65 protein-coding genes and 3 tRNA genes (1 of these 68 running past the window's edge) are annotated in these 55,652 nt (G+C 54.4%); 42 read left to right on the plus strand and 26 right to left on the minus strand.

The genetic code is table 11. From position 1 onward, the window contains the following. Positions 1-99 precede the first annotated feature (99 nt). On the minus strand, positions 100-1,020 hold the full coding sequence (gene nadA, locus MTHE_RS00005; RefSeq protein ID WP_011695205.1) for a quinolinate synthase NadA: 921 nt from the start codon (positions 1,018-1,020) through the stop codon (positions 100-102). A gap of 225 nt (positions 1,021-1,245) precedes the next feature. Here nadA and MTHE_RS00010 point away from each other — a divergent pair. After that, positions 1,246-1,319 (plus strand) — tRNA-Val (locus MTHE_RS00010). A 646-nt stretch (positions 1,320-1,965) separates the two neighbouring features. On the opposite strand, the gene MTHE_RS00015 is transcribed toward MTHE_RS00010, so the two are convergent. From MTHE_RS00015 to MTHE_RS00045, 7 genes are all read right to left on the minus strand, one after another. Then, a complete protein-coding gene (locus MTHE_RS00015) occupies positions 1,966-2,574 on the minus strand; it encodes a DUF5803 family protein (protein ID WP_011695206.1) in 609 nt (202 codons plus the stop codon). Between the two features lie 43 nt (positions 2,575-2,617). After that, positions 2,618-3,616 (minus strand): RNA 3'-terminal phosphate cyclase, encoded by a 999-nt coding sequence (gene rtcA / locus MTHE_RS00020; protein ID WP_175265969.1) that lies wholly within the window; start codon positions 3,614-3,616, stop codon positions 2,618-2,620. Positions 3,617-3,627: 11 nt separating this feature from the next. After that, a complete protein-coding gene (locus MTHE_RS00025; protein WP_011695208.1) occupies positions 3,628-3,903 on the minus strand; it encodes a DNA-directed RNA polymerase subunit L in 276 nt (91 codons plus the stop codon). Between the two features lie 10 nt (positions 3,904-3,913). After that, positions 3,914-4,507, minus strand: a complete 594-nt coding sequence (locus MTHE_RS00030) for an exosome complex RNA-binding protein Csl4 (RefSeq protein ID WP_175265625.1) — start codon at positions 4,505-4,507, stop codon at positions 3,914-3,916. After that, complete coding sequence (locus MTHE_RS00035; RefSeq protein ID WP_011695210.1) at positions 4,476-5,105, minus strand: METTL5 family protein; 630 nt, start codon at positions 5,103-5,105, stop codon at positions 4,476-4,478. The genes MTHE_RS00030 and MTHE_RS00035 overlap by 32 nt, the downstream gene beginning before the upstream one ends. Positions 5,106-5,226: 121 nt before the next feature. Continuing rightward, on the minus strand, positions 5,227-6,981 hold the full coding sequence (locus tag MTHE_RS00040; RefSeq protein WP_011695211.1) for a ribosome biogenesis/translation initiation ATPase RLI: 1,755 nt from the start codon (positions 6,979-6,981) through the stop codon (positions 5,227-5,229). 9 nt (positions 6,982-6,990) lie between these two features. Beyond that, positions 6,991-7,410, minus strand: a complete 420-nt coding sequence (locus tag MTHE_RS00045; RefSeq protein ID WP_011695212.1) for an EMC6-like membrane protein — start codon at positions 7,408-7,410, stop codon at positions 6,991-6,993. Positions 7,411-8,007: 597 nt separating this feature from the next. Between MTHE_RS00045 and MTHE_RS00050 the strand changes: the two genes are divergently transcribed. From MTHE_RS00050 to MTHE_RS00090, 9 genes are all read left to right on the plus strand, one after another. Next, positions 8,008-8,286: a ubiquitin-like small modifier protein 1 gene (locus MTHE_RS00050; RefSeq protein ID WP_011695213.1), complete on the plus strand. Its 279-nt coding sequence runs from the start codon at positions 8,008-8,010 to the stop codon at positions 8,284-8,286. After that, positions 8,287-8,682 carry a molybdenum cofactor biosynthesis protein MoaE gene (locus tag MTHE_RS00055; protein WP_011695214.1) on the plus strand — a complete coding sequence of 132 codons (396 nt, stop codon included), beginning with the start codon at positions 8,287-8,289 and terminating at the stop codon, positions 8,680-8,682. After that, positions 8,661-8,978, plus strand: a complete 318-nt coding sequence (gene cutA / locus MTHE_RS00060; protein WP_011695215.1) for a divalent-cation tolerance protein CutA — start codon at positions 8,661-8,663, stop codon at positions 8,976-8,978. The genes MTHE_RS00055 and cutA overlap by 22 nt, the downstream gene beginning before the upstream one ends. A 304-nt stretch (positions 8,979-9,282) precedes the next feature. Next, positions 9,283-9,699 carry a YkgJ family cysteine cluster protein gene (locus MTHE_RS00065; protein ID WP_175265626.1) on the plus strand — a complete coding sequence of 139 codons (417 nt, stop codon included), beginning with the start codon at positions 9,283-9,285 and terminating at the stop codon, positions 9,697-9,699. A 403-nt stretch (positions 9,700-10,102) separates the two neighbouring features. Then, positions 10,103-11,386: a phenylacetate--CoA ligase family protein gene (locus MTHE_RS00070; protein ID WP_011695217.1), complete on the plus strand. Its 1,284-nt coding sequence runs from the start codon at positions 10,103-10,105 to the stop codon at positions 11,384-11,386. A gap of 32 nt (positions 11,387-11,418) precedes the next feature. Further along, complete coding sequence (gene purE, locus MTHE_RS00075) at positions 11,419-11,802, plus strand: 5-(carboxyamino)imidazole ribonucleotide mutase (protein ID WP_011695218.1); 384 nt, start codon at positions 11,419-11,421, stop codon at positions 11,800-11,802. A 53-nt stretch (positions 11,803-11,855) separates the two neighbouring features. Beyond that, on the plus strand, positions 11,856-12,287 hold the full coding sequence (locus tag MTHE_RS00080) for a universal stress protein (protein WP_011695219.1): 432 nt from the start codon (positions 11,856-11,858) through the stop codon (positions 12,285-12,287). Between the two features lie 369 nt (positions 12,288-12,656). Beyond that, entirely contained in the window at positions 12,657-13,691 is a 1,035-nt protein-coding gene (locus MTHE_RS00085) for a radical SAM protein (protein WP_011695220.1), read from the plus strand. Positions 13,692-13,729: 38 nt separating this feature from the next. Beyond that, the gene (locus MTHE_RS00090) at positions 13,730-14,032 is read left to right on the plus strand and encodes a DUF2551 domain-containing protein (RefSeq protein ID WP_011695221.1); all 303 of its coding nucleotides are present in this window, start codon (positions 13,730-13,732) and stop codon (positions 14,030-14,032) included. A gap of 36 nt (positions 14,033-14,068) precedes the next feature. Here MTHE_RS00090 and MTHE_RS00095 read toward each other — a convergent pair whose 3' ends face one another. After that, on the minus strand, positions 14,069-15,562 hold the full coding sequence (locus MTHE_RS00095; protein WP_011695222.1) for a B12-binding domain-containing radical SAM protein: 1,494 nt from the start codon (positions 15,560-15,562) through the stop codon (positions 14,069-14,071). 401 nt (positions 15,563-15,963) lie between these two features. Between MTHE_RS00095 and MTHE_RS00100 the strand changes: the two genes are divergently transcribed. The 3 genes from MTHE_RS00100 to MTHE_RS00110 all read left to right on the plus strand — a co-directional run bounded on the left by MTHE_RS00100 (position 15,964) and on the right by MTHE_RS00110 (position 18,992). Then, positions 15,964-17,475, plus strand: a complete 1,512-nt coding sequence (locus tag MTHE_RS00100) for a homocysteine biosynthesis protein (RefSeq protein WP_011695223.1) — start codon at positions 15,964-15,966, stop codon at positions 17,473-17,475. Next, complete coding sequence (locus MTHE_RS00105) at positions 17,472-17,858, plus strand: 4Fe-4S binding protein (RefSeq protein ID WP_011695224.1); 387 nt, start codon at positions 17,472-17,474, stop codon at positions 17,856-17,858. Before MTHE_RS00100 ends, MTHE_RS00105 begins: the two co-directional genes overlap by 4 nt. A 108-nt stretch (positions 17,859-17,966) precedes the next feature. Then, the gene (locus MTHE_RS00110; RefSeq protein ID WP_175265627.1) at positions 17,967-18,992 is read left to right on the plus strand and encodes a class I SAM-dependent methyltransferase; all 1,026 of its coding nucleotides are present in this window, start codon (positions 17,967-17,969) and stop codon (positions 18,990-18,992) included. Between the two features lie 80 nt (positions 18,993-19,072). Here MTHE_RS00110 and gatE read toward each other — a convergent pair whose 3' ends face one another. After that, positions 19,073-20,974 carry a Glu-tRNA(Gln) amidotransferase subunit GatE gene (gene gatE, locus MTHE_RS00115; protein WP_011695226.1) on the minus strand — a complete coding sequence of 634 codons (1,902 nt, stop codon included), beginning with the start codon at positions 20,972-20,974 and terminating at the stop codon, positions 19,073-19,075. Positions 20,975-20,999: 25 nt separating this feature from the next. Continuing rightward, on the minus strand, positions 21,000-21,227 hold the full coding sequence (locus tag MTHE_RS00120) for a histone family protein (RefSeq protein ID WP_011695227.1): 228 nt from the start codon (positions 21,225-21,227) through the stop codon (positions 21,000-21,002). A gap of 528 nt (positions 21,228-21,755) precedes the next feature. On the opposite strand from MTHE_RS00120, the gene MTHE_RS00125 reads away from it, so the two are divergent. The 12 genes from MTHE_RS00125 to MTHE_RS00180 all read left to right on the plus strand — a co-directional run bounded on the left by MTHE_RS00125 (position 21,756) and on the right by MTHE_RS00180 (position 32,691). After that, on the plus strand, positions 21,756-22,250 hold the full coding sequence (locus MTHE_RS00125) for a 3-isopropylmalate dehydratase small subunit (RefSeq protein ID WP_232840862.1): 495 nt from the start codon (positions 21,756-21,758) through the stop codon (positions 22,248-22,250). Continuing rightward, positions 22,247-23,371, plus strand: coding sequence for an isocitrate/isopropylmalate dehydrogenase family protein (locus tag MTHE_RS00130; protein ID WP_011695229.1), 1,125 nt, complete (start codon positions 22,247-22,249; stop codon positions 23,369-23,371). Before MTHE_RS00125 ends, MTHE_RS00130 begins: the two co-directional genes overlap by 4 nt. Positions 23,372-23,456: 85 nt before the next feature. Beyond that, positions 23,457-23,544 (plus strand) — tRNA-Lys (locus MTHE_RS00135). 27 nt (positions 23,545-23,571) lie between these two features. After that, positions 23,572-23,808, plus strand: coding sequence for a DNA-directed RNA polymerase subunit H (locus MTHE_RS00140; RefSeq protein ID WP_011695230.1), 237 nt, complete (start codon positions 23,572-23,574; stop codon positions 23,806-23,808). A gap of 17 nt (positions 23,809-23,825) precedes the next feature. Further along, a complete protein-coding gene (locus MTHE_RS00145) occupies positions 23,826-25,316 on the plus strand; it encodes a DNA-directed RNA polymerase subunit B'' (protein WP_011695231.1) in 1,491 nt (496 codons plus the stop codon). Then, positions 25,309-27,123, plus strand: a complete 1,815-nt coding sequence (gene rpoB, locus MTHE_RS00150) for a DNA-directed RNA polymerase subunit B (RefSeq protein WP_011695232.1) — start codon at positions 25,309-25,311, stop codon at positions 27,121-27,123. Before MTHE_RS00145 ends, rpoB begins: the two co-directional genes overlap by 8 nt. A gap of 8 nt (positions 27,124-27,131) precedes the next feature. Continuing rightward, positions 27,132-29,762, plus strand: a complete 2,631-nt coding sequence (locus tag MTHE_RS00155; RefSeq protein WP_011695233.1) for a DNA-directed RNA polymerase subunit A' — start codon at positions 27,132-27,134, stop codon at positions 29,760-29,762. Then, entirely contained in the window at positions 29,759-30,913 is a 1,155-nt protein-coding gene (rpoA2, locus tag MTHE_RS00160; protein WP_011695234.1) for a DNA-directed RNA polymerase subunit A'', read from the plus strand. The genes MTHE_RS00155 and rpoA2 overlap by 4 nt, the downstream gene beginning before the upstream one ends. Beyond that, complete coding sequence (locus MTHE_RS00165; RefSeq protein WP_011695235.1) at positions 30,910-31,221, plus strand: 50S ribosomal protein L30e; 312 nt, start codon at positions 30,910-30,912, stop codon at positions 31,219-31,221. Before rpoA2 ends, MTHE_RS00165 begins: the two co-directional genes overlap by 4 nt. After that, positions 31,214-31,645 (plus strand): NusA-like transcription termination signal-binding factor, encoded by a 432-nt coding sequence (locus MTHE_RS00170; RefSeq protein WP_011695236.1) that lies wholly within the window; start codon positions 31,214-31,216, stop codon positions 31,643-31,645. Before MTHE_RS00165 ends, MTHE_RS00170 begins: the two co-directional genes overlap by 8 nt. Before the next feature lie 55 nt (positions 31,646-31,700). Then, entirely contained in the window at positions 31,701-32,129 is a 429-nt protein-coding gene (locus MTHE_RS00175; protein ID WP_175265628.1) for a 30S ribosomal protein S12, read from the plus strand. 4 nt (positions 32,130-32,133) lie between these two features. Then, positions 32,134-32,691, plus strand: coding sequence for a 30S ribosomal protein S7 (locus MTHE_RS00180; protein ID WP_011695238.1), 558 nt, complete (start codon positions 32,134-32,136; stop codon positions 32,689-32,691). Between the two features lie 107 nt (positions 32,692-32,798). On the opposite strand, the gene fdhD is transcribed toward MTHE_RS00180, so the two are convergent. Continuing rightward, positions 32,799-33,530, minus strand: a complete 732-nt coding sequence (gene fdhD, locus MTHE_RS00185; protein WP_175265629.1) for a formate dehydrogenase accessory sulfurtransferase FdhD — start codon at positions 33,528-33,530, stop codon at positions 32,799-32,801. Positions 33,531-33,790: 260 nt separating this feature from the next. Between fdhD and MTHE_RS00190 the strand changes: the two genes are divergently transcribed. Both MTHE_RS00190 and MTHE_RS00195 read left to right on the plus strand, forming a co-directional pair. Continuing rightward, positions 33,791-34,768 (plus strand): ATP-binding cassette domain-containing protein, encoded by a 978-nt coding sequence (locus MTHE_RS00190; RefSeq protein ID WP_011695240.1) that lies wholly within the window; start codon positions 33,791-33,793, stop codon positions 34,766-34,768. Between the two features lies 1 nt (position 34,769). Further along, complete coding sequence (locus MTHE_RS00195) at positions 34,770-35,537, plus strand: ABC transporter permease (protein ID WP_011695241.1); 768 nt, start codon at positions 34,770-34,772, stop codon at positions 35,535-35,537. Here the strand turns inward: MTHE_RS00195 and MTHE_RS00200 are convergent. Then, a complete protein-coding gene (locus MTHE_RS00200; protein WP_175265630.1) occupies positions 35,534-35,920 on the minus strand; it encodes a beta/gamma crystallin-related protein in 387 nt (128 codons plus the stop codon). The two genes, MTHE_RS00195 and MTHE_RS00200, sit on opposite strands and share 4 nt — an antisense overlap. A 756-nt stretch (positions 35,921-36,676) precedes the next feature. Here MTHE_RS00200 and MTHE_RS00205 point away from each other — a divergent pair. Genes MTHE_RS00205 through MTHE_RS00230 form a run of 6 tightly spaced genes read left to right on the plus strand, consistent with a single transcriptional unit; the run spans position 36,677 to position 39,939 of the window. Continuing rightward, on the plus strand, positions 36,677-37,084 hold the full coding sequence (locus MTHE_RS00205; RefSeq protein ID WP_011695243.1) for a DUF1699 family protein: 408 nt from the start codon (positions 36,677-36,679) through the stop codon (positions 37,082-37,084). A 42-nt stretch (positions 37,085-37,126) separates the two neighbouring features. Further along, a complete protein-coding gene (locus tag MTHE_RS00210; RefSeq protein WP_011695244.1) occupies positions 37,127-37,600 on the plus strand; it encodes a hypothetical protein in 474 nt (157 codons plus the stop codon). 23 nt (positions 37,601-37,623) lie between these two features. Beyond that, complete coding sequence (tpiA, locus tag MTHE_RS00215) at positions 37,624-38,292, plus strand: triose-phosphate isomerase (RefSeq protein WP_175265631.1); 669 nt, start codon at positions 37,624-37,626, stop codon at positions 38,290-38,292. 4 nt (positions 38,293-38,296) lie between these two features. After that, positions 38,297-38,569, plus strand: a complete 273-nt coding sequence (locus MTHE_RS00220; protein WP_011695246.1) for an acylphosphatase — start codon at positions 38,297-38,299, stop codon at positions 38,567-38,569. Between the two features lie 18 nt (positions 38,570-38,587). After that, positions 38,588-38,767, plus strand: a complete 180-nt coding sequence (locus MTHE_RS00225; protein ID WP_011695247.1) for a 4Fe-4S binding protein — start codon at positions 38,588-38,590, stop codon at positions 38,765-38,767. Further along, positions 38,764-39,939 carry an NAD(P)/FAD-dependent oxidoreductase gene (locus MTHE_RS00230; protein ID WP_011695248.1) on the plus strand — a complete coding sequence of 392 codons (1,176 nt, stop codon included), beginning with the start codon at positions 38,764-38,766 and terminating at the stop codon, positions 39,937-39,939. The genes MTHE_RS00225 and MTHE_RS00230 overlap by 4 nt, the downstream gene beginning before the upstream one ends. A 237-nt stretch (positions 39,940-40,176) precedes the next feature. On the opposite strand, the gene MTHE_RS00235 is transcribed toward MTHE_RS00230, so the two are convergent. Both MTHE_RS00235 and MTHE_RS00240 read right to left on the minus strand, forming a co-directional pair. Next, on the minus strand, positions 40,177-40,641 hold the full coding sequence (locus MTHE_RS00235; RefSeq protein WP_011695249.1) for a peptidylprolyl isomerase: 465 nt from the start codon (positions 40,639-40,641) through the stop codon (positions 40,177-40,179). A 58-nt stretch (positions 40,642-40,699) separates the two neighbouring features. Beyond that, positions 40,700-40,771: transfer RNA gene (locus MTHE_RS00240), tRNA-Gly, on the minus strand. Positions 40,772-41,251: 480 nt separating this feature from the next. Here MTHE_RS00240 and MTHE_RS00245 point away from each other — a divergent pair. From MTHE_RS00245 to MTHE_RS00275, 7 genes are all read left to right on the plus strand, one after another. After that, the gene (locus tag MTHE_RS00245) at positions 41,252-43,309 is read left to right on the plus strand and encodes a NosD domain-containing protein (RefSeq protein WP_011695250.1); all 2,058 of its coding nucleotides are present in this window, start codon (positions 41,252-41,254) and stop codon (positions 43,307-43,309) included. 4 nt (positions 43,310-43,313) lie between these two features. Then, positions 43,314-43,802 (plus strand): siroheme decarboxylase subunit beta, encoded by a 489-nt coding sequence (gene ahbB / locus MTHE_RS00250; protein ID WP_011695251.1) that lies wholly within the window; start codon positions 43,314-43,316, stop codon positions 43,800-43,802. Next, positions 43,799-44,533 (plus strand): precorrin-2 dehydrogenase/sirohydrochlorin ferrochelatase family protein, encoded by a 735-nt coding sequence (locus MTHE_RS00255; RefSeq protein ID WP_175265632.1) that lies wholly within the window; start codon positions 43,799-43,801, stop codon positions 44,531-44,533. Before ahbB ends, MTHE_RS00255 begins: the two co-directional genes overlap by 4 nt. Further along, the gene (gene hemA / locus MTHE_RS00260; RefSeq protein ID WP_175265633.1) at positions 44,451-45,704 is read left to right on the plus strand and encodes a glutamyl-tRNA reductase; all 1,254 of its coding nucleotides are present in this window, start codon (positions 44,451-44,453) and stop codon (positions 45,702-45,704) included. Before MTHE_RS00255 ends, hemA begins: the two co-directional genes overlap by 83 nt. A gap of 5 nt (positions 45,705-45,709) precedes the next feature. Further along, positions 45,710-46,654, plus strand: coding sequence for a porphobilinogen synthase (gene hemB / locus MTHE_RS00265; protein WP_175265974.1), 945 nt, complete (start codon positions 45,710-45,712; stop codon positions 46,652-46,654). Positions 46,655-47,212: 558 nt separating this feature from the next. Next, positions 47,213-47,662, plus strand: coding sequence for a hypothetical protein (locus tag MTHE_RS00270; RefSeq protein WP_011695254.1), 450 nt, complete (start codon positions 47,213-47,215; stop codon positions 47,660-47,662). 79 nt (positions 47,663-47,741) lie between these two features. Continuing rightward, positions 47,742-48,332 carry a hypothetical protein gene (locus MTHE_RS00275; protein ID WP_011695255.1) on the plus strand — a complete coding sequence of 197 codons (591 nt, stop codon included), beginning with the start codon at positions 47,742-47,744 and terminating at the stop codon, positions 48,330-48,332. A 98-nt stretch (positions 48,333-48,430) separates the two neighbouring features. Here the strand turns inward: MTHE_RS00275 and MTHE_RS00280 are convergent, their stop codons facing one another. The 11 genes from MTHE_RS00280 to gvpA (MTHE_RS00330) form a co-directional block, all read right to left on the minus strand. After that, on the minus strand, positions 48,431-49,045 hold the full coding sequence (locus tag MTHE_RS00280; protein ID WP_011695256.1) for an Hsp20/alpha crystallin family protein: 615 nt from the start codon (positions 49,043-49,045) through the stop codon (positions 48,431-48,433). A 158-nt stretch (positions 49,046-49,203) separates the two neighbouring features. Further along, positions 49,204-49,455, minus strand: a complete 252-nt coding sequence (locus MTHE_RS00285; RefSeq protein WP_175265634.1) for a hypothetical protein — start codon at positions 49,453-49,455, stop codon at positions 49,204-49,206. 233 nt (positions 49,456-49,688) lie between these two features. Then, the gene (locus MTHE_RS00290) at positions 49,689-50,351 is read right to left on the minus strand and encodes a GvpL/GvpF family gas vesicle protein (protein ID WP_268741211.1); all 663 of its coding nucleotides are present in this window, start codon (positions 50,349-50,351) and stop codon (positions 49,689-49,691) included. 3 nt (positions 50,352-50,354) lie between these two features. Continuing rightward, entirely contained in the window at positions 50,355-50,627 is a 273-nt protein-coding gene (locus MTHE_RS00295; protein WP_011695259.1) for a gas vesicle protein GvpO, read from the minus strand. A 12-nt stretch (positions 50,628-50,639) separates the two neighbouring features. Next, a complete protein-coding gene (locus tag MTHE_RS00300) occupies positions 50,640-51,002 on the minus strand; it encodes a hypothetical protein (RefSeq protein ID WP_011695260.1) in 363 nt (120 codons plus the stop codon). Next, entirely contained in the window at positions 50,995-52,050 is a 1,056-nt protein-coding gene (gene gvpN / locus MTHE_RS00305; protein ID WP_011695261.1) for a gas vesicle protein GvpN, read from the minus strand. Before gvpN ends, MTHE_RS00300 begins: the two co-directional genes overlap by 8 nt. 40 nt (positions 52,051-52,090) lie before the next feature. Then, positions 52,091-52,990 carry a hypothetical protein gene (locus tag MTHE_RS00310; protein ID WP_011695262.1) on the minus strand — a complete coding sequence of 300 codons (900 nt, stop codon included), beginning with the start codon at positions 52,988-52,990 and terminating at the stop codon, positions 52,091-52,093. 37 nt (positions 52,991-53,027) lie between these two features. Beyond that, positions 53,028-53,258: a gas vesicle protein GvpA gene (gene gvpA / locus MTHE_RS00315; protein WP_011695263.1), complete on the minus strand. Its 231-nt coding sequence runs from the start codon at positions 53,256-53,258 to the stop codon at positions 53,028-53,030. An 11-nt stretch (positions 53,259-53,269) separates the two neighbouring features. Next, on the minus strand, positions 53,270-53,494 hold the full coding sequence (gene gvpA, locus MTHE_RS00320) for a gas vesicle protein GvpA (protein WP_011695264.1): 225 nt from the start codon (positions 53,492-53,494) through the stop codon (positions 53,270-53,272). Positions 53,495-53,505: 11 nt separating this feature from the next. Continuing rightward, entirely contained in the window at positions 53,506-53,730 is a 225-nt protein-coding gene (gene gvpA, locus MTHE_RS00325; RefSeq protein ID WP_011695264.1) for a gas vesicle protein GvpA, read from the minus strand. 11 nt (positions 53,731-53,741) lie between these two features. Beyond that, a complete protein-coding gene (gene gvpA, locus MTHE_RS00330) occupies positions 53,742-53,966 on the minus strand; it encodes a gas vesicle protein GvpA (protein WP_011695264.1) in 225 nt (74 codons plus the stop codon). Positions 53,967-54,363: 397 nt separating this feature from the next. Here gvpA (MTHE_RS00330) and MTHE_RS00335 point away from each other — a divergent pair, with 397 nt between their 5' ends. Next, the gene (locus MTHE_RS00335; protein WP_011695265.1) at positions 54,364-54,723 is read left to right on the plus strand and encodes a response regulator; all 360 of its coding nucleotides are present in this window, start codon (positions 54,364-54,366) and stop codon (positions 54,721-54,723) included. Between the two features lie 3 nt (positions 54,724-54,726). Beyond that, positions 54,727-55,652, plus strand: partial view of a sensor histidine kinase gene (locus tag MTHE_RS00340; RefSeq protein ID WP_011695266.1) — the 5' portion only. The gene runs 208 nt beyond the window's last position; 926 of the gene's 1,134 nt are visible here — the first part of the coding sequence; its start codon is at positions 54,727-54,729; its stop codon lies off the right edge, out of view.

Here is a 55,652-nt window from a genome sequence, read left to right on the forward strand (position 1 = left end):
CTGAACGACCGATCCTTAAAGCCAGAAGATCCTGGTTGTGTGCTCGGGCATCGAATAGCTGCAGGAGCCGATGCTCTGCGGATGCTAACTCATGAGTTCTCAGACTGCAAGCATCCTCTCTATTGCCCGTCTGGCCCTGACCGCTGTGGTCTGCGGGACCTCTACCCGTGGGGATAGCGTCTCAAGCGCCCGCAGGACCTTCTTCAGCGAGATCTTCTTCATATCCTCACATACAGCACCGCTGCTTAGCGGATAGAACATCTTCTCGGGATTCTCAGCGCAGAGCCTGTGGAGGATCCCGACCTCAGTTCCTATTATGAACTCATTCGCACCGCTGGCTCTGGCATGCTTCAGCATCCCCGATGTGCTGTACACTCCATCCGCCATATCTATTACCTCTGGCCTGCACTCAGGATGGACCAGAAGCTCAGCATCAGGATGCTTTTTCCTGGCCTCCGAGACATCAGATGCGGTATACCTGTCGTGGACGTAGCAGTATCCGTCCCAAGGGATTATCCTCTTATCGGTATGCCGGGCGACGTAAGCTGCGAGGTTCCTGTCCGGTATGAACAAAATCTCGTCAGCATCCAGTGCATTCACGACCTGCACACCATTTGCGGATGTGCAGCAAATATCACTCTCCGCCTTGACATCAGCTGAGGAATTGACATAACAGACCACTGCAGCATCAGGGTGCTTCTCCCTCAGCGATCTGACATCATGTGGTGAGATCATCTGCGCCATCGGGCAGCAGGCACTTGTGTCCGGATGTATCACGATCTTCTCTGGAGAGAGTATTGCTGCGGTCTCCGCCATGAAGTCCACGCCGCAGAAGACGAGTACCTTGCAGTCGATTGTGGCAGCGGCCCTGCTCAGCTCCAGGGAGTCGCCGGTCAGATCCGCGATGTCCTGCACGTCACCCGGCTGGTAGTTGTGCGCGAGTATGATGGCATTCCTTTCAGATTTCAGCCGCAAGATCTCCTTCTCAAACATAATAGTCCGGATCTGGTGATAGGTCATTGTTTAAAAATCTGCTGTCAACCCCTACATGCAGCGTCCTGGTACTTCATGTATAAAATGCCGAGTGGTGCTCTGCAGTCTCCGATCAGACATGTCCGAATAAGAGCTTAAGCCAGAAGCCGGGCCTTACTGCTTTTGGATGTTCTGAGACACTAATCCTTATTCGGACAGGTCCCTCCGATCAAGGGCAAGGTACTAATAATTGGTCGTACCTCTCTGCATTGAGGGCCCGTGGTCTAGGTGGTTATGACATCGCCTTCACACGGCGGGGATCACGCGTTCGAATCGCGTCGGGCCCACTGCCCACAAAGCTCTTCTCGAAATACATCAGAAATGCACTTTCATAGTGCTGGGGTGCAAGGGGTAGCTGATACCCCGTTCTTCGGGACGGGGAGGAGCGTACTCCACACGGTAGACGAAATCTTTACGCTGAATATTATCTCCTGAAATCTTCTCCGACCTAACAAGACACTCTTTACGGAGAAACGGTTTCGAGCAGGAATGACGAGAGGCATCTCAGAGCACTCTGAATCCGCAGCAATGCGGAAGCTGAAACCTGCATTTGAGGCTAGGAGTGTCTCTCCGGGTCGCTGCTCTTCGGAGCTCTATTTGTAAAGCCGTCGAATCCTATCGACGGAGCCGAGGCCCAGTAGAAGAATCATGTTTGAGTATCCACATGGCGCCAGCTCTCCTCCGCACGCTGGATTATGAGTGCGCCAGAGGTAGAAGATTCCGCATGGCGCCAGGGACAAGCTCCGATCTTCAGGCAGGAGTAGTTGACTGAAGGCTCATCCGTGTGATTCGGCGGGCTGATGAGCTTGAATAAAGAGGCGAAGACGTTTGATGTTAGGGTAATCCGAGATCGATACTCAAACGATTCAACCACATGAGCCCCTGTGGTTGGGATGTACGCAGGAGAGAGACTTGAAGTGGTGGCGCTTCCGCCTACTTCAGACCTCTCCGCATCGCCTCGAGCTTTTTTATACTGGAGTAGTAGCCAGCTGCCAGGAATATCCCAGCAGCCAGGAGGAGGACAAAGAAGTAGCCGAGTATCTGTGGAGCGTCATTTCTGTAGAATCCCACCTCGACGATGGATTCCCTCTCGAGCCTCCAGACAACAACTGTGCGGTTCTCATGGAAGATCTCATACGGCTCAGGTCTTGGAATGCCAAGAGCCCTGGCGCCAGTTGTGTAACCCTCCGGAATCGCGACAACGACAGTTCCGTTGAGAACGATTGGAGATATAAACTGCTGTCCCCTCAATGGCGCCTCGTATCTCAAAATGCCTGATACCGGGGAGTCAGCAGTGATCCTGTACCTGTAAACACCCCTCCAGAAGCTCTCCTCCACGCTGCATCTTGCAGTATGCGAATTGTGGATCACAGATATGTTCTCAATTCTGGCTATCGCCGTGATGTTGAAGATCTTTCCGGATACAGGCTGCTCTATCACAGCTTTTCCTTCAGCCAGATCGATGACCGTAGCATTGTTCAGCTCAATGGACCGTGAGCCGGAGGTGAGGATGAGAAGAGACAGGGCAAGCGCGAAAAGCACTGTGCGATCGAGGCGGGATGATGAACATCGTGACCTGGTATGATCACCCTGATCCAGTGCTGTGTATCCTGAAGACCTCACCCTCATCGATATCTATCCTGCATCTGAGGATCCTCTGGGCCGTCCAGATGTTTGTTCTGGTGTGGCTTGAGATCTCACGTGTCGTGTACTCACCGCCAGCGAGCGCGATGTACGGTATGAGCTGATCCGCGAGATGAACATCAACCGATGCTTTGGATTTTAACTCATCAATAAGAGCTTTCGCAGCCTCCCTTCCGACATCCTCTGCACGCACGCCTCTCTCGCCGAGCGCGCTCGATCCCCTGAACCCGGACCAGAGCGTTATCCCGCTGCCAGGAGACGACGAGCTCATGGTCTGGATATCTATTCTTGCATCGTACCCTTTTTCCTTTAGCAGCTCGAGTGCAGCATCAGCCTGACGCCTTGCCACATGCTCCGGGAGGGAGCCACAGTGTGATATCCCACAGATACCCTCTTCGATTAGTTCCAGCCTGGCGGGCCTGAGCCTGGACGGCCTGGTGCTCAGCACCACCACCCCTCCCCCTCTCGGATAGTATCCGCGCCGCTCGCACCTGAATGTGGCAGTGACTCCAAAAAGATGCATCGCTGGAAGTGCCACATGCTCCAGGTAGTCAACAGTCGGGCTCCATCTGACGTCTGTGCCGCCCCTGACCGTTACTGTCACAGGTCCCTCAGCTGCAGTGAGCGCCGGAAGCAGGCACTGTATCAGGAGTGTGACGCTTCCCGCAGTGCCTATATCCACATCATAGCTTCCTGCAGATATCCTGCCCGGGATGAACTCTATCTCCTCAGATCCGAGATGCACTCCTCGCGTCTCAGCCCTAGATATCTGCGCCAGGGCCTCGATTGCCCTGACATGCTGCGCTGCAAGCCCGGGCCTTGGCCTGTTACGGCGGATGTTCTTTATTCTGACGGGAATGCCGGTGAGGGTGGAGAGAGCCACAGATGTCCTCACGATCTGGCCGCCGCCCTCACCATACGAGCCATCGATCTCTATCATCTGCGGCTTATTCATCTCACTGCTTCTTCATACTCTCGCAGAAACTCGTCGCAGAGATCCGCAATCCGGGCGGATGCATCTCTGATAACATCAAGAGGATCCACGCCCCTCGTCTTTAGCCTGAAGACTGGGTTGTCCATTATCGGAAACTTCGCGTCGTAGGTGGCTATCACAACCCTCTCATCCTCAAGTAGCTCGCTTCTCAGGAGGTTGAGCAGCGTGTGCCGCTCCCCTTCAAACTCTATCCTGAGCTCATCCTCAGTCTTCTTCAGAACCTTCAGATTCAATGCATGCCCCCTAAACAAGACCTGTGCCGTAGTAGGTGCTCAGCTTTCTCATCTCAGTGCGCTTGCATTCAGGACATTCCAAACGGCTGTCTTTTTTTACAAGAGGTGTCGTGCAGCTGCTGCAGTAAGCCTTTATCACTCCCATATCATCTGGCTCGGTCGAGAGCCGCATCTGTCTCGCATCTATCACTTTCGCCCTGACGATATCCCTCAGGCCGAACATCTGCTTCAGGTCCTTGACATATGAGCTCTTCACGTTTGATATGTGTATGGTTGCGTCCAGCTCCGGAAGCGGCCTGGATTCGTAGCCCTTCTTGAATGCGAGCGCCAGTATCACGAGATTCTCTTTTATATCAACAACCTCTCCGACGACGATATCCCCGTTCTCCACTCTGGGCAGGGCGTTGCTTCTCGGTATCACACTCACAAGGCGGCTCTCGGGGTCGATATCGACCACACCGGTGGTTGAGGCATATATGTTGCCCCCGAATACATATGTATCGTGCCCAGGGACGAACTCCTCAGCCGAGCCTATCCTGTCGCCTGGAAGGACCAGGGCACCATCCATCTGCTTATACTTGAGTTCCTCGGTTGTGCCTGACATCTGACCACTGCTTGCACGCAATCCTATATAACTCAACCTCTATCCATTCCACGTCTTTCCTGTGAAACTCGAATGTTCTTTTAATTGGAATTCTTGCTTTGTAGACCTCCTCGACCCTGCAGGGAGAGACGAAGCTGCGAACGAAGTTCAGGCTTCCTGCATTGTGGATCGTGTATATAACATCCGCGATCTCCACCGCCTTCTTGAGAAACGCGCGATCGCCCCGGCTGGCGCGCTGTGCGCCGAAAGGCGGGTTCATGATGACGGTTTTCACCCTGCGAAACGCGATACGCTCGATATCCCCCAGGATGAAGTCCACGTGGACGCCAAGCATCTCAGCATTCTCACGCGCGATCCTCAGCGCCTGGCGATCGATATCCACTCCATATGCCATAGCTCCCAGAAGCGCGGCCCCTATCGCCAGGATGCCTGTGCCACAGCCGAGATCGATGACCTGCGAGAGCTCTCCCCTCATGTAAGCAATGTAGAGCAGATCTGATGCGAGCGATGGTGGAGTCATGTACTGCTCCATCGCTGCTGAAGGGCTCGGGAACCCTCTTACATGCTGGAGCAGGATCTCAAGCTGTTTCTTTCTCATCACAACAGGTGTTCTATAGCGTCATATTTAGCTGAGAGCCCCGGGTTACTCACCGGCCTGCAGATCTTCATCCGGTAGGACCTCATATGACGGGACCTTCGCAGCCCATCGCCCTCCCACATCAGCTCAGCGCGTAGTAATATTCCCCCATCTCCCGCTGAGCCCTGTCTAGCTTTGATCCCGGCTTGTTCACCCTCGGCCTCTTTGTATCCTCATCACGCCTGAATGTTATACCGATCGCTGAGAGGAACTTGTTCATCCCCTCACGCATATCGCATGGAGGGTTTGCGATTCCCCTCACACCTGGTTTGCCCTCAAAGACTATCAGCCTCTCGGAGAGCATATCTATCAGATAAATATCATGATCCACGACCACGACAGAGCGCTCGGTTGACTCCGCAAACCGTCTCATGACCCTCGCGGCCATCATCCTCTGCTCGACGTCAAGATGTGCAGACGGTTCGTCCAGCAGATAAAGATCTGCGTCCATGCTCAGGCATGCTATTATTGCGACCCTCTGGAGCTCACCGCCGCTCAGCTCTGTCATGCTCTGATCAAGGAGCCGATCGAGCGCCAGCGGCTTTACGAACTCAGACTGATAGTAGCTGCTGTCGAAGTCGGGAGTTATGCTTCTGAGCAGAGCCTCCACTGTGACATCGGATTCGGCCTTCAGGTACTGAGGCTTGTAGGAGATCTTGAGCTTTGCATCTATCCTGCCATTCGTGGGCTTCTCTATGCCACCCAGGATCTTTATGTATGTCGATTTCCCTATGCCGTTCGGACCCAGGATCCCCACGACCTCGCTTCTCCTTATAACACCAGGCATCGCTGATAGCTCAAATCCATTGTAGCTCTTGGAGAACTCCCCGTACTCCACAAGAACCGGCACGTCCTTCTCATCTCTTGGAGCGTGGACCTCGAACTCTATGCTCTCCGAGCGTATACGGACGTTCTCCTCTGGCAGGAATCCTCTCAGATACTGGTTTATTCCGACCCTGATTCCTTTCGGCCTGGTTATGACGCCGTAGGCTCCCGGAGTTCCGTAGGCGAGATGAACACTTTCCGCAAGCAGATCCAGAAGCGCGAGGTCGTGCTCGACGACCATCACAGCTTTATTAGAGGCGAGATCCTGGAGCATCCTCGCGGCCAGGATCCTCTGGTTGATATCAAGATATGGACTGATCTCATCGAAGAAGTAGAAATCCGCATCACGCGCGGCTGTTGCTGCGATGGCCACCCTCTGCAGCTCGCCGCCGCTGAGGCTGTCTATCTCGCGGTCCAGCAGATGACTCAAGCCGAGACGATCTACGAGTGCGTCGAGCTCCCCCCTCTCATTCGTCCTCTTCAGAAGCTCCCTGACTGATCCTCTGTAGCTTTTTGGTATCCTGTCGATATACTGCGGCTTGTATGCAGTCCTCACGCCCTTCTCAGCGACCTTCTTGAGGTAATCGCCAATCGCTGAGCCTGCGAACCTCTCGAGAACTTCATCCCACGTGGCATCTTTTCCGAGATTCGGTCTCAGAAGTCCCGAGAGTATCGCAACCGCTGTCGACTTTCCTATGCCGTTCGGCCCCAGAATGCCTGTGACCTTTCCCTCGACCGGTATTGGCAGGCCGTAGAGCGCGAAGCCGTTGCTGCCGTAGCGGTGCACAGGTGCACCAATCTCCTCAGGCAGGTTTGTTATCGTTATCGCGCCGAACGGGCATTTCCTCACGCATATCCCACAGCCCACGCAGAGATTCTCTGTAATAACAGGCTTGTCATCAACGAATACTATCGTCTCATCTCCTGTGCGCACGGGCGGGCAGAAGTACTCGCACTCCCTGGCGCACTTCCTCGGCTGGCACCTGTCTCTGTTGACAACAGCTATCCTCATGAAGACACCTCAGTTCAGAAGTATGGTCCAGGTCACGGCCCAGAGATCTACCACAATAAACTCGACGTAAAACCAGTCCTTTCCCTTGAACGCGAGGACGTCTATCCCTATAAGCGGGTAGATGAATCTCTGCACTATCGTTGTGATGAGTATCAGGTTCAAAAGGATAAAATGCCACTCCACCCTGACCCCACCAAGCATCATATCGGTTCCTGTACCGAGAATATAGTAGCACAGAATTCCGGAGATTATCCCGAGGATCGAAGGGACAAGCGTCTTCTTTATACCCTCTATCTGCGCCTTCCTTCGCTCCTCAGGCGTCTTCTTTTTCAAGACCTTCTTGACCTCTTTCTGGGTCTCAGGAGGTTTTTGGGGGGGCTCCTTCCGGCCGGTCTCCCTGCTCTTCGCCTTTTTCTTTTGCTTGGCCATCGGAGACTCAGAGCTGCCCTCATACGATAATAGCGTTTTGGTCAGGTGGATGTTCCTGTCCGAATAAGGATTGTCTCAGCCATCCAAAGCAGTAAGGCCCGGATTTCTGGATTAAGCCCACTATTCGGACACGTCAAAGTGGATGGATGTCACGCTTACAGATAAAAAGCCAGAGCACATTTAAATGGTAGCGGGGCGCAAACTCCTTCAGAGCAAGCCCGTACGAAGAGATAAATGTGAGAGGGGTTATGAGGTACTGATGAGAGGAAATTGCTTGCAGCTCCAGTCGTGACCCGGCGAAGGATCCGATCAAACTGTTGGGGTATGCGCTGGACGCCCTGCAGGCATCTTTACAACAAAATTGTGGCTTTAAAGAATGCGAGCATGGGAATGATGCCATTACACCTCCCAACGCCGGCGAGACTCATCTGCCTGGAACAGGTTTAAAGAATGCGAGCATGGGAATAATGCCATTACACTCTGATGCAGGAGAGCGCGGCTTTCTGCAACTTTGAGCACCCGAGAGGTTATGTGCATCGAGAGAGTCGGTGTAAGTCGAAGTGCAGAAAGCCCCGCTATTCAAAGGGAAAGGTCACTATGAGGATAAAGATCAGGGCATTTGCAAGCTTCAGGGAGATTCTGGGGAAAGAGATGATGGTCGAGATCGAGAGCGGATCTAATGTATCGGATCTCATAAACCACCTCTGTGAGATCAAGCCAGACCTCAGAAGGGCTCTCTACTCAGACACAGGGGAGCTCAGGGACTACTTCATAATCATGCTCAACAGGAGAAGGCTGAATATGCCTGAAGATCTCGGGGCGGCACTCTCTGACAACGATGAGGTGGCTATATTCCCACCTGTGGCAGGTGGTTGATTGATATCAGATAGCGAGATCGATCTGGAAGAGATTCTCGGCAGATCAATAAACCCCGATTACGGCGCAGTGGTCGCATTTATCGGCGTTGTCAGAGCTGATCCGGGTGTCCTAGGCATGGAGGTGGAGGCGTATGATGAGGCTGCTCTGGAGGAGCTCAAAAGGATAAAGGAGGAGGCGATCGCCCGCTTCGGCCTATCCTTTGTGGATGTTGTGCACAGGAAGGGCCGCCTATTGCTTGGTGAAGTTATCGTTGCGGTGGTATGCGCATCATCTCATCGAAAAGAGGCATTCCAGGCATGCGAGTATGTTATCGATGAGCTGAAGAGAAGGGTTCCGATGTGGAAGAAGGAGCTGACTGAGGAGGGAGGTAGATGGGTGAAAGGAGATGCATGATGGTAATAACCACAGCTCCTCCCGGAGATGCGGATAGAATAGCTTATACCCTTGTGGAGGAGCGTCTGGCCGCGTGTGTCAACGTGATCCCTGTCAGGTCGCATTTCATCTGGGAGGGGAAGATCTCCAGAGAGAAAGAGGAGATGCTGTTCGTGAAAACAACACCTGATGCGGCAGAAAGAGTCCGCAGACGGATCCTGGAGCTTCACAGTTACCAGCTGCCTGAGATCATAGCTCTGGAGATCGCAGACGGTCATGAGCCCTATATGAGATGGATCCACGAGTCCGTGCAGTGAGCATGGTGATAGGGGATAGCAATGTGCAAACTCAGGTCTTCAGGCCGGAGAGGATAGTCAGGACTGATGTTCTTAGGAGAACAGTATCCAGATTCAATCATAACGCGCAGGGGATGGAGTTATCGTCCTCTGAGTCTCCAGGCGTTCGAGCAGCCGGCCCTCTGCGCACCGTTCGCATCATGGGAACCCCAAGCGCGAGAGTATCAAACCTCTCTTTAGAAGGAAAAAACACCCATGACCCAAGGTCACCCATGTGGATGAAAATGGACCTTTGCGAAAACCATTTTCATACCAATTGACGGGGATGGTGCATATCACAAAGCAGAACCCGGAACCGTGGTATCGCGAAGGTCTGAGATTCGAGTGCATTCGGTGTGGCAGGTGCTGCAGGAGCCAGGGCATAGTCTGGGTCTCCCCTGAAGAGTGCAGCGCAATCGCGGATTTTCTTGGCGTTTCTCAGGATGTGCTCATCCGAGATTACCTTCTGGAGTGCGAGCATGGTTTCGTCTTGAGAGACCATCTGGATATGAGCTGCGTGATGCTTCAGGGGGATCGCTGCATCATATATCCAGCACGGCCTCACCAGTGCAGGAGCTATCCCTTCTGGGCAGAGATACTGGAGAGCAGGGATGCTTGGCTCTCAGAGGCATCCAGATGCCCGGGCATCAATCGAGGCCGCCTCTGGAGCTTCAGGGATATAAGAGAGAGAATGCTGAAGTAGATCCCTGGCGCATGCGAATTCACCTCGGGTTGTTCTCCTGTAGTTGAGCTCACAAGCATGCGATGTTTTGATACTATGAGAGTGCATGCTGCATCCCTACAGCCTGCTGTTATTCTGGACACACGAGATGCCCAAGCACAACCCATGCACCACTGCTGTCTGTCACCATTACGGACCTGTCCAAATAGATCTGGTGTTTCCGACCTGTGGAAGGCGATAAAGTCCAGATTTCTGGCCTCAGCTCTTATCCGGACAGGTCCACTATATTACAACCGCAACTGTTAAATCAGATTCTCCGCATCCGCAGCCTTGATTGCACAAAGTTGTACATGGTTGTCAAAAACCTAGAAGATCTACCGATCTTCAGACAACAGATCGGAGACGGTTAGCAGAAGTGATGTGAATGAGGTTCGGTTACCATAATGAGAAGCTCGAGACCGCTTCCAGAGAGAAGTTGCGGGATATCCAGACGAAGGGGCTCCGCAGAACCGTGCGTCACGTTTACGAATCGAATCCTGTATACAGGAGACTCTTCGATGCTCACGGCGTCTCGCCTGAGGAGATAAAAACTCTGGATGACCTCCAGAGGCTCCCGATGACTAACAAGGAGCTGCTCAGAGAGAACTACCCTCTCGGGCTGAGCTGTGTCCCTAGGGATTCGATCGTGGAGATGCACATGTCGAGCGGCTCCACAGGGACCCCTGTGATAATGCCCTACACCGAGGGAGACCTCGCGCAGTGGGCGGAGTGCATGGCTAGGTGTTACATGATGTCTGGAGCCAGAAGGGGTGACGCTGTGCAGATCACGCCGCTCTTCGGCCTGTTCAACGGCGGCTTCGGGATGTATCATGGCGCAAGGGCCGCAGGCCTCTTTGTCATACCTGCAGGCCCCGGAAACACTGTAAGACAGATCAAGCTCGCTAAAGATCTCAAGACAAGAATCATCACCGGGGTTGTGAGCTACGGTGTGCGCCTGATAGAGGTGATGAACGAGCTCAATGAGGAGCTGCCGGATCTCGAGATAGGGATATTCGGGGCGGAGACGTTCTCGGATGCTATGAAGAGGCGGATCTCCACAGGTCTCGGCGTGGAAGTCTTCGATATCTATGGAATGACTGAGACGGGAGGCGTTGGAACCCTCGGGATGGATTGTGCTGCACACGATGGCATACACGTCTGGGAGGACCATTACATCGTGGAGATTGTGGATCCAAAGACAGGAGAGCCTGTGGAGGATGGTGAGACCGGGGAGCTTGTCGTGACCTCGATCACAAGAGAGGCGCTTCCCGTGATACGTTTTCGCACAGCTGACCTCACCAGAATCATCTCGAGGGAGCGTTGCGACTGCGGCAGAACGCACATCAGGATAGCGCCCATTACAGGCAGGATTGACGACATGCTCATCGTGAAGGGCGTGAACTTCTTCCCGAAGCAGGTCGAGCAGGCGCTGATGCAGATCCCTGGTATCGGAGCGAACTACCAGATCATCGTCGAGGATATTGATGGCGTCAAGGAGATCAGGATCAATGTCGAGGCTGAGCCAGGGGTGACTGGATACATTGTTGAGAAGGCTCTTAAGGAGGCTCTCGGCTTCAGCCCGAAGGGCGACGTCTTCCCCATCGGATCCCTCCCGAGAACAGAGGGCAAGGCCCAGAGGGTCATACACAGGAAGCGTCAGACTGGATAAAATTCATCTTCACAGCAGAGCTCTGAGAGTGCATGCCAGATGTATCGATAATCTCAGGATCAAGGTCAGATCAGCATATCGTGGACAGAATTCTGAGAGTGCTGGATGAGCATGGGGCGAGCTACGAGCACAGGGTGATCTCTGCGCACAGGAACCCGAAGGAGCTCGATCAGTATATAGAGAGCTCGAATGCGAGGGTCTTCATAGCTGTTGCCGGAATGTCAGCTGCACTTCCTGGAGCTGTGGCCGCCAGGACCGAGAGGCCTGTTATAGGCGTGCCGGTGAGCGGGAAGCTTCTCGGAATAGACGCGCTTCTCTCCATAGTCCAGATGCCTCCCGGAGTGCCTGTGGCCTGTGTCGGAATAGATGCAGGAGAGAATGCCGCATTACTGGCCCTGCGGATGCTAAAATCCTGAAGATAGCTATTTATACCAAGTCGTTGATAGAGACCACAAAAGGTGGGATTAGGATGTACAAGCGTATTTTGATCGCCACAGATGGCTCCGACAAGTCCAGACTGGCTGCGGAAGAGGGGCTTGAGCTTGCGAAGGCTCTGGGTGCGGAGGTCCTGGCGCTTTACGTGGTCAACGAGGTCGTCATAGCGAGCGCTGTAAGGCAGCTGGGTGCCGACAAGAAGGAGGTCGAGGCCAAGCTGCAGAGGCAGGGCGAGAAGGCCCTGGATGACATAAAGGAGATGGGCGAGAAGCTAGGCGTCAAGGTCGAGACTGTCATAAGGATTGGTGCGCCCGCAAATGTCATCATAGATGTGGCCAGAACCGAGAACATCGACTGCATCGTGATGGGAAGCCACGGCGAGAGCGGCGTGTCGAAGCTTCTCATAGGCAGCGTGGTCCAGAAAGTCTTATATTGGGCAACAACTCCTGTCCTGGTAGTGAGATAGATGACTGGCGGAGAGTTCGTCATAGCCGATTCGATGGTGTTTGGCGCATTTGCAGTTGTGTTTGTCGTTGGTACGCTCCTAGCCTATCTGGTTATAAGTCTGATAGGCGGGAGCTGAGGAGAGGCGCGCGTCTGAAGACAGCCGCCTCATGTCACTGTTTTTGATCAATTTTTATTGGAGGGCTGATCCGGACTGAATGCCAATTTGTTCTCTCCACGTCCCTCATCTGCGGAGCAGCTGGCGATCTGGCGCGCGGAAGAGGCTGCTGCCGGGATGAAAGCGGCGACGAAAGTTACAGAAGGAGATCGTTCAGTTACAGTTATTCACCTTCGCACGGCAATCCACTCATAAAATGCATATGATGATAGTATGCCTGAGAAATGGGTTCACGACGCTACAGGATCGTTTCACAACTACCTCCCTCCAGGATGTGAGATATGCAGGCAGGGTGCATCCCTGGTCCTGTTCGTGACGGGTGTATGTACCAGAGGGTGCTTCTACTGCCCGCTCTCTGTGGAGCGAAGGGGCAGGGAGATTATCTTCGCGAATGAGCGGATCGTCTCATCTCCGAAGGATATCCTGGAGGAGGCACGGGCGATCGATGCCCTCGGCACAGGCATAACCGGCGGAGAGCCTCTGTTCAAGCTGGATCTGGTTCTGGACACAATTCGCATGCTGAAAAGGAATCTGGGAAGCGAGCATCACATCCACCTCTACACGGGAATCGTGCCTGGGGAGAGCGTGCTTTCAAAGCTTCGCAAGGCAGGTCTGGACGAGCTGAGGATTCACCCCGATCCCGAGCAGGAGGACGTCCGCCTTGTAGGAGTACTCAAATCCGCGAGGAACCTCGGGATAGAGGCTGGCGTGGAGATCCCGGCGATCGCACCTGCACCGTGGATCGCAGAGGCTGTGCAGAGCGCCGGTGCTTTTCTCAACATAAATGAACTCGAGTTCTCCGAGACGAATGCGGATATGCTCAGAGCCAGAGGATTCAGGGTGAATCCGAACTCGTGCGCCGCGATCGGGAGCGAGTCGATCGCCAGGTCGTTCATGCATTACGGGATAAAGCTCCACTACTGTTCCTCCGTCTTCAAGGATTCCGTCCAGCTCAGGGAGAGGCTGAAGCGGCGCGCTGAGAGGATCAGGAGGGCGTTTGATATCGTGAGCGATGATGGCACTTTATTGACAGGCATCATCCTCGCTTCGGATCTCCAGGCTGCGATCAGAGTCCTTGAGAATCTGGGTGTCCCGGAGAGCATGTACGAGCTCGCGGATAATGGGATAGAGATCGCGGCCTGGATACTCGAGGAGATCGCAGATGAGGTGAGGCAGATCGGATCTCCTCAGATAGTTGAGAGGTATCCAACAGAGGATGGGCTGGTCGTGGAGAGAATACCTTTATAAGCCATCGCATCCTTCTTTATGGCCGGTGAGCTTGCTGGATGGAGAGCGCTGAGGAGAGAATTCAGGAGCGGCTGAGGAATTATCTGAAGCGGGATGGTATAGGGATCAGAAAAGCAGTGCTGAAGTTGTTCTTGAGCGACTCGTCCTTTACGACTGAGGACATCTTCACGCACCTCGAGAAGGAGGGCTTCAATGTAAGCTATCGCGGTGTTTCTGCCATGGTCGGGCTAATGAACACGCGCCTGGGAATTCTCAGCATAGATGTATCCGGAGACCACAACGTGTACTCGTTGAAGAACGACCACAAGATGATAGTGAAATCGGTGCTGGAGAACTACTAGCTTCAGGCCATCCTCAGTCTGGATCGAAAATTTCTTTCAGTTTGGCGGTTCCCCCCTTTTCATTCTTCTCATGTATTTCTGGAGAATTATATCCGCTGCTATGTTGATCATACGCAGGCCGACATGCACCATTGGATTCGGCGTCATGCGCTCTTTGTATAAATTGTGAAGCTTCTTGAGATGTCTCAGGTTGTATTCCATGCATGTCCCGACCAGCTCCCAGTGCTCGGGAAGGGCGTTATCCTTTCCGAGTCCTTTGTAGCTGCCAAGCGATGTGCCAGCCATTGGTGTGAAGAAGAGCGGCAGCATCAGCCCTGTGTAATCCTTGAGCGACTCCACGAGCTCAGTGGTCCTGACAACATCATCAGCGGTCTCACCTGGCAACCCCAGAACCAGGCTGGCGACCGGCACCCAGTGCTCCTCGTGGAAGAGCGCGTAGCACTCCCTCACGATATCAGGCCACCGCTCCGGAGATTCTGGCAGCGCCTTCCTGGGCATGTGCATCTCCAGCATCCGACAGCTTCCGGTCTCGATCCCTATCCATGCTGACATGTATCTCTGATCGGTGCCTACACCCACAATCTCGGAGATCTCGCGGAGGAGGTCCATGGACTGATGTACAGTCGCCAGGCTGAGATGAGAGACGTCTATTGTGTGCGGGGAGAGCTCCTTGACGCTCCTGAAGAGCTCCAGCACCTTATCAGGCTCAGGGCGCATTCCCCTGGAGCCGTATGTGAAAACGTCCTCTGAGTGAAGGAGCACGTCCCTCATCCCCTCCCTCATATTCACCCTGACGTCCTCCAGGATGCTGGATACCGGCCGGTGTCTGAGCGATCGCATCGTCGGAGAGCAGAAGGCACAGCCCCGCCAGCAACCTCTTCCGATCTCGACTATGCCTGCTATCGTTGCACCCCTGTTCACCGGAATTCTGTCTCCGGCCACAGGTGTTCCCTCTATGATCCTAGGGGGGTTCTTTCCAGAGAGAATCGCCATGCACACCTCCGGGAACTTGCTCTCGCCCTCACCCAGGTAGATGTGATCGACGCCCACATCCTCATCAGCTAGCTCCCATGCGCCATTGCCCCCAACCACGATTACGGGATCATGTTTTTTTATCAGAGGGTGATTTATAAGCCTGAGAAAGCTGTGCCTGTTGTGGGGCGGGCCTTTGTTAATGATATCCTCGATCTCGCGGACGGCTATCTTCCCCATCGGATCGTCGTGTGTTATGCCCACGATCTCTGTATCGCTACCAATCGCCTTGTCGAGGTGATCTGGATGCGCGACCATGACCTCGTCCCTGGAGAAACCAGCTTCTAGCAGCGCAGCCTCCACCTTTCTCATGCCGCATGGCGCATAAACAGCCCTGCCATCCGGGTATGCCTTCACAGGAGGACAGAATAAAGATCTCAGGAGCCAGTCGGGCATGACTGCCCTGGGCATTATCGCGGCAAACCCGAGCAGGACACCCCCATGATATGAGGACATCATTGTACGGTCGCTTGTCAGGACGATCCTCTTTCCAGACATCTATAGAGACATCTCCGGATGTGGAATATAACCCTGTTCGTGCAGGAAACGTCTAGCACCAAAAAAAAAGCATTGGGCCGTGAATCGGATCATCTAACCAGCATGTGTCACCGCAGAATTGCGATCTGCTGTGCAGTGAATGCCGATTCCTGAAAATCCATTGAGTCCACTACTTCAGATCAATTGTCATGACGACCGCACAGATCTTTCATAATTTCACTGCGCTATTGTGTGTTCAGCAACTTAGAGGACATGTAGTACGGTTGCTGGATGCACTCATTCATTCTCCAAGAACGCATGCCGGGGCCATTGTCTTTCCAGGAAAGTCATTATATGGAGAGCGTTTCACTGGTGCCAGCCGATGAGATATCTTTTTATCGGAAAAGGTGCAAGCCCCAGCCGTGGAAGCAAAAAAATCGCTATCCGAGATCAACGAGCGGATACGTGACGGAAGCGTCAGGGTTGTGACCGCGGAGGAGATGCCCTCCATCGTCGAGGAGCTGGGGCCGGATGGCGCTGTGCGCGAGGTTGATGTCGTGACCACCGGCACCTTCGGGGCGATGTGCTCCTCTGGAGTCTTCCTGAACCTCGGTCACAGCGATCCGCCGATAAAGATCTCAAGGGCCTGGCTTAACCAGGTTGAGGCATACGGTGGAGTTGCTGCAGTCGATCTATTTCTCGGAGCGACCCAGCCATCTGAGGACAGGGGCATAGAGTATGGTGGGGCTCATGTCATAGAGGATCTCGTCTCCGGAAGAGCTGTGGACGTGATGGGCGAGGGCGTGGGCACAGACTGTTATCCCAGGATGGAGATCGAGACGACCCTGCATCTGGAGGACCTAAACCAGGCGCTCATGGTCAATCCAAGAAATGCTTATCAGAGGTACAACGCTGCCACAAACTCCTCCGACAGGACCCTTCACACGTATATGGGAACGCTTCTTCCACACTTCGGGAATGTCCATTACAGCGGCGCTGGCGTTCTCAACCCGATCTCCAACGATCCGGGATTCGAGTACATAGGGACTGGGGTCAGGATATTCCTCGGCGGCGCGCAGGGTTACATCGTTGGTCCAGGCACGCAGCACAGCCCCGGGACAGGCTTCGCCACGCTGATGGTCTCGGGAGATCTCAAGAGGATGAGCAGCGAGTTCCTGAGGGCGGCCACGTTCACAAAATATGGTCCGACGCTTTACGTTGGCGTTGGCGTCCCGATACCGATACTGAACGAGAGGCTCGCGCTGAGCACTGCTGTCAGGGACAGCGACATCACCGTTCCTGTTGTCGATTATGGTGTGCAGCGAAGGGACAGGCCTGTGCTGAAGAGCACGAGCTATGCGGAACTGAGGTCAGGTTTCGTGGAGATTAATGGAAAAGAGGTTCCAACCGCATCGCTATCAAGCTTCCACATGGCAAGAATGGTCGCGGGAACCCTGAAGAAGTGGATCGAAAGGGGGGAGTTCCTGCTGACGGAGCAGGCAGAGCCTCTCTCAAAGAGTGGCGTCAGCAGGCCGATGAAGCAGACGAAGGAGCTTCCCTACGTCGGGGATGTCATGAACAGGGATGTTGTTACAGTGGGCGAGAACATCAGCGTGCCTGAGGCAGCGCGCGTCATTGTCGGAAGTCGGTTCGATCATCTCCCCGTCGTCTCTGATGATGGAAAGCTCATGGGAATAATAACGACATGGGACATATCCAAGGCTGTTGCAAATGGCAACATCTCAAGAGTCTCGGAGATAATGACCAGGCGGGTGTATACGGCGACGCCGGATGAGCCGATAGAGCTGGCTGCGAGGACGATGGATATCCACAGCATCTCCGCGCTGCCGGTTGTGGATAAGGATAACCGCGTCATAGGGATGATAACAAGCAACGACTTGAGCAGGCTGTTTGCCGGGAGACGGTCGATATGAAGCTCATGCTCAGGGTCGCGCCAGGCATAGTCAGAAAGCCTCTGATCGCGTCCGTAATCTTGGAGACAGGAGCGCTCATAAACATCGAGAGGGCAAGCATAGATGCTGTCAGCGGCGAGATCGTCCTCGATGTCTCGGATGATAAATGCAAACAGGTGAAAGACGCATTCGAGCGCAGGGGTGTGGATGTTGTACTTCTAGAGATCCCTGTGATGAGAAACGAGGAGGAGTGCGTCCACTGCGGCGCATGCATCGCGATATGCCCCACCGGCACATTCAGATTCGACGACTGGAAGGTTGTAACTGATCCAGGAAAATGCATCCAGTGCGGTGCGTGCGTGACGGCCTGCCCCCATCGCGCACTGCAGCTCGTCCTGCGGTGACTGAAGGTATCATGATGCAGACGCTAGAAGGATCTGCCACCAGCAGATATGCTTGGACTTGATGCAGCTTCTCATGATATCGTCTCATGATTACAGTAGCGTGTTAAGATGTCTGAGCTCACGCCTGGATTGAAGGTGCCGCGCTCGATGGGCGAGCGGATACGGAGGGCCCTCATCGAGATGGGCGCTCTCGACAAGGGAAAGCGCATCCGCTCAGACGATTCTCACGTGTACATTCCAGTTCTTGATTCAATCAGTCCGGATGCGCTGAAGGGGCTTGCGGATGTCGAGATCGTCCACATGGAATTCGATGAGGATCGTAGGAGGATTACCGTTGAGGAGATCCTTGGCAGAAGACCGAGCTTCGAGACCATCGGGGATATAGCAGTGGTTGAGGATGAGGAGCCTGAGAGATCTGCGGAAGCGATCATGGCAGTGCACCGGGGAATTCGCACTGTTCTCACCCCAATTTCAGATGTCGAGGGTGAGTTCAGGCTCCGCAGGTACAGACACGTAGCAGGCGAGATGAAGACGCTCACGATTCACAGAGAGCACGGCATCCGCTACAAGGTCGATCTCGAGCGCGCGTACTTCTCCCCGAGGCTCAGCACCGAGAGGCTCAGAGTCGCAGAGCAGGTGCGCCCCGGAGATCTTGTGGTGGATATGTTCGCAGGCGTGGGCCCCTTCTCGCTCCTCATGGCGAAACGTGGCGCCAGGGTGATCGCGATCGACAAGAATCCCTGCGCGGCAAAGCTCCTGAAGGAGAACGCGAGGATGAACCGCCTGGATGTGGAGATACGCGAGGGCGATGCTTCATCTCTCACAGAAGACCTCGCAGATAAAGCGGATCACGTCGTGATGAACCTGCCGCATTCTGCCTCTCTCTTCCTGACAGAGGCGATACGCACCGCGAAGAATGGGGGCGTGGTTCACTACTACACATTCGCCCCTGAGGACGATCTCTACAGGGATGTCAGGATCATAGAGGAGAAAGCCCGGGAGCTCGGGTGCAAGGCTGCTGTTACGTACAGGAGCGTAGTCAGAAGCTATGCGCCCAGGAAATACAACGTGGTCATCGACTTCATGGTGAAGAAAGATGCCCAACGAGGGCGATCCACCTCGATGGAGACATGACTTCAATGCCATCAGATGCCTGATGCCATCAGATGCCTGCATCACCGTCAGATCGCCTGAATGAGTTCATGAGTTGCGGATCAGACCGCCTTCCCGAGGATCGCATTTATCTCCTTCTTTATAAGAGCACTCACAGCCGCACCGTCTGCTTTGCCCCTCAGCTGCTCCATCGCGAGCCCCATGAGGGGCCCGATCGCGCGCTCACCTCTCTCCCTGACGAGATCAACCTTTGCGGAAACAATCTCATGGATGATTCTCTCGACCTCTGACGCGCCCAGGCTCATCAGACCTGCTGCCTCCGCCGCGCTCTCCGGATCTGCATCGGGGTTCTCAGCCATGGCCTTGAGGAGCGCGGGTATGCCTTCCTTTGCGATTCTCTTCTGAGAGAGGAGGTCGAAGCAGCCCATGAAATGCCTCTCGCTGAGCCTGTAAACCGGCACGCCATCCCTCGCAAGCTCGACAGGTGTGGACTCCAGTGAGCGCACGACGAGTGAGGGCTGTACTCTGTACACCCGCACGATCTCCTCGAAGAGCTGGTAATTGGATGAGGCTGCCATTATCCTGGCCTGCTCTGGGCTGAGCCCGTACTCCCTCTGGTACCTCTCAGCCCTCTCCACGACGAGCTCTGGAAGCCTGAGCCGCTCGACCATCTCTTTATTTACAACGACAGGCGGTACATCCGTCTCAGGGTACATCCTGGCGGATCCAGGAAGCGGACGCATGTACTCTGATGTGCCATCGGGAAGCGCTCTCCTGGTCTCCTCCGGCACGCCCGCAATGGCCTCGCGCGCGCGCTCAATAACAGCTTCTATCGCCTTTCTCGCCCTCTCGGGAGGCGCTGCCACCATCACCACAGCATCGCTCTCCTCGCAGCTCAGCAGGCTCCTGAGTGATGATACCTCCTCTTCTGTTATTCCATATGCTGGCAGCTCGTCGGTGTGGAATATGCCGCCGACACCCGCACGCTTCGCCCTGTCAGATAGCTCTGTGCCGAGGCGCCTCCCTGGCTGCACCTCTTTTCCAATAATCCCTTTGAAACCAGCAAGCTTCGTGGCAAGAACCGCGCCGCCGCTCTTGAGGGCCTTTGCGACGACCTTGGAGCGCGTGTTCGAGAACAGCCCGGTCGCATCGACGACATCTCCGCACACACGGGCGTTTCTTCTCCGGAGCTCATCTCTGATCTCGAGCAGCCTTACCTGGCGAATGACCTCAAGCTCGACGATCCTCTCTATCAGGTTCAGCTCCTGAACACCCTTGATCTCGACCCTAGCGCCTCCGGCGATCGATACGTTCACGTCCTGGCGTATCGTGCCGAGGCCGCGCTTGACCCGGCCTGTCGATCTGAGTATCATGCCGATGTGCTGAGCCACCTCTCTGGCATGCTGCGGAGAAACTATGTCAGGAGCGGTCCCGATCTCGACAAGGGGAATGCCGAGCCTGTCGAGAGAATACACCACCTCATCCCCGCGATCCTCGACTATCCTGGCGGCCTCCTCCTCCAGGCAGAGTATTCCTATGCCGACAGGCCCGCATGATGTATCTATGGATCCGCTGGACGCGATGAATGCGGTGCGCTGAAATCCAGATGTGTTCGAGCCATCTATCACGGTCTTGCGCATAGTGTGGATCTCATCGACGATGCGCATCTTTAGAAGACGTGCGATCACGAGGGCGATCTCAAGAGCCTCCCGGTTGAGCTCCCTTGGAGGCTCCTCATCTGCCTCCACAAGACATGTTGTGTTGTAGGATTTGTATACGAACCTCCTCGATACAAGTGTCTCCTCAAGAGCAGCCCTGTCGATCTCCCCGAGCTCGCTTCTCGCAGGCCTGAGGTACCTGAAGAACTCGAAGTTCGAGTCCTCCACCTCCCTGTGCACAGTCGGGCAGCTGCAGAAGAGCTTGCATCTGGTATCAAGCTGCTGATGGATCTCTATTCCGCAGACAAGACCAAGCGCACGATAGTCCATATCGGGATAGTCCATATCGGTGTTCTCTCCAATCGGGGTTTCATTCTCCCGGCTTGAGCGGTCTCACTCGCTTTGCAGCCTCTTTTATATCCTCTGCCCTCACAGTCTTTCGCTTCGCATGGTTTGCCCAGTCTATCGCCTCTTTTGCTATCTCGATGCCATAGTTCTCCAAAATCGATGCAAGCTCGATGCTTGCGTCCTCGCTCACCCTCTTGGCTCCGGCCATTCTTATCAGCCTGGCAACCGGGGCGACTGGAAGTACCGCCATTCTGCTCCCTCCTCGAGACCCTCGGCGCAGCTATTTCAACGCAGCCGAAAAGATCCCCTATTCGCATTCCGAGCTCTCTTCGATGCATATATACCTTTTCATCGGAATTTAAAAGCGATTTTCAAAAAGAGAGTTGTTTTCATCCGTCCTCTGCGGCATGTCATTTGTATGGATTGCCAATCTGAGGCGACCAGGGTCGCGGGCACGAATCGCCGAATTGAGATCCCAAGAATCAGCGTTCTCCGGCATGCACATGAATCGCACGAGGCGTGATGCGTCTGAACTCAATGATGCGGAGACCCGTGGGCCTGAATGAGTGCCATCGACAGCCCATGACAAGATGTTTCATAAATCCGAACGTTACGCATCTCGATGGTCTGGGCACACAACTGGATCGCAAAGCTGAATCAGGGGATGCGCACGGACCGTCGAGTCCGGGCAGTGGCTCTCGGTGCATGCGCCAAACTCGCCGGCCTCCATCAGTTTAATATACCGCTTTGTTATTGGTAGATAGTCCACCTGTTGGAGATGGGTATTTTGGCACGAGCCTGGAAGTTCGGAAACGATATCGACACGGATGTGATCATCCCTGGGCGCTATCTTGTGATAAATGATCCAGAGGAGCTGGCCAAGCACCTCTTTGAGGGGATCAGGCCGGAGTTCGCGGAGAGCGTTCGACATGGAGATATCATAGTCGCTGGAACCAACTTCGGGTGTGGTTCATCCAGAGAGCATGCTCCTCTTGCCATCAAGGCAGCCGGGGTGGAGGCGGTCATTGCAAGGTCCTTTGCACGGATTTTCTTCAGGAATTCAATAAATATAGGGTTGCCTCTGCTCATCTGCGCGGATGCGGAGAAAATAGACGATGGCGACTCTGTGGTGGTGGATATCTCCAGGGGCATCGTTCAGAACATCTCCAAGAAGGAGTCTTATCCGACAACACCGCTGCCCCCGTTCCTCCAGGAGATAGTGAGGTCGGGAGGTCTTTTAAATTATACAAAGAAACAGGTGGTGAGAGCATGATTTATAAAGTACCTGTCATACCGGGCGACGGCATAGGGCCAGAGATCATAGCAGAGGGCAGGAAGGTACTTGAGACTGCTGCGGACAAGCACGGCTTCGATATCGAGTGGATCGAGTACCCGCTGGGTGCAGATCACTACCTCAGAACGGGCGAGCTCGTGAGCGAGGAGACGCTGAAGGAGCTCGGGCGTTACAGGGCGATATACCTCGGGGCCATAGGAGATCCCAGAGTAAAGCCGGGGGTTCTTGAGAAGGGCATTCTCCTGGCGATGAGGTTCTATTTCGACCAGTACATAAACCTCAGGCCCGTCAAGCTCCTGGAGGGAGTATGGACACCTCTCAAGGACAAGGGTCCGAAGGACATAGACTTTGTTGTTGTCAGGGAGAACACAGAGGACTTCTACATAGGCCAGGGCGGTAGAGCCAGGTCTGGAAGGAGCCATGCAGATCTCGAGGTGAAGAGATCTCTCTACAACGTGAAGTTCGGCCTTGATATTGACTCAGATAGCGACGAGATCGCATACCAGATAGGCATGGTCTCGAGGGAAGGATGCACCAGGGTGATAAAGTACGCATTCGATCTTGCGATGGAGAGAAGAAAGCATGTCTCAAGCGTCGACAAGGCGAACGTTCTGAGCGACATCTACGGGTTCTGGCGCGAGATCTTCGAGGATGTCGGGAAGAGCTATCCTGAGGTCACCACAGACTTCAACTTCGTCGATGCCATAACGATGTGGTTCGTCAAGAATCCGGAATGGTTCGATGTCGTTGTCGCTCCCAACATGTTTGGGGATATCATCACAGACCTCGGAGCCATGATACAGGGCGGCCTCGGGCTTGCGCCTGGAGCAAACCTGAACCCAGAGGGGACAAGCATGTTCGAGCCGATACACGGAAGCGCACCGAAGTATAAGGGTATGAACAAGATCAACCCGATCGCAACGATATGGGCAGGCGCGATGCTCCTGGAGCACCTGGGTGAGAAGGAGGCTGCTCAAGACGTAGTAAGGGCTATAGAGCTCAGCCTGCGTGAGGGAAGGGTGAGAACATACGACCTCGGCGGCAGCTCCACCACATCTGAGGTGGGTGATGAGATAGCCAGGCTTGTGAGGAACTTATAAAAGGGAAAAAGCTTTATGCATGTTTCTTTAAAGAGGGGAGCAGTGCAGCTCAACGTTCACAGTTCGTGGGCTCGTATGCTCATGGGGGCTCGTAGCTCAGTTAGGCAGAGCGCCTGGCTTTTAAATTTTATGAAGACACCAGGTGGCCGAGGGTTCAAATCCCCCCGAGCCCGTATGTAGCTTTTCTGGGAGGAGATCGGATGAAGAGGTTTGCCGTACAGGATCACGAGCTGGTACCGGAACACATCCTCCTCACTCCAGAGGAGGCCCAGCAGGTCCTGATGCAGTACGGTGTAGAGGCGCGCCATCTGCCGAAGATCCACGTCACGGATCCAGTTGCTAAGGAGATTGGCGCCAAGGTAGGGGATATAATAAAGATAAAGCGCAAGAGCCCCACGGCAAAGGAGTCGATATTTTACAGGCTCGTTATCGATTGAAGAGGGTGATTCAAGATTTGCTGGACAGAAGCGTTCTTTACAGGGCCTATTTTACCAAGGACAAGTTGGTGCACCACCACATAAATTCATTCAACGAATTCATAGACAGAGGTCTGCAGAAGGTTATCGATGAGGTCAGGATAATAGAGACGAACATCGAGAACACCTACGTCAAGCTCGGCAAGATCAGGGTGGAGAAGCCTGTGGTCATGGAGGCTGACGGATCTGTCGAGAGGCTCTATCCGAACGATGCCCGTCTCAGGAACCTGACCTATGCGTCGCCAATAAAGCTCGAGATGTCCATAGTCGACAGGGGCGAGGAGAAGGAGCCGGTCGAGGCGATGATCGGCATGCTCCCGATCATGGTGATGTCGAAGGTCTGCAACCTCTACGGCATGAGCGAGGAGGAGATGGTCTCCTACGGAGAGGATCCCCTCGATCCTGGAGGATACTTTATAGTGAACGGATCCGAGCGCGTCATAATGACGCTCGAGGATCTGGCGCCGAACAAGATACTCGTGGAGTACAATCAGAGGTACGATGAGTTCATAGAGGTTGCGAAGGTCTTCAGCCAGAGGCAGGGCTACAGGTCTCTCGTCATAGTGGAGCGCGGCAAGCGATCGATACTAGAGGTCTCATTCCCGTCTGTCGCTGGCAGGATAAACTTCGTGACTCTTGTAAGAGCCCTCGGACTCGAGACTGATATGGACATAGTGAAGGCCGTATCAGATAACCCCGAGATCATGAAGTTCATGCTCGAGAACCTCGAGGAGGCTGAAGTCTCGACGACAGAAGAGGCCCTGGAGAAGATAGGCAACAGGGTCGCGGCCGGCCAGGCGAAGGAGTACCAGAAGAAGCGTGCCGCTTATGTCCTGGACAGATACCTGCTTCCGCATATAGGAGTGGAGGAGAAGGACAGGTACGCTAAGGCTCTCTTCCTCTCAAGAATGGCTGAGGCGTGCTTCGAGCTGGCGCTTGGTAAAAGAGGAGAGGACGACAAGGACCACTATGCGAATAAGAGGCTGAAGCTCTCCGGAGACCTGATGGAAGATCTCTTCAGGGTCGCATTCAACAGGCTCACCAGGGATATCAAGTACCAGCTCGAGCGCGCCAGCATGCGCAACAGGGAGCTGAATGTCATCACCACAGTGAGAGCGGATGTTCTGACGGAGAGGATGATACATCCTCTCGCAACAGGCAACTGGGTTGGTGGCAGGACCGGCGTATCGCAGCTTCTGGATAGAACGGATTACATGGCGAGCCTGAGCCATCTCAGGAGGGTCATATCGCCGCTATCGAGATCGCAGCCGCACTTTGAGACCAGGGATCTCCATGCGACACAGTGGGGAAGGATATGCCCGAGCGAGACTCCCGAGGGGCCGAACTGCGGGCTGGTCAAGAACTTCGCTCAGGGAGTTGAGCTCTCAAAGGGCGTTGAGGATTACGAAGAGGTCAAGACCATGCTGATCAATCTCGGTGTGAGGCCGGTAGGTGGTTATGGTGGCTGATGCCAGGGTTTTCATAAATGGAGAGATAGTCGGGCATCATCCGGAGCCCGAGAAGCTCGTGGCCGAGATCAGGCGTTTGAGAAGAGCCGGCGTGATAAGCAATCAGATCAATGTCGCATACTACGACAGAACAAACGAGATTGTGATAAACACAGACTCTGGAAGGGCGAGAAGGCCTCTTATCATCGTGGAGAACGGACAGCCCCTTGTCACAGAGGAGGATATTCGGAGACTGGAGCGGGGAGAGGCGACCTTTGATGATCTTGTTCGAGAGGGAAAGATTGAGTATCTCGATGCCGAGGAGGAGGAGAATGCCTACATAGCGATCTGGGAGAATGATCTCACAGAGGAGCATACGCATCTCGAGGTCGATCCGTCTCTAATCCTGGGGATATGCACAGCACTGGTCCCGTACCCGGAGCACAACGCGAGCCCGAGGAATACCATGGGCGCCGGCATGATCAAGCAGTGTCTTGGCTTCCCGATGGCGAACATCCGCCTGAGACCTGACACACGGGGCCACTATCTCCATTACCCACAGCAGCCCATTGTCAGTACAAGAACCGCCAAGGCAATCGGTTTCGATAAAAGGCCAGCGGGCCAGAACTTCGTCGTGGCGGTTCTCGCATACGAGGGGTACAACATCGAGGACGCCCTGGTGATGAACAAGAGCGCCGTCGAGCGCGGGCTTGCCAGATCTCATTTCTTCAGAGTATCAGAGGCAGAGGAGAGGAAATACCCTGGGGGTCAGGAGGACAAGTTTGAAATTCCCGATCTCGAGGTCAGGGGCGCGAGGGGCTCTGAGACCTACGGCCAGCTCGATGCCGACGGTCTTGTAAATCCGAACGCTGATGTCGGTCCCAACGATGTGCTTATAGGCAAGACGAGCCCGCCGAGGTTCCTTGAGGAGCCGACAGAGTTCGGAATCAGCCCGCAGCAGAGGCGCGAGACTTCTGTCACGATGAGGTCCAACGAGAAGGGCGTCGTCGATCTGGTCATCCTCACAGAATCGCAGAACGGCAACCGGCTCGCCAAGGTAAAAACCCGTGACCAGAGGATCCCCGAGCTAGGAGACAAGTTCGCATCACGCCACGGTCAGAAGGGTGTTGTGGGTCTTCTTCTCCCCCAGGAGGATATGCCGTTCAGCGAGAGCGGCATGGTCCCGGATCTTCTTCTCAACCCGCACGCAATCCCATCGAGAATGACAGTCGGGCACGTCCTCGAGATGATCGGCGGGAAGGTGGGTTCGCTTGAGGGAAGGTTCATAGATGCGACCGCGTTTCTCGGAGAGAAGGAGTGGGATCTCAGGAGCGCTCTGACAAGGCTAGGATTCGCCCATACAGGAAAAGAGGTTCTGTACGATGGAGCGACCGGCGAGAGGATACAGGCCGACATATTTGTCGGGGTGATCCTGTACCAGAAGCTGTACCACATGGTCACCGGAAAGATGCATGCGAGATCACGCGGCCCTGTGCAGGTGCTCACCAGGCAGCCGACAGAGGGCAGGGCTAGAGAGGGCGGACTGAGGTTCGGAGAGATGGAACGCGATGTGCTCATAGCCCATGGCGCTGCTCTTGCGCTGAAGGAGAGGCTCGTCGAGGAGTCAGATAAAGTAACGGAACTCGTGTGCAGCAAATGCGGAGTCATAGCGATTCACGATCGGAGAAGAAATATGGACCTCTGCCCAGTCTGCGGCACGGACACCGACATATACCCCGTGGAGATGAGCTATGCGTTCAAGCTTCTGCTTGACGAGATAAAATCGCTGGGCGTGGCACCGCGCCTCATGCTGGAGGATGCAGTTTAGGTGATGGAATGAGCGTTCCAAAGAGGATTGGAAAGATAAGGTTCGGCCTGATATCTCCGCAGGAGTTCAGGAAGATGAGCGTGGTCAAGGTGATCACGGCCGATACCTACGATGATGATGGCTTTCCCATAGAGATGGGTCTGATGGACCCCAGGCTCGGCGTCATAGATCCTGGTCTCCGATGCAGAACATGCGGCGGCAGGCCCGGGGAGTGCCCCGGACACTTCGGACACATCGATCTCGTGGCTCCGGTGATACACGTTGGCTTCGCGAAACTCATCAGGAAGATCCTGAGAGCGATATGCAGGGAGTGTTCAAAGCTCATGCTCTCCGAGCTGGAGAAGAAGGAGTTTCTCAGGCAGATAAGAACGCTTGAGGATCTCGGGCAGCCCACAGAGGATGTTGTGAACAAGGTCTTCGCAGAGGCAAGGAAGCACAAGACCTGCCCGTACTGCGGTGCCCCTCAGAGGGAGATCAAGTTCGAGCGGCCGCTCTCATATATAGAGGACGGACACAAGCTCACGCCCTCTGACATAAGAGACAGGTTCGAGAGGATCTCCGACGAGGACATAATGGTCATGGGGATGAACCCGGAGACGGCAAGGCCTGAGTGGACGATACTCACGGTGCTGCCAGTGCCTCCTGTCACAATGAGACCATCTATAACGCTGGAGAGCGGACAGAGGAGTGAGGACGACCTGACACACAAGCTCGTGGATATAATAAGAATAAACCAGCGATTCCAGGAGAACCGAGAGGCAGGTGCGCCGCAGCTGATAATCGAGGACCTCTGGGAGCTTCTCCAGTACCACGTCACGACATTCCTGGATAACACTGTTTCAGGGGTACCTCCAGCCAGGCACAGAAGCGGCAGGCCCCTCAAGACACTCTCGCAGAGGCTCAAGGGCAAGGAGGGGAGGTTCAGAGGCTCTCTCTCCGGAAAGAGGGTCAACTTCAGCGCGCGAACTGTAATATCTCCATATCCAAACCTCTCAATAAACGAGGTCGGGGTTCCGATCGAGGTTGCAAAGGAACTCACAGTCCCGATAATGGTCACCCCAAAAAATATCGAGGTCGTCAGGAAGTACGTGATGCGGGGGCCAGACAACCATCCTGGTGTCAATTACGTAACACGTGCAGATGGGAGGAGAGTCAAGGTCACCGAGAGAAACTGCCAGGAGGTCGCGGAGCAGCTCGAGGTTGGCTGGAAGGTGGACAGGCAGCTTGCAGATGGTGATATCGTTCTCTTCAACCGGCAGCCCTCGCTCCACAGGATGTCGATAATGGCGCACAGGGTCAAGGTCATGCCGTACAAGACATTCAGGCTGAACCCAGCGGTATGCCCGCCGTACAACGCAGACTTCGATGGCGACGAGATGAACCTCCATGTGCCACAGACAGAGGAGGCGAGGGCAGAGGCTGAGATCCTGATGCGGGTCCAGGAGAACATCCTCTCCCCCAGATTCGGCGGCCCGATCATAGGCGGGATACACGATTATGTCACCGGAAGCTTCCTGCTCACCCACAAGGAGCGCAGGCTCAATAAGGACAGACTCATGGAGGTTCTCAAGAAGCTTGATATAAGCGACATCCCTGTGCCTGCAGGATATGACGAGAACGGCGATCCGTACTGGACAGGAAAGCAGATATTCAGCCTGATACTGCCAAAGGATCTTAACCTCACGTTCAAGGCAGACTTCTGCAGCAACTGCCCTGTCTGCAAGGGCGAGGATTGCGAGAATGATGCGTATGTGGTTATACGCAACGGCGTCCTTCTCAAGGGCACGATCGATGCAGAGGCTGTGGGCGCCTTCAAGGGGAAGGTGATAGATCGCATAATAAAGGAGTATGATCCAGGGGTTGCGAGCCAGTTCCTGGACAGGATGACGCTCCTGGCGCTCCGCGGGATCATGCTCGCCGGCTTCAGCTTCGGCATCAGTGACGAGGATGTGCCAAGAGAGGCTGCAGAGCAGATCCAGGATGTCACAAGATCCGCGAAGGAGAGTGTCCAGAGGCTTATAGAGGCTTACAGGGCGGGAGAGCTGGAACCGCTTCCCGGACGCACTCTTGAGGAGACGCTGGAGATGCGCATAATGCAGACGCTGGGCAAGGCGAGGGATGCTGCTGGACAGATCGCAGGCCGTTACCTCGGACTGGACAACAGCGGCGTGGTCATGGCGGTCTCCGGCGCCCGCGGCTCGATGCTGAACCTAACGCAGATGGCAGCATGTGTGGGCCAGCAGTCGGTCAGGGGCGAGAGGATAAAGCGCGGCTACACTGATAGAACCTTACCACACTTCAAGCGCGGAGATCTCGGCGCCGAGGCTCATGGCTTCGTCGAGTCGAGCTACAAGAAGGGTTTATCGCCGACTGAGTTCTTCTTCCATGCGATAGGTGGCAGGGAGGGTCTTGTGGACACCGCGATAAGAACATCCCAGAGCGGCTACCTCCAGAGGCGCCTGGTAAACGCCCTACAGGACCTGGAGGTGAACTACGACGGCACCGTCAGGGAGACCCGCGGCATGATCGTCCAGTTCAAGTACGGAGAGGACGGGGTCGATCCATCTAGGAGAGACTACGCAAGCCCGGAGAACGTGCATCGAATAATAAGAAAGGTCCTCGCGGGTGAGAACGCATGAAGCTTCCAGAGTCATGGCTTAAAAGGATAGACGAGCTCGATCTGCCGATCAGCCTCAAGGACGCTATCAAAAGCGGCCTGGAAGAGGCGGAGAGGGTGACTGAGGAGCAGTTCGAGACGATAATAAAGGAGGTCGTCGAGGACTATGAACATGCGAGGGTCGAGCCGTGCGAGGCAGTGGGCGTCGTCGCAGCCCAGTCCATCGGCGAGCCGGGCACGCAGATGACGATGCGTACTTTCCACTACGCTGGCGTCGCGGAGATCAACGTCACCCTCGGTCTTCCGAGGCTGATAGAGATCGTCGATGCACGCAAGATCCCGTCGACGCCAACGATGACCATACGGCTGCTGCCTGAGTACGCCTCGGATCGCGACATGGCGAGGGAGGTCGCATGGGCAATCGAGGCCACCTCTATCCTGCATCTGGGCTCGATAGCCACAGATCTCGCGGAGATGAATGTGGTCATAGAGCTCAATGAGGATGCGATGGCACAGCGGAAGATCACAGCTGAGGATGTGGCCGAGAAGCTGAGAGATGCCACAGGTCTGACTGTGGATCAAAAGGGGAACACCATCATAATGGCGCCCGAGGAGCCGTCTTACAGGGAGCTCTTGCAGCTGGTCGAGCGAATAAAGAAGGTCACGCTGAAGGGCGTTGATGGTATAAAGCGTGTGGTCATCCGGAAGGAGGGGGATGAGTATGTCCTCTACACTGAGGGCTCATCCCTCAAGGAGGTCCTGGAGTTCGAGGGCGTCGATCCAACCAGGACCAAGACGAACAACATTAACGAGATATGCGAGGTCCTCGGAATAGAGGCAGCTCGCAATGCAATAATCAACGAGGCTACCGAGACCCTCCGCGAGCAGGGCCTCCAGGTCGATGTCAGGCACATCATGCTTGTCGCCGATATCATGACCTGTGACGGCGATGTGAAGCAGATCGGCAGACATGGCGTATCAGGAGAGAAAGCGAGCGTCCTCGCTCGCGCTGCCTTTGAGGTCACTGTGAACCACATACTTGATGCCGCGATCCGTGGCGATGTGGACGACCTCAGAGGCGTCACCGAGAACGTCATAGTCGGCCAGCCGATCCGGCTTGGAACCGGAGACGTCCAGCTGGTAGCAAAAAGAATTGATGAGGTAGTTCGATGATAAATATCGATAGAGCGCTCAGGAGTTCCATAAGAACCGGTAAAGTTGTGCTTGGCTCCAACAGCTCTCTGGAGCACGGTCTCCGGGGAGACGCAAAGCTCATAATATACGCTTCGGACTGCCCGGAGCACGTGCGCCAGAAGCTTCGCAGCCTTGAGGTTCCGGTGTATGCATACCAGAGCTCCGGAAGGGATCTGGGCGCAGCATGTGGAAAGCCATTTCCGGTAGCCGCCCTGGCTGTTATCGAGCCCGGGGACTCTGAGATCATGGCGCTGCTGCGGGAGATCCGGGGTGTTGCGAATGAGTGAGTTCAAGCTCACAACAGAGGGAATAAGATACATAGCGCTCTTTGAGAGCCTCACGGGCGGCATGGCAAGGGACTGCATAGTCGACGAGGAGAACGACAGGATAATCTTCGTCATACAGAAGGGAGACATGGGGGCCGCGATCGGAAGGAAGGGGAGCAACATAAACCGCGTCAAGAAGTCCATTGGAAAACAGATAGAGATAGTCGAGTACAGCGACGATGTCAAGGAGTTCCTGCAGAACCTCTTCCAGCCGGCTGATGTCAAGAACATCATGGTGGTCAACAAGAATAACAAGCGATTGGCTTATGTAGAGGTAGCCAACAAGGACAAGGGTATTGCCATTGGGCGTGACGGCCGAAACATACTTAAAGCCAAGATGCTGGCACAGAGGCATCATGGCGTTGATGATATAATCATACAGTGAGCGGCACAACGCCCTAAAAGAGCGCTATCATGAATTCACGATCAACGGTGATTGAATGGGAATGGGAATCAATGCGGCCAGGAAGATGGAAGATGACTGGAAGAAGCTGAGGTGGAGCGATCCTCATTACTGCAGGCGGGCTCTCGGCCTCAAGGTCAAGGCTGATCCTCTGGGCGGGGCCCCCAGAGCCAGGGGTATCGTTCTGGAGAAGGTGGGCGTCGAGGCGAAACAGCCGAACTCAGCCATACGCAAGTGTGTGAGGATACAGCTGATAAAGAACGGAAGACAGGTCACGGCATTCTGTCCCGGTGATGGTGCCATAGGGTTCATAGACGAGCACGATGAGGTCGTGGTCGAGAGGATCGGCGGAAGGATGGGACGATCGATGGGCGACATACCCGGCGTGAGGTTCAAGGTCGTAGCGGTGAACAATGTCTCCCTCGAGGAGATGGTCTCGGGCCGCAAGGAGAAGCCGGTAAGGTGATTTTGTGAAGGTATTTGGAAAGTGGGATGCATCAGAGGTGGAGATCCCGGATCTGAGCGTAAAGGGCTACATCAACCTGAAGCCGAGGATTGTGCTGCACACCGGCGGCAGGCATGCGAAGCAGCAGTTCAAGAAGTCCGAGCTTCACGTGGTCGAGCGTCTGATCAACAAGATGATGAGGAAGGAGAAGAACACAGGGCAGAAGCAGATCGCATACAGGATAGTGGAGGAGGCCTTCGACATAATCCATTCGCGGACGAAGGAGAACCCTCTGTCCGTCCTGGTCAGGGCCATCTCAAACGCAGGACCGCGTGAGGAGGTTGTCAGGCTCAAATACGGTGGTATCACTGTTCCAAAGGCTGTGGATACCGCACCTCAGAGACGCGTCGATACCGCGCTGATGCTCATAGCAAAGGGCGCATGGCAGGCATCTTTCAAGAGCAGGCGCTCCATCCAGAACTGCCTGGCAGATGAGATCATAGCTGCTGCAAATTACGACGTGAAGAGCTTCGCTGTCAGCAGGAAGGACAGCATTGAGCGTGTGGCAAAGGCCGCCAGGTAGATCTGGCTGCCACCCTCACGCCATCGTCCGCGCGCTCTTGGTTATCCACAGCGTATCTTCCATCGCTCGGTTGGAGCGTAGCATCCGTGGAGATCCTCTGGGTATTTTCACTTCGCTGTGCTGGTGGGCGACAGATCCGCTAGCCTCTCCGGATGCGTGTAGATGTTCATCCTCTCCTCCCGAACAAATCCCATCAGCGTGATCCCCACAGCATCTGCGATCTCGAGAGCGAGACTGGTCGGCGCGCCCCTTGATGCTAGAATTGAGATCCCTGCGCGCGAGCACTTCAGAGTGAGACCTGAGGAGATGCGGCTCGTCATCACGACGAAGACTCTCGATAGATCGATGCGCTCGAGCAGGCAGTGGCCTATGGCCTTGTCCATCGCATTGTGCCTTCCTATATCCTCGGCCATCCATGCCGTACCATCCTCGCAGAAGACGCCCGCGCGGTGGAAACCCCCTGTGATCCTGTGGGCATCTGAGTCGAGAAGCATGCGCATCGCGCGGAATACGGTATCAGTTCGCACCGCAAGCCCCTCCGTCTTTTCAGAGTGCACCGTATGTTTTTCTGTACGTTTCTGATCGCATGCCGGGCGAAGGGTCACGTCTGCGAGATGCCCCTCAATGTGAATCGCAGCTATATCCTCCAGCGCTCCCATGTATCCTTCTGAGAGGAGATGGCCGACGACAAACTCTCTGATGTGGCAGGGGCTCAGTGTTACTCTGCGAAGCAGATCTCCATTGATGCGCAGCTCGAGCTGTCTCTCCTCTGCGACTGAATCCCATACCACTGAGCGATTCTCGCCATCAACTCTTATGCACATGCGTTTCTCTATCATCTTCCTCCATCTGCGCCGAAGTCTCTGATATAGAATAACCCCAGTGTCGACATTGCATGCCTGGGGGTGTGCAGAAATTGCTGTGAATCGACCTCCTGCTGGGCGACACGTACAGATCAGTTTTGAATTTGCAGCAAATATGATGCACTGCCCTCTCTGAATCCACTGGAGCCCCTGGCTGAGGCACATCTTCTTAAGGCATGCTGCGTACTGGTTGAGGGAGGTGATGATGGCGCAGCCTTGGAGGCTGCGCCCGTTCCATGGAGCATGCCATAGAGACGAGAGGGCTTGTAAAGAGATTTGATGGCCTGGTAGCTGTCGATGACGTGAATCTCTCTGTGAAACGAGGGGAGATCTTCGGCCTGCTGGGACCAAACGGCGCGGGAAAGAGCACAATAATCAAGATGCTGACCACGATGCTCAGGCCCACCGGAGGAGAGGCGTATGTCTGGGGTCACCACATCGTGCGCGAGAGGGATGCTGTGAGAAGCTGCATTGGCGTGGTATTCCAGGATCCGAGCGTCGATGGGAAGCTCACGGCGAGGGAGAACCTGGATTTCCACGGCAGGATGTATGGAATGCCGGGAGATGAGAGGAAACGGAGGATCGCGGAGGTTCTGGAGCTTGTGGAGCTCTCAGACAAGGCGGATGTGCTTCTGGAGGAGTTCTCGGGCGGCATGCGCAGGAGGCTCGAGATAGCCAGGGGGCTGATGCACAGGCCGCACGTTCTCTTCCTGGATGAGCCGACGCTCGGCCTGGATACACAGACCCGGCGATACATCTGGGATTACATCAGGGACCTGAACAAAGAGGATGTCACTGTAGTGATAACAACACACTACATGGAGGAGGCAGACAACCTCTGCAATCGAGTCGCAATAATCGATCACGGCAGGATAGTGGCCCTCGATACCCCGATGTCTCTTAAGAGCATGATCGGCACCGATACCCTGACCCTCGAAGTCAGTGATGGTCTTGAAAGGCTCCGAGATCTCCTGCTGGAATTCAGCTGGGTGCAATCATTCGATGCAAGCAACGGATACGTGAGGCTCAGCGTGGACTCGGCGCAGTCTAGGATCCCGGAGGTCGTGCTGGCCGCATGCCGTGCTGGCGTGCAGATAAAATCCGTGAGCGTCCATGAGCCGACACTGGAGGATGTATTCCTCAAATACACGGGCAGGAGCATGCGGGATGAGACAGGGAAGGGCGATCTGGTCAGGGCCTTGATGAGGAGGTAGCATGAGAGCATTTGACCCGTACGCGATATACAGCCTCTGGCTGAGGGAGATGATACGGTTCTTCAGGCTTAAATCAAGGGTTGTGGGATCGATAGCCCCGCCGTTCTTCTTCCTGGCATTCCTTGGCACGGGCTTCAGCGGCATGGCATCCAGGGTTCCCGCAGGTGTGGACTACATCAACTATCTCGCTCCTGGGATAATAGGCATGACGCTGCTCTTCAGCTCGACGTTCGCGGGGATGTCGGTCCTTTGGGACAGGGAATTCGGCTTTCTTAGAGAGATTATGGTCGCGCCCGTAACAAGGCTCTCAATAGTGCTGGGGAGAACTGCGGGAGGCGTGACCCAGGCCGTGCTGCAGGGCATCATAATACTGATACCCGGGATAGCAATGGGTGTGAAAATAAAGGGGCTGACAGGACTGCTTCTATCGCTGGCGCTCATGGTCATCATATCCGCCACATTCATAGGAGTTGGCCTCGCATTTGCATCCAGGATGAAGGACATGTCCGGATTTGGCCTGATAATGAACTTCATGATCTTCCCAGTCTTCCTGCTGTCGGGAGCGCTCTTCCCTGTGCAGAACCTGCCGGGGCCGGTCAGGATCCTCTCCTACATCGATCCCCTCACGTATGGTGTAGATGCGCTGAGAGGCTGTCTCGTTGGCGCAAACTCGTTTCCTGTAATCCTGGATGCACTGCTGCTCACAGGATGCTGCGCAGCGACCATGGCGATAGGGGCGTACCTGTTCGAGACAAGCGATATCGATTAGCTTATTCTTTTCATGGAGCCGATCACGTTTATGCCGTAGTCTGCAATCGACGGGTATATCCCTGGCCCGAACTCTGCCTCATAAGGACTCTGAAAGTTCGGCTCTCTGTAAAGACGCCATACTCCGCTCAGGACAACCATCGACCTGGGTGTCGCATTGAATGCGATATCCGCTCCTACATCAGCGTCAGACTCGAATATGTGCTTGTGGACCCCTCTCTGATTCGCGTCTGCGAAGAGCACAGCCTCCGACGGACCGCTTGTGCTGGCTGAGCCAGCGCCCGCCACCACGCCCTGAAAGTCTGATACACCTGGCCCAAAGCCGCCAGGCATCATTATGTTCCGCTGCGCGCTGACGCACAAAAGGCCAATCAGGACTGCCACAAAGAAAATAAGCAATATTTTGTTTTTCATATTATTATCACCAACCTTTCAAAGAATATCTTTTTTATTCGGTCATACATTTTCTGAAGAGATATCGTGATCGAGGATATATTAATATCGTTTGAGTGTTTTGCGGTGGTTTCATGGGATTACCAGATTTAATGACGAACCCGCTCAGAGTCGGCCACTCTGCATGTGGATCATCGAACCCAATGGAAGGATGACTCTTGCAGTCGATTGGTGATCCAGCTTTGGAACGGCTTCAACCACGTGTCGTGTACTTGATTCATTGAAATCTGGAGCGCTTGAGCCATCTAGATTCATGGGATATCCCGCCCATGGCTCTCGATCGTAGCTAATTATTCAGTGATACGGGTCCACGACCCAACCACGAATTGGGAGAAGAAATCGTCAGGAACGCCAGGTCCATGCATATTGTCAGCTCTCAGGACCTTCACCTGAAAGCAGAGTTCTTTCCGCTTCGATATTCGACTGGACTTTCCCATGTAGTCAGGAACATTTGATGAACTCCAGAGGGTTCTATGGCATCACAGACCATTTGCGCGATCTGCTGCACCCAAATCCATATCAACTGGATGCGAGTTATACCCCTCTTAAGATCTATACTCACTTATTATTGGCAGGACAAAAATACACGCGATATATGCAGATTCAGTTTCTACTTATAGAATATCAGTTTCTTGACTACTACAATTACCATTATCTATATATATTTTAACATCATTGTTTCTATCTATGAGATTAAGGGTTGTGAGCTCAAAGAAAGAGATATCCGACCTGAACCGGAACGAACAGGTTGTACATCTCGCATTCAGGGCCTCCAACATGGACGTCATGAACCTGGTCAGGACGTGCCCGCGGCTCAAGGCGGTTCAGATTCCTCCATCTTACTATCAGACGATGTCGAAGGCAGCGCAGCAGTTCCTGGAGCTTCAGGGGATAGAGATCATCAAGGGAGACGTCTGGGGTCATCGCAAGGACATAGACGAGTACTACTCCGTGAGCGAGAAGGTCATAGACCGAATAGCCTCGCTCATGGCTGAGGGCTACAGCATCGATGAGACCGTGAAAAAGGTGCATCGCGAGACGAAGCTCTCAGAGGATCTCATACGCTACCTTCTGAAGGAGCAGGTGATGGCCTGAGCCACCACCATAGTTTTATTTCTTGAAGTGAAATCCCCGCTCATGGAGCTGGAGCGCCTGATCAGGGACTTTCTGGTGCGATCCCGGCGCGACCTCAGAGCACAGCTCGAGGCCAAGTATGGCCTGGATCCTGATGAGATTGATGAGATACTTGATCGTATGATTCACAGGATATATGGACCTGCGCTCGGTCTGGCAGAGAGCCTCAAGCACGGCCGTGTCGCGCTCTTCATAGAGCGAGAGGGCTGCCCGGTATGCAGGGATGCTGCGCCAGAGCTGGAGCGTTTCCTGAAAGACCACCCGGATTTCAGCTGCATCAGGCTTGAGTACTCCAAACCAGAGGGTCTCATCTACCATATTCTCCATCAGGAGGAGAGTGGCAGGCTTCCGCTTGTCGCTCTGATATCAGATGGCACAGTAATGATGCTCGAGACAGGCGGCGCCAGAGCGTTCGCGGAGTACGAGGGCTCAGCGAAATGCGAAGGCCTCTGCGAGGTCAGAACGCCTGGCAAATGAGGTGGTCACAGAGTTTAGGTGGGATGGCTTTGACGCTGATAGTTCTCAACTTCAAAACCTACAGGGAAGCGACAGGAGATTCGGCTGTCGCCCTATCAAAGATATGCGAGAGCATAGCCTCTGAGTATGGCGTCGATATCGCGGTTGCGCCACAGGCCGCTGATATAAGAGCGGTCGCATCCGCCGTGAGCATACCGGTTTATGCGCAGCACGTCGATGGCGTCGGCTTCGGCAGCTTCACAGGGCACATCACAGCTGCGTCTGTGAAGGCTGCAGGGGCATCCGGTTCTCTCATAAATCACTCAGAGCGCCGGCTCAGGCTTGCTGACATCGAGGCGTCTCTCAGGGCGTGCAGGTCAGAGGGGCTCACGTCGATAATATGCACGAACAACGTCGCAACAACAAGAGCGGCTGCAGCCTTGCGGCCTGATTATGTCGCTGTGGAGCCGCCAGAGCTCATAGGCTCTGGGATTCCTGTCTCCAAGGCAGATCCTGAGGTCGTCAGGGGCTCGGTCGAGGCTGTAAGAGCGATAGAGAAGGATGTCGGCGTGCTCTGCGGCGCAGGAATCACCCACGGAGACGATCTCAGAGCCGCTATCGAGCTCGGCGCTGTGGGCGTTCTTCTTGCCTCAGGGATCGTGAAGGCGAAGGACCAGCGTAAGGCGCTCGAGGATCTGGTGACAGGGGTTTGAGATCATGACCATATGCGTCCGCGTCAGGGTCTCGGGAAGGGTTCAGGGAGTCGGATACAGGTATTACACCACAACCCACGCCAAAGCGCTCGGAGTCAAGGGATGGATAAGGAACCTCCCTGGAGGGGGTGTTGAAGCGGTGCTTGAGGGAGAGAGGAAGAGCGTCGGCGAGCTCCTCGGCCTGATGAAATCAGGACCATCTGGCGCGATGGTCTCTGGAATGGAGATCGCGGAGGTCGAGTGCAAGGGCCACGATGATTTCAAGATAATCTATTGACGCAGGGGTGAAGTTCGATTGATTACCATCAACAGATACGTCTGCGGGTACTGCGGTGCATGTGTCGGCGTCTGCCCTGTCTGCGCCCTGGAGCTTGTTGAGACCTGGCTCGAGGTCTCCGATGGATGTATAGAGTGCGGCAGGTGCGTCAAGCTATGCCCAACCGGGGCGCTCAGTCTCGAGGAGGCTCAGGGATGAGGTGTGATGTTGTTGTGGTTGGTGCCGGCCCGGGCGGATCGATGGCTGCGAAAACCGCTGCAGAAAAGGGATTGAAGGTTGTTCTCGTAGAGAAGCGGCAGGAGATCGGGGATCCAGTGAGGTGCGCTGAGGGGGTCAGCAAGGCGCGCCTGAGCAGCATGATCAAACCTGATCCGAAATGGATAGCATCAGAAGTGAAGGGCGCGCGCCTTTACGCCCCCGACGGCTCGAATGTGGTCATGTCCGAGGACAAGTCCGGGGATGAGGTCGGCTATGTCCTGGAACGCAAGATATTCGACCGCGCGCTGGCGATGGATGCGGCCCGTGCGGGCGCGAGGGTGATGGTCAAGACCAGGGCCCTGGATCTGCTCAGGGCAAATGGATCTGTGAAGGGCATCAGGGCCATGCGTTACGGGGAGATCATTGATATAGAGGCTGATGTGGTCATAGGCGCTGACGGGGTCGAGTCGAAGGTGGGTAGGTGGGCCGGAATAGATACTGCGCTCAAACCCGGAGATATAGAGGTCTGCGCGCAGTTCCTGCTCTACGATAAGGGCATAGACGACGAGTACTGCGAGTTCTTCCTGGGAAACGAGCTGGCGCCTGGCGGATACGTCTGGTCGTTTCCGAAGGGCGAGCACCTGGCGAACGTGGGCCTTGGAGTGATCGGCTCGAGGTCAGAGCCCGGAGCGCCGGTGAAGCTCCTGAGGAGGTTTGTTGAGAGAAGAATGCCTGAGGCGAGGATCGTGGAGATGGTCGTCGGCGGCGTCCCGGTCTCGGGACCGATCGAGAGGACCATCGCGGATGGTGTAATGCTGGTCGGAGACGCTGCGCGCCAGTCGGACCCGATAACAGGTGGGGGCATACTCAACGCGATGCAGGCCGGGATGATTGCGGGAGAGGTCGTCGCTGATGCTGTGTCCAGCGGCGATACCGGCGTTGAGGGGCTCATGGCCTATGAGAAGCGCTGGAGGGAGAGCATCGGGAAGCAGATAGCAAGACATCTTGATCTCAAGGAGTTCTTCATCAGGCTTAGCGATGATGACCTGAACAAGCTCATGCACTCGATCCAGTCTGAGGACGTCTCCAAGATGGATCTGAGGGGAATGCTCAGAGTCCTCATCCGCCTGAACCCGAAGATGCTCTGGGAGCTGAGGCATCTTGTGATGTAGGCTGTCATTGAGATGTGGTCGCATGCGTCAGGGGGTTAACTCCAGCCATCCTGCCGGAGATGCTCACCGAATGCGATCTCTCCGTTCGCTCTTATCCATTTGATGACTTGCCCGAAAGAGCGGTGGTCATGCTATGCGTTCGTGTCGAATGAATGAGTGCTATCACCAACCACATCGCATGCCCTACAAGTTGCCACGCACATATGAGCGTCTCCGTTAATTGACGCGGGGATCTCCTCAGCCCAGCACCCTTGCGGATACAATTACCACGTCCTCAATGGGCCTGTCCTCGGCATCGGTCCTCACGTCTCCTATTTTATCGACCACATCCATACCCTCGACGACCCTCCCGAAGACGGGATGCATTCTGTCGAGGTAATTGTTGTTCACGAGGTTTATGAAGAACTGGCTGCCGCCAGTGTTCGGCCCTGCATTCGCCATGGCCACAGTCCCACGGTCGTTCCTGTTGTGCCTGGAGAACTCATCTGGGATGGTGTATCCAGGGCCGCCGTAGCCAGTGCCTGTCGGGTCTCCCGTCTGGATCATGAAACCGGCGATCACCCTGTGGAATATCACACCATCGTAGAAGCCGCTTTCAACAAGCTTCAGAAAGTTTCCCGCAGTTATGGGCATATCATCGTAAAGCTCAATTACCACATCCCCCAGGGATGTCTTTAAAAGCACCCTCCGATTATCGGCCATGGGTTTTGTTATGAGACGATGAAATATAAAAGTGATGCGTGGATTGCAGCAAAACAAATGCGGCTGCCGGGATTCGAACCCGGGTTACGAGCTTGGGAAGCTCATGTCATAACCCCTGGACCACAGCCGCACGATTAAGTGAAATGCACACTGAGCTATTAAATCTTGTGCCTCGCATTCATGTGAATGTCGTGGGCGATGCACAGATGTTCTCAAACATGCGCCATCACCGAGATCCTGGTCGGGCACTTTGAAGAGATCCGGCCGAACCGAGCATCTGATTGATTCCTTCGTGAGAACAGCATAATCAAATGTCAGCTCGGGTTGAGCTCGTCCAGCTGCGGCAGGAACTGACGGTATCCTCCGTGAGAAAAGCGGTATCGAATAATAATGTTCAGCAGACCTCATGAATTGGCAAGGAGGTTGCGGGCCTCAGGGTGGAGGACATCCCCGGCCCGCGCCATTAAAACTGGTCGCCTCCATAAGGAGGTTTTCGTAATATTATTTAAAGATTTCGTAACAAATTTGCAGGAGCCGAATAGAAATCTGTTGATATGCCCCGGAGAAAGTATATCATCCAGCAGGTTTACACTTATCTGGAGGAGTTCATGTGGGCCTGTGGCGGGCTGTGCTGATAATGTCTCTGGTGGTCATGATAGTATCCGCATCCAGCGCGAGGATTCTGGTTGTGGATCAGGAGGCGACGGGCGCGATCAGAAGCGTGAATGCAGCGCTCGCAAACGCGCAGAACGGTGACGAGATACTTGTAATGGCGGGGTATTATAGGGAGAGCGTGGATGTCAATAAGTTGGTCTCCATAAAAGGATATGGTGCGATCATCGACGGCATGGGCCGTACGACCTTCCAGATGAGATCATACGGGAGCAGCATATCCAACCTCACGATCCTCGGGAGCGGCAGGGATCCGGCAGTCGTGGTAGAGGGATATGCATCTGTGACCGGCTGCAACATCAAAAACTCCTCCATTGGAATCGCGGCATACAAGGGAGTGGTATCGAACAACACTATTTCAGCTACCGCATATGGGATCAGGCTGAACGGCTCCGCGATTGTAGAGAACAACACGATATCAGGACCGCTGGGGGCCGGCATAGAGGTGAGGTGCAACAGCTCCAGGATCCTCAGTAACATTGTGACCTCTGCAGGAAATGCGATAGATGTGGTCGGAAACAACAACACCGTTCTTTTCAACCACCTCTCCTCATCGAACATAGGCATACGGCTGAAGTCATCTTCTGATAACATAATGATGAATAACACCTGCGAGAAGAACAGGATCGCTGGAGTTTATCTGGAGGATTCCAGGAACAACAGCGTATCCTCGAACAGGTTTCTCCGCAACGGCAACGGTATCCTCCTGAAATCCTCTTCGGGTAATAAGATAATCGGAAATATCGTAGAGCTGAACGAGTACGGGATATCGATGAAGGGCTCTGGTGGTAACCTGCTCAGAGAGAACGTGCTGATATCAAATATATACAGCTTGAGGATAGAGGCAGGCAACCTAGGAGATCTCAGGCTCATATCAGATCCCAGGGCCAGGATGGACGACAACTCATTCAACCAGAGCATCGATGAGTCGAACACGATAGATGGCAGGCCGGTTCTGTATCTGGTAGGTGCTCGCAACGTTTCGATAGATAAGAGCTACGGATTTGTGGGGCTCATAGACTGCGAGAACATCACGATGAGAAACCAGAGCATATCGAACAGCAGCGCGGCCATCATGCTTGTGGGAGCAATCGACTCCAGGATCTCGGACTGCAGGCTCTCCAGAAGCGAGATAGGGTTATCGATCCTCGACTCGAAAGGCTGTGTGGTGGAGAACACAACCGCAGAGTCCTGCGGGATCGGCTTCTGGTTCGGTCGGTCGCAGGATATCTTCGTGAGAAAGAGCGCGGCGCTGAACTGCACAGAGAGCGGATTCAGGCTCGAGGGTGACAGGAGATCGAGGATAACGGACTCCCGGGCAGAGAACTGCACTGCCGGGATGCACCTCCTTGACGCCCTCTCCTCAGAGATCGTGCGTTCCAGGATATCCTCAAGCAGTGAGGATGGCATACGGCTGGTCAGGTCGCACAGATCAACGGTGAAGGAGAATGAAGTGACAGGAAACGACAACGGCATAGCGATCTCCGGCTCAAATCAGTGCGTTCTTGCGATGAACAACGCGAGCGCCAATGGGATAGGGATAAGGATCGAGCAGCTCTCCGGAGGATCTGCTGCTGATAACATCGCTTTCCGGAACAGGGAGGGGATCTTCGTGAACGGGGTGAAGGAATTCCAGTTCATCGGCAACAACATCAGCATGAACGAAAGATTCGGAATGCGAATGGGAAGCAGCTCAGGCTGCAATATAAGCGATAATAGATTCGTAGGCAACGGCATGCTCGGCCTGAGCCTGACAGACTGCAGCGACAACAGAATCTACCACAACAGTTTCATCGAGAATGGTTCAATGTTTGGACAGAACGCCGTGGATAACGGAAGCAACCTCTGGGATATGGGGCCGGTGATCGGAGGAAACTACTGGTCGGATCATCAGGTTAGTGGAAATCCCGGAGATACTCCAAAGAATGTGCCATCAAAGGGCGTGGACAGATATCCATTCGAGAGGGATAATGGATGGAGGTCACCCGCTCTGTGATAGAATGCAGGAGGATGCAAGCCGCATGAGCCAGGAGATGGATCAGACGGATCTCACGCTGCTCAGAGCACTGCAGGATGGAATACCGATAGTGCCCCATCCATTCAAGGAGATCGGAGATAGGCTCGGGCTTGATGAAAATACTGTGATATCAAGGCTCAGAGCTCTCCGCGAATCAGGGGTTGTGAGAAGGTTCGCGGCCACCATAGGGCACAGGGCTCTGGGAATAATCGCGAACGCGATGATCGTCTGGAAGGTCGAAGACGACATCGAAAGGATTGGATGCATAATGGCCTCCTTCGAGGAAGTCACCCACTGCTACCAGAGGGCGACATGTGATGGGTGGCCTTACAATCTTTACACAGTCGTACATTCGAGGAGCAGAGAGGAGTGTGAGGAGATCGCATCAAGGATATCAGAGGCCACAGGCGTGAAGGAGTACAGGATACTCTTCAGCGAGAAGGAGTACAAGAAGACGAGCGCGAGGATATGAGCGGAAACCATGTTCCTCTTCTGATAGATCTGAAGGGCAGGCGCGTTGTGATATTCGGCGGTGGGGATGTGGCAGAGCGCAAGGCCAGGCTTTTTTCCCAAGGCGACCTCGTGGTTGTGAGCAGGGAATTCTCAGAGGGCATTCTCAGAATGTCATCTGATGGAATTCTGAAGATAATGAAAGCGGATCTCATGAGCGAGGACGGGCTGAAGATCGCGGAGATGGCGCTGGAGGGCGCGTTCATCGCGATACCTGCCACAAGCGACAAGAGGCTGAATTCAGAGCTTGAAGAGATGGCACGAGGGAAGGGGGCGCTTGTGAATAGCGTTGACAGAGAGGGGGAGGTCGTGGTGCCGTCGATCGTAAAAAAGAGATCTGTGGTCCTCGCGATATCAACAAGGATACCGGCCCTCTCGAGGTATATTCGAATGAGGCTGGAGCGTGAGGTGGAGCTGTACGCTCTGATGGCAGAGCTGCTGAGCGGGATAAGGAATAAGTTAAAAGAGAATGTGGAGCCGCAGAGCAGGAGGCGTGATCTGCTCTGGTCGGTGCTCTCCGACAGCTCTGTGTGGTCGTGCCTGGAGAATGGCGATATCGCAGGAGCCCATGAAAAGGCCTATATGAGAGTCAGGGAGAATCTCACGCCAGATGAGCAGGATAACCTCGATGCTGGTGACTCACAAGAAGGCCTCGATAAGCGAGATCGAGAACGCATGGCATGGCGACGTTGAGGCTCTCTTGAAGTGGGTCTCCTCGCATGACACCGTTGAGGAGTGCGCGGTCCTAAAGACGTGCAACCGTGTCGAGATATATGTAGTATCTCCCCGCGGTGAGAAGGTCCTCTTCGAGATCGCAAAGAAGGCCCGTGTCTCCTCCAGGATCATAGACATCCACGACCACGATGAGTCGCTCCTGCACCTACTCAGGCTTGCCTCAGGCCTCGAATCCATGATAATAGGAGAGGACCAGATCCTCGGACAGATGAAGGAGCTCTACAGAACCGCGAAGAGTCTTGGATATACAGGCTGGGTTCTGGATACCGCATTCAAGAAGGCAATCCAGGTGGGGAAGCGGGTGCGGAAGGAGACTGCCATTAACGAGCGCTCTGTCTCAGTAGGATCTGCAGCTGTCGATCTGGCCGAGCAGATCCTCGGGGGCCTGGAGGGTAAATCTGTACTGGTAATAGGCGCGGGCGAGACTGGAGAGCTGATATCAAAGGCGCTCGTCTCAAAGAACATAGGCTCCCTCTATGTGACGAACCGCACCTTCGGAACAGCGCTCTCCCTTGCTGCATCTCTCGGCGGCACGGCTGTGCCTTATGAGGAGATGAAGCGAAAGATAAGGGAGGCGGATGTCGTGATAAGCGCGACCTCAGCTCCCCATTACATACTTCTCAAGGATGATATCGAGCGCGCGATGGAGGGCCGGAAGAACAAGCTTCTGATCATAGACATAGCAAATCCGCGGGATGTGGATGAGGCTGTGCGCGAGATAGAAGGGGTGGAGCTTCACAACATAGACAGCCTGAAGCAGATAAGCGATGAGAACATGCGGTTGAGGATGAGAGAGATCGAGAGGGTCGAGGCGATAATAGAGGAGGAGCTCGAGCTTCTCAGAGCCAAGTACAAGAGAAGGGAGGCCGAGGAGCTTCTCGCGAGGATCTACTCTGAGGCCGAGAAGATAAAAGAGCAAGAGGTCAGAAGGGCGATGAACAAGCTCAGCGCCTATCACACTCTTGGGGAGATAGAGCAGAAGGTGCTGATGGACATGAGCCATTCGATTGTAAACAAAATATTCGCAGAGCCGACAAAGGCTCTGAAATCAGCTGCTGAGAGAGGCAACACCGAGATGCTCAGGTACGCCATGGAACTCTTCAGGCTGAATCAGGAGGAATCCGATTGAGACGCATGAGGCGTTTGAGAAGGCCTGGCATCAGGGAGATGGTCGCAGAGACCAGGATCTCAGTCAGGGACCTGATAATGCCGGTATTTGTGGATGAGCGCATCGATCAGCCCGTCCCGATAAGCTCGATGCCGGGACAGATGCGGCAGAGCCTGAACAGTGTGGCTGAGGAGGCCGGACGGATCGAGGATCTGGGGATCCCAGCGGTGATACTCTTCGGAATACCATCCAGAAAGGATGATCTCGGATCCGGGGCTTACGATCATGACGGCGTGATACAGAAGGCTGTCAGGCGCATCAAGGAGTCCACAGATCTTGTTGTCATAACAGACCTCTGCCTCTGCGAGTACACCAGTCATGGGCACTGCGGCGTGATTCGCGGGCAGGAGATAGTGAACGATGAGACTCTCCCCCTCCTCGGAAGAACTGCAGTGAGCCAGGCTGAGAGCGGAGCTGATATCGTCGCTCCGAGCGGGATGATGGATCACATGGTGAGAGCGATAAGATCTGCTCTTGACGATAATGGATACACCGATGTTGCGATTCTCTCGTACGCTGCAAAATACGCCTCATACTTCTACGGCCCATTTAGAGAGGCAGCCGAATCCGGATTTGCGTTTGGAGATCGGAGGAGCTACCAGATGGACCCAGCGAATGCGAACGAGGCGCTCTGGGAGGTCCAGCTGGATATAGAAGAGGGCGCGGATATGGTCATGGTCAAGCCCGCGCTGCCATATCTGGACATACTCCGGATGGTCAAGGAGAGGTTTAGTATGCCGACTGCCGCTTACCAGGTCAGCGGTGAGTACAGCATGATCATGGCAGCTGCAGAGAGAAACTGGATCGATGGAGACGGGGTGATGCTGGAGACCCTGACGTCAATAAAGAGAGCGGGCGCGGATATGATAATCACATACTACGCCAAGGATTTTGCAGCCCGGTTCGCGTAGGGAATCGGAGATGTTCGGGGAATGATTCATAAGCCTGTCCGAGAATGTGTGCGAGGATATCTTTTGTAACAGTAGGCGGTCTACCCTCATACATTTAGGCTCATGTGGTCGAGTCACCGAGTGGCGAGCTCTACGACCTCAACCAGCGACAATCGGCTTCGCCTGTCTCTTCAAGCTTACTGCTCCATCGAATCATAGGGTGAGCCCGGGTCCGAATAAGAGGTTGGATCTAGAAATGCAGGGCCTTTTTGCCCTTGTTTGTCATAAGGAACATGTCCGAAATAAGGATTAGGTGTTTCCGATCTGCGTAAGGCGGTAAGTTCCGGATTTCTGGCCTCTGCTCTTATTCGGACAGATCCGTCATAAGCACCCGATAGGGGTGGAGAAAAAACAGCATCGGTCGTATTGTAATCCTGCCGATCCTGCGAGGTCGCATGCCTTTGAGCTGAGTGATCTGCGTACACACAGATCCTGCACCCTTCCGCATTCAACAGTCGTATTCAGAGTTCTGCTGCTGGCTCACAAAGATCTATATTTGTTAAAGCCTCAGTAACTGGCATGAGAGTTCTGCTCGTATTTCTCTTCCTGATCATCATGGTGACAGCATCTGCATCGGATGTTGTGAGGATAGGTCTGTCTCCAAAGGAGATCGCGATCATCGGATTGCCTGTGAAGAACACGACCCACATATCCTGGGCCAGATACGGGGGGCTGGACGAGGAGAGGTCGATCCATGCTGAGTGGCTGCCACCGTTATCGGATTACAGCCACACGCCGGAGCTCTACGAGTTCCTGCTTCCCACATGGACTTCTCCGGGTTTCGGCGTTGATACACATATAAAGCCGATATATGAGTTCATCCAGGAGGGCTGGCAGCCGCCCAATATCAACTACACGGAGCACACGCCGGAAATTGCGGAGTTCATGAGCGAGAGCTGGCAGCCATCTCCTCCGAGCGAAGCGGCGTACACAGGCGAGGGCACAGGGCTGGCAGCGTTTCTGAGATGAGGTGGGAAAGGTCTGAAAGACGTAATCCTGTGAGCTGAGAGTGCAGCAAGGCGCGAACTCCGGGAGTGGAGGTCACCTTATGAGGAAGCTGATAGTTGCAAGGATAGTTCACTCGCCCGAGGACATGGGCTCGATGAGGGAGGGGCTTGAGAGGATGGGCGTCTCCAGGCTTGGAAGGGAGAAGTGGGAGGAGAACCGCATACGGATCGAGCGCTTCTGGGATGAGCTTGAGAGAGAGATCGATCGCTTGGAGCTGGATCCGACTCGATTGCGCATATATCAGGATGGGTTGCCTGCTGGTGGGGAGATCGGAGAGCGGATAATCAGGGAGACTGCCTCAAAGGGGAGCAGGAACTATCAGATCATCGAGAAGCTCATGGAGAGGGGCGCGAGGATCGAGGCAACAGAGAGCCCTGAGCTGCTGCTGCGGGAGTATCAGCACATAAAGGCGATGGTATCAACCACTGGCGAGGAGCAGAGAAGGGCGCTGGAGGCATACAACAAAGAGAAAGATCGCCTTTTGGATGAACGGGACGCCTACATCGCAAGAAGAATAGCGGAGACGCTGCAGGATGACGAGACAGGCCTGCTCTTCATAGGCGCCCATCACAACGTTGTTCCCAGGCTGCCAGCGGACGTGGAGGTATCGTATCTGGGAGATCCCGGATGACACAAACGACACAAACTGGGACTGTGTGCTTTCGTGATGGATGATGCCCTCTATATGGTCGTGGATCCGCTGGATCTCTTTTTCAAACAACACTAGATTCAGCTCCTCACGCGATCGATCCTGAGCTGGAGTATGCCGTTCTTGAAGCTCCTGCTGATAATGTCTCCGGCATCTGGCGGGAGCTTCACTTCCTTTAGGAACTCCCCCGCCCTGATCTCCAGAACTCCTTCCCTGACCGTAACAGAGAGCTCATCCTCCTCCACCCCGGGAAGCTCAGCGACAACTGTTATGCTCTTCCCTTCATCCATCACATCGACTATCGGATCCTTTCTGGGAGTTCCAGGTATCCTGACCTCGGGCAGTCTTGCCGACGGCCTTCGCGCCCCCGGTTTGCTCAGAGGCCTCACCGAGATGTTGTAATCGACGACAGGCCTGCTGCTCCATCCAACCTCTATCCTGTGCCGAACCTCTGCATCAGTCTCCGCTATCCGTCTCTTGAACTCCGGCGAGGAGGCCTCAAGCGCCTTTATTATCCCTCCGAGGCCGGGGATGAACTGGCTCACAATACCGCTGACTATCGAGGGCTCCTCCACTGCCTTCTCCTCTGGACCCCCCTTGACAGCGCCCTCACTGGTGAGGGATTTGAGCACCTTCTCGATCTCATCCAGCCTGCGCTCTATTTTCTCCAGGCGATCTTCATAGCCATTTGACATGCTGCTCACTCCAAACCTAACATTTCAATACGTAATGATGGATTTTCTGCGCATGTTATCGCTCAATGACAATCCGGCACCATCTGAGAGCTGAAATCTCTCACTGGCCATCTCAATCCAAGCGAGGCATCGAGAGATATCTGCACCACGCGTAAAGATCACCTGGATCGTATCTCTGCAAGTCGCTTTTTGTGAAGGGCAACTTTGGACATGTGCTTCCTCCTGACCTCGAGCATGTGCCTCGTGGACTTTGCCAGGCTGTCCCTCCAGGCTCTCTTTATCCTGAGCCTGTGGGATGCAGCTTTACACGCCATCTCCTCCCGCCTCGACCTTAGGTATGGCAGTATCTCATCCCTTAGCCGCATGCGGTGTTCAGTCACCTTTGCGTGCTGTATCATTCTGTTCTCCATGATTCTGGACCTTCTCGTCATGTCTCACTCCCATATGGCAAAGCTGGCAGGAGGTATCATCTGAAACAAGCATCCAGCGAACGTATCGATATCCTGTATCTCAGGACGGAGAAGCAGGGGCCGCTCATACTTCCTTTTATAGAGCCGGATGCGAGTTTTCTTGAGTCCATCTCTCTGATCAGATTTAAGAGGTCTCTGCAAAGATCACCTTCAATCAATTTATCCTTCTTCATTCAAGTTATCCTTGCCTGTCTGAATCCCTTTCTGCCCTTCCCCAGGATGTGTATGTCGACGAAGTTGTAAGGCGGCCACGGCCCGGAATAGCTTGTCCTCAGATCGCTGTGCTCCTCGATAACTGCACTTACCCGCTTCGAGAACTCATCGATCCTGGAACGCTCCACGAGAAATGCGGTGTTGAGAAGCAACCGATCGCTGAAGAGGTCGAGGTTCTTGAAGTCCACCGAGGACGCGCTGAGGCATTCCACGATCTCTCTTTTGAGTTCATCGTATTGTCCATTCGCATTCTTCGGCCTGATCACCTTGACTCCAAGCTCGACCTTGCCCTCCACAACAGGCCACGCCTTCTTCATCGCAGCATATCCGGCGCTCATGGCCACAGCGAGATTCTTTCTGCCCTTGAACACCATACCATATGCGACCGGAAGAACATCATGCTCCTCCATCACCCTCCTGACGACTCTCCTGTGGATCTCCACATCCCTCTCATCGACATCGTACTCCCTGAGTACTGCTTCGCTCACAACAGGATACAGGTCCCTGTATTCGATGGTGTGAACTTCACTGTTGCCGAAGCCAATGGGTCCGAAATCTGCATCCTCTGACCGGATCACGCAGTATACGTAAAGCCCTTTTTGGGCACTTCTCTTTGCCGGCAGGGCTCACTCCTCCTCTATCCTCTCCAGGCCCCCTCGATGCCGGAGCTCCATTCTACGATATCCGGTGATATCTCCATTCTCATCGAAGCTCATCTCATATCTGCCGATGATGTCCTGCGTATCCGGTATGGCCCTGCGCTCCAGCACCTCCACGTTCACGATCCATCCGTCCTCTGTTCTGGATATGCTGCTTATCGACTCGAACCGCTTCCCCAATAGCTCCTCGGCAGAGGTTCTGGCGATCCTGAGCATATCCTTGAGATTCGGCTTTTCCATGTACTCAGACTCCTAGGGAACGAATATCAGATCGCAATCCCTCATGGCCTCAACATGCCTTCCGCACCAGCCCTTAACGGCCTCTCTGAGATTGCATCGTCTCTCTCTGTTCATGAGACCGTAGTACTTGAGGAACGAAGCCAGCCTCCTGCGCCTCGTTCTGCTTCTCCCCGATGCTATAGTATCGAGGTCCGTTGTGCCGTCCGGCCTCAGGCAGAGGTAGAACGTCCTGGTCGCGATCCTACCGTCGTCGGTTCTGGCTCTGACTATCAGCGCCTCTGTCTCGTTGATCCTGAGCCCTTTTGGTCTCCTCGAGAAGATCTCGCCGACCCTGGCGATCCTAACATCCTGGATTGTGGCGCCGATCCTATCCACCTGAACCCTCCTGGACAGCTGCTATCGCCTCACACACCAGCTCCCTCTTCTCCTCCATCTCCTTCTTGGAGCTGGTCTTGTTGGCGATCACATCTATGCAGATCTGGTCCAGTCCGATGCCGGAGCTTCTGTTCAGCATCTTCAACCCCTTGCCGATCATTATGCATGCTCTCGTTCCGGGCTTCTGCGCATCCGGAAGACGATCCCGCAGGTACCTCACGATCTCTACTACCCTGCGCGCAACATCCTCTTCAAGCCCGGTGTGCTCCATGACGATCCTCAGCTCTGTTTCGTATCCGTAGTAGTCCGTGTATATCCCGACCATTCTATCCAGAAGCGCATCCTGAGGTCTGTGGATTCCAGCATACTCTATCGAGTTTGATGTGAGGATGGCCCTGAACTCCGGGTGGACTCTTATATACCTGTCCTCGCCGAACTTCGTGGGCAGCTCCAGCACGCCCTCCTCAAAGACCGAGAGGAAGACGTTGTTCGCAGCGGGCTTGGTCCTGGAGAACTCGTTGTATATCAGCGTGTAGCCGTACTTGCAGGCAAGCGATAACGGATTATCGACCCACTCCACCTTCATGACATCCTTGCTCTTGAAGACATTGTGGATGTATTTGTCCCGGACGCTCTCGTTCTCGATCTGCGAGTAGCCACCTATGAGATCTGCCGTCGTTATCGACTCGTCCCCGTTTATCCAAACCACAGGCCTTCCGAACTGGCGGGCGACATGCATCGCAAGGCTGGTCTTTCCGCATCCCGTGGGGCCTATGAGATGTACAGGGTACCCTGCATCCAGCCAGAGCTTCATCCTAGCCTCGGTCTCCCTGACCTCGGGAGTCTCCACGAAGTGCTCGACCTCAGGCATCAGAAATGCTTCCTCGATCTCCTTCCTCAAGGTCTCGGGATCGCGGGCTGCTGTCTGTGATTGCACCTTTACTTGTATCTCCTCACGCTCTTTTGATAGCAGCAGCTTCTTCTCCCAGGAGGTCTGATGGACGGACTCGCCTCTCACACGCCTCGGATGGGTGACAACATATCTCATTTAGAACCCTCTGGCGATCATAAAAAATATCTACCGGTGGTTAACCGTAGTAGAAATCTCTTATATATTTATTAACATCCTGATCGACGTATCTCTGCATCTCATCTCTGAGAGCAAGAGCTCTGGAGTGCAGCTCTTTGGCGGCTATGTTCATCCTCGATATGGCATCACGGTTCTCTCTGACCTGGCTGTCCAGATCCGCTCTGAATCTCCTGAGTCCTTCATTGAGCTCTCTCGCCCCTTCCTCCCTGATGTGGTCACCGGATTTTCTAAAGTCGACTGACATCTTATCCATGGCGGATCTGATCTCCGCTGCACCAGAGCCCATCCTCGATACAGCATCGCGGTTCTTTCTGATCTGGCTGTCCAGATCCGCTCTGAATCTCCTGAGTCCTTCATTGAGCTCTCTCGCCCCTTCCTCCCTGATGCGCTCACCGGATTTCCTCAGTTCATCTGAGGTCTTGTTGATCGATAGCTTCATCTGGCGTACACCGGTGCGGATCTTTGCTATGCCCTTCTTGTTCTCTGTTACCTGCCCCTCTATCGATTTTTTAAGGGCGTTAACGCTCTTGGCCATTCTGCTCACACCCTCCTCCCGGATGGCGACTCCGGCGCTCCTCAGCTCCGAGGACTTTCTCCGCATAGCTTCCTGCCTTGCCCTAACACCCTTCCCTGGAACCACCGGAGGGACTTCTGGAGATACCTGTGGCTTGACTTCTGCGGCCTTTTCTGGCACCCCCTTTTGCTCCTCTGGTTTCACCTGAACCTCTGCTGTCCCGGACTCGGCGATCTGGGGCTGAGCCCGTCTCCTGGCCTCAACTATGCTCTCGGCCAGCTGGGCCTTTGTACCCCCAAGGCTCTGGATCCCAAGTTTAACTGCCATCTCCTCCAGCTCTCGCCGGGTGTGTTTCGTCACCAGCTCTTCTACAGTCTCTTCCATAGGCATCCCGAAATATCACAAAATCAGGAGTTCCTGATCAGGCAGGAACTCCTGGTGCTGCGGCTATGGCAGCCTGCTCGATCTTCGCCATCTCCTCAGAGTAGTGGAGGAACGTATCGACGGATGCGACCACCACTCTCGCCTCGACCGTCAGTATCTCGATGCCAACCAGGGATACCCTGGCCCAGACATCGACCACTATTCCCTTGTCCAGGATCCTGTCGAGAACCTCGGCAAGGCTGGACGAATCAGGTGTTGATGTCACCATTTCCTTTCACCTCACGCAGAAGGTGCTGCGGCTATGGCAGCCTGCTCGATCTTCGCCATCTCCTCAGAGTAGTGGAGGAACGTATCGACGGATGCGACCACCACTCTCGCCTCGACCGTCAGTATCTCGATGCCAACCAGGGATACCCTGGCCCAGACATCGACCACTATTCCCTTGTCCAGGATCCTGTCGAGAACCTCGGCAAGGCTGGACGAATCAGGTGTTGATGTCACCATTTCCTTTCACCTCACGCAGAAGGTGCTGCGGCTATGGCAGCCTGCTCGATCTTCGCCATCTCCTCAGAGTAGTGGAGGAACGTATCGACGGATGCGACCACCACTCTCGCCTCGACCGTCAGTATCTCGATGCCAACCAGGGATACCCTGGCCCAGACATCGACCACTATTCCCTTGTCCAGGATCCTGTCGAGAACCTCGGCAAGGCTGGACGAATCAGGTGTTGATGTCACCATTTCCTTTCACCTCACGCAGAAGGTGCTGCGGCTATGGCAGCCTGCTCGATCTTCGCCATCTCCTCAGAGTAGTGGAGGAACGTATCGACGGATGCGACCACCACTCTCGCCTCGACCGTCAGTATCTCGATGCCAACCAGGGATACCCTGGCCCAGACATCGACCACTATTCCCTTGTCCAGGATCCTGTCGAGAACCTCGGCAAGGCTGGACGAATCAGGTGTTGATGTCACCATTTCCTTTCACCTCCAACGATTCTTTTCTCCAGAGATATCTATTGGAGCGTGATATGTGAGAGCCCTCGTTTGTTGTACCGTGGAGCTTGTCAGTATAAAGGGGATGATCGAGCTGGGCCCGATCCATCCCCGCAGGAGGCTCTGGCCGTGTCCGACACCCGAGGGCGAAGACGGTATCATTATTAATTGAAACCATCCATGCAGATGTACACAGTGATGATTAAAATAGGTTATCATCTGTCTAAAATAGTTTAAAATTTTGTCTCGCCTTATGTTTCCAGACGTTTGTCGGGAAGATTATCAACCGATGAAAATTGGTAAAATATAGAAGATGAGCGCGACCAGACTATATATCGAATCTTTATCAGATTCACGATAACAGCCGGGATGGTGCAGAATGAAGGTACTGGTGGTCGATGATGCTCCCTTCATTTTGAGGGCACTGAGGGATTCCCTAGAGGCGCGGGGCTTTGAGATACACGAGGCGCAGAGCGGTGAGGAGGCGCTCTCTGCTTACAGGGATATCAGGCCGGATGTTGTTCTGATGGATATTCTCATGCCTGGCATGAATGGGATATCAGTCACACGTGAGATCATGAATATCGACCCATCTGCCAATATCATCGTGATAACCGCGATAGGTAAGCCAGGGCTGGAGAAGGAGTGTATGGATGCCGGAGCGAAGGGTTTCATCCTGAAGCCATTCCGGATGCGGGATCTCCTGGATCTCATTGATTCTCTCGGAAAGGGGCGATGAGCGTTGAGAGGGATTGAGATAGTTCGCGGCTATCAGGAGGATATAATCGAAACGATACCCAGCACGATTATAATCGTCGACAGGAGACTGGAGGTGCTGTATGCTAACAGAAACTTCTATCTTAAGTCCTTCCGGACTGAGAAGAATGCAATAGGCATGCACCTCTCGAAGATATTCTCTCCTGTTTTCATGCAGAGGCTGAATAGTAGAATAGAAAAGGTTTTCTCCGCCGGAGAGCCGTTTGATGGGGAGCAGATCAGGTATCCGGGAGGCAGGTTCTACTTTTACAGAATACATCCCCTGAAGGAAGCTGGTGGTTACGTCAGCAAGGCAGTGATCTTCATAGAGGATATCACAGAGATGACCAGGCTCGAAGAGGAGCTGCGCGATTCATACATAAAGCTTGAGAATGCCTATGCTGAGCTCAAAGAGCTCGACAGCATCAAGTCAGAGTTCGTGTCCATGGTCTCACACGAGCTTAGAACACCTCTTACCGTAATTAACAGCTATATCGAGATGTTCGAGGATGGTATGCTCGGTGATCTCACAGATGTGCAGAAGGAGAAGCTCCAGCTGATCAGATCGCAAACAGACACAATGATCCAGCTTGTAAATGACATGCTAGATATCCTGAGAATCGGATCAAGGCGGCTCAGGCTTAAGAAGGAGCTGTCGAGCATGGAGGAGCTGATCCGCTCTGTGATCGCAAGCTTATCGAGGCTTGCAGCTCTTAAAGAGCATACGATAACATTCAGATGCGAGAGGGCCAATACTCTGATAGAGTGTGATCCCAAGAAGATAATGCAGGTTTTGAGCAATCTGCTCACGAATGCAATTAAGTACACCCCAGATAGAGGACAGATTGAGGTGGTTCTCGGGGGGGATGCAGAAAACGTTCTGGTGTCGATCAGAGACAACGGTATAGGGAT

This window comes from Methanothrix thermoacetophila PT, from assembly GCF_000014945.1.
Classification (GTDB): Archaea; Halobacteriota; Methanosarcinia; order Methanotrichales; family Methanotrichaceae; genus Methanothrix_B; species Methanothrix_B thermoacetophila.

Coding starts and splice junctions, on each gene's coding strand:
- MTHE_RS00230 (WP_011695248.1), top strand. CDS start 38,764: ATGAGGTGTGATGTTGTTGTGGTTGGTGCCGGCCCGGGCGGATCGATG.
- MTHE_RS00170 (WP_011695236.1), top strand. CDS start 31,214: ATGAGTGAGTTCAAGCTCACAACAGAGGGAATAAGATACATAGCGCTC.
- rpoA2 (WP_011695234.1), top strand. CDS start 29,759: ATGAAGCTTCCAGAGTCATGGCTTAAAAGGATAGACGAGCTCGATCTG.
- gvpA (WP_011695263.1), bottom strand. CDS start 53,258: ATGGTGACATCAACACCTGATTCGTCCAGCCTTGCCGAGGTTCTCGAC.
- MTHE_RS00140 (WP_011695230.1), top strand. CDS start 23,572: ATGAAGAGGTTTGCCGTACAGGATCACGAGCTGGTACCGGAACACATC.
- MTHE_RS00270 (WP_011695254.1), top strand. CDS start 47,213: ATGAGAGTTCTGCTCGTATTTCTCTTCCTGATCATCATGGTGACAGCA.
- MTHE_RS00275 (WP_011695255.1), top strand. CDS start 47,742: ATGAGGAAGCTGATAGTTGCAAGGATAGTTCACTCGCCCGAGGACATG.
- gvpA (WP_011695264.1), bottom strand. CDS start 53,494: ATGGTGACATCAACACCTGATTCGTCCAGCCTTGCCGAGGTTCTCGAC.
- MTHE_RS00095 (WP_011695222.1), bottom strand. CDS start 15,562: ATGTCTGGAAAGAGGATCGTCCTGACAAGCGACCGTACAATGATGTCC.
- gatE (WP_011695226.1), bottom strand. CDS start 20,974: ATGGACTATCCCGATATGGACTATCGTGCGCTTGGTCTTGTCTGCGGA.
- MTHE_RS00205 (WP_011695243.1), top strand. CDS start 36,677: ATGAGATTAAGGGTTGTGAGCTCAAAGAAAGAGATATCCGACCTGAAC.
- MTHE_RS00220 (WP_011695246.1), top strand. CDS start 38,297: ATGACCATATGCGTCCGCGTCAGGGTCTCGGGAAGGGTTCAGGGAGTC.
- MTHE_RS00210 (WP_011695244.1), top strand. CDS start 37,127: ATGGAGCTGGAGCGCCTGATCAGGGACTTTCTGGTGCGATCCCGGCGC.
- MTHE_RS00190 (WP_011695240.1), top strand. CDS start 33,791: ATGGAGCATGCCATAGAGACGAGAGGGCTTGTAAAGAGATTTGATGGC.
- tpiA (WP_175265631.1), top strand. CDS start 37,624: ATGGCTTTGACGCTGATAGTTCTCAACTTCAAAACCTACAGGGAAGCG.
- MTHE_RS00105 (WP_011695224.1), top strand. CDS start 17,472: ATGAAGCTCATGCTCAGGGTCGCGCCAGGCATAGTCAGAAAGCCTCTG.
- MTHE_RS00335 (WP_011695265.1), top strand. CDS start 54,364: ATGAAGGTACTGGTGGTCGATGATGCTCCCTTCATTTTGAGGGCACTG.
- rtcA (WP_175265969.1), bottom strand. CDS start 3,616: ATGATAGAGATCGATGGCTCGTATGGTGAGGGCGGCGGCCAGATCGTG.
- MTHE_RS00120 (WP_011695227.1), bottom strand. CDS start 21,227: ATGGCGGTACTTCCAGTCGCCCCGGTTGCCAGGCTGATAAGAATGGCC.
- hemB (WP_175265974.1), top strand. CDS start 45,710: ATGAGGCGTTTGAGAAGGCCTGGCATCAGGGAGATGGTCGCAGAGACC.
- MTHE_RS00070 (WP_011695217.1), top strand. CDS start 10,103: ATGAGGTTCGGTTACCATAATGAGAAGCTCGAGACCGCTTCCAGAGAG.
- MTHE_RS00035 (WP_011695210.1), bottom strand. CDS start 5,105: ATGAGAAAGAAACAGCTTGAGATCCTGCTCCAGCATGTAAGAGGGTTC.
- nadA (WP_011695205.1), bottom strand. CDS start 1,020: ATGACCTATCACCAGATCCGGACTATTATGTTTGAGAAGGAGATCTTG.
- purE (WP_011695218.1), top strand. CDS start 11,419: ATGCCAGATGTATCGATAATCTCAGGATCAAGGTCAGATCAGCATATC.
- MTHE_RS00130 (WP_011695229.1), top strand. CDS start 22,247: ATGATTTATAAAGTACCTGTCATACCGGGCGACGGCATAGGGCCAGAG.
- MTHE_RS00280 (WP_011695256.1), bottom strand. CDS start 49,045: ATGTCAAATGGCTATGAAGATCGCCTGGAGAAAATAGAGCGCAGGCTG.
- MTHE_RS00080 (WP_011695219.1), top strand. CDS start 11,856: ATGTACAAGCGTATTTTGATCGCCACAGATGGCTCCGACAAGTCCAGA.
- MTHE_RS00285 (WP_175265634.1), bottom strand. CDS start 49,455: ATGGAGAACAGAATGATACAGCACGCAAAGGTGACTGAACACCGCATG.
- hemA (WP_175265633.1), top strand. CDS start 44,451: ATGAGCAGGATAACCTCGATGCTGGTGACTCACAAGAAGGCCTCGATA.
- fdhD (WP_175265629.1), bottom strand. CDS start 33,530: ATGATAGAGAAACGCATGTGCATAAGAGTTGATGGCGAGAATCGCTCA.
- MTHE_RS00175 (WP_175265628.1), top strand. CDS start 31,701: ATGGGAATGGGAATCAATGCGGCCAGGAAGATGGAAGATGACTGGAAG.
- MTHE_RS00050 (WP_011695213.1), top strand. CDS start 8,008: ATGAGGATAAAGATCAGGGCATTTGCAAGCTTCAGGGAGATTCTGGGG.
- MTHE_RS00195 (WP_011695241.1), top strand. CDS start 34,770: ATGAGAGCATTTGACCCGTACGCGATATACAGCCTCTGGCTGAGGGAG.
- MTHE_RS00085 (WP_011695220.1), top strand. CDS start 12,657: ATGCCTGAGAAATGGGTTCACGACGCTACAGGATCGTTTCACAACTAC.
- gvpA (WP_011695264.1), bottom strand. CDS start 53,730: ATGGTGACATCAACACCTGATTCGTCCAGCCTTGCCGAGGTTCTCGAC.
- MTHE_RS00090 (WP_011695221.1), top strand. CDS start 13,730: ATGGAGAGCGCTGAGGAGAGAATTCAGGAGCGGCTGAGGAATTATCTG.
- MTHE_RS00125 (WP_232840862.1), top strand. CDS start 21,756: ATGGGTATTTTGGCACGAGCCTGGAAGTTCGGAAACGATATCGACACG.
- MTHE_RS00310 (WP_011695262.1), bottom strand. CDS start 52,990: ATGGAAGAGACTGTAGAAGAGCTGGTGACGAAACACACCCGGCGAGAG.
- gvpA (WP_011695264.1), bottom strand. CDS start 53,966: ATGGTGACATCAACACCTGATTCGTCCAGCCTTGCCGAGGTTCTCGAC.
- gvpN (WP_011695261.1), bottom strand. CDS start 52,050: ATGAGATATGTTGTCACCCATCCGAGGCGTGTGAGAGGCGAGTCCGTC.
- MTHE_RS00295 (WP_011695259.1), bottom strand. CDS start 50,627: ATGGAAAAGCCGAATCTCAAGGATATGCTCAGGATCGCCAGAACCTCT.
- MTHE_RS00255 (WP_175265632.1), top strand. CDS start 43,799: ATGAGCGGAAACCATGTTCCTCTTCTGATAGATCTGAAGGGCAGGCGC.
- MTHE_RS00030 (WP_175265625.1), bottom strand. CDS start 4,507: ATGTCAGGCACAACCGAGGAACTCAAGTATAAGCAGATGGATGGTGCC.
- MTHE_RS00155 (WP_011695233.1), top strand. CDS start 27,132: ATGAGCGTTCCAAAGAGGATTGGAAAGATAAGGTTCGGCCTGATATCT.
- MTHE_RS00065 (WP_175265626.1), top strand. CDS start 9,283: ATGGTGCATATCACAAAGCAGAACCCGGAACCGTGGTATCGCGAAGGT.
- ahbB (WP_011695251.1), top strand. CDS start 43,314: ATGCAGGAGGATGCAAGCCGCATGAGCCAGGAGATGGATCAGACGGAT.
- MTHE_RS00040 (WP_011695211.1), bottom strand. CDS start 6,981: ATGAGGATAGCTGTTGTCAACAGAGACAGGTGCCAGCCGAGGAAGTGC.
- MTHE_RS00045 (WP_011695212.1), bottom strand. CDS start 7,410: ATGGCCAAGCAAAAGAAAAAGGCGAAGAGCAGGGAGACCGGCCGGAAG.
- MTHE_RS00235 (WP_011695249.1), bottom strand. CDS start 40,641: ATGGCCGATAATCGGAGGGTGCTTTTAAAGACATCCCTGGGGGATGTG.
- cutA (WP_011695215.1), top strand. CDS start 8,661: ATGGGTGAAAGGAGATGCATGATGGTAATAACCACAGCTCCTCCCGGA.
- MTHE_RS00110 (WP_175265627.1), top strand. CDS start 17,967: ATGTCTGAGCTCACGCCTGGATTGAAGGTGCCGCGCTCGATGGGCGAG.
- MTHE_RS00165 (WP_011695235.1), top strand. CDS start 30,910: ATGATAAATATCGATAGAGCGCTCAGGAGTTCCATAAGAACCGGTAAA.